The 57,671-nt window shown below is 65.4% G+C and carries 47 protein-coding genes, 1 tRNA gene, 1 pseudogene and 1 riboswitch (1 of these 50 running past the window's edge); of the genes and pseudogenes, 28 read left to right on the top strand and 21 right to left on the bottom strand.

Annotated elements, in window-relative coordinates:
* From AB4Y72_RS14590 to AB4Y72_RS14575, 4 genes are all read left to right on the top strand, one after another.
* Positions 1–397, top strand: the 3' portion of a protein-coding gene (locus AB4Y72_RS14590) for a GAF and ANTAR domain-containing protein (RefSeq protein WP_441426874.1). The gene continues 347 nt to the left of window position 1, outside the view; 397 of the gene's 744 nt are visible here — the last part of the coding sequence; its start codon lies off the left edge, out of view; its stop codon occupies positions 395–397.
* Between the two features lie 283 nt (positions 398–680).
* The gene (locus AB4Y72_RS14585; RefSeq protein ID WP_441426873.1) at positions 681–935 is read left to right on the top strand and encodes a hypothetical protein; all 255 of its coding nucleotides are present in this window, start codon (positions 681–683) and stop codon (positions 933–935) included.
* A gap of 381 nt (positions 936–1,316) precedes the next feature.
* Positions 1,317–2,228, top strand: coding sequence for an SRPBCC family protein (locus tag AB4Y72_RS14580; protein WP_441426872.1), 912 nt, complete (start codon positions 1,317–1,319; stop codon positions 2,226–2,228).
* 243 nt (positions 2,229–2,471) lie between these two features.
* Entirely contained in the window at positions 2,472–3,869 is a 1,398-nt protein-coding gene (locus tag AB4Y72_RS14575) for a M20/M25/M40 family metallo-hydrolase (protein ID WP_441426871.1), read from the top strand.
* A gap of 226 nt (positions 3,870–4,095) precedes the next feature.
* Here AB4Y72_RS14575 and AB4Y72_RS14570 read toward each other — a convergent pair whose 3' ends face one another.
* The 3 genes from AB4Y72_RS14570 to rfaE2 all read right to left on the bottom strand — a co-directional run bounded on the left by AB4Y72_RS14570 (position 4,096) and on the right by rfaE2 (position 7,485).
* Positions 4,096–5,175, bottom strand: coding sequence for a DUF2795 domain-containing protein (locus AB4Y72_RS14570; RefSeq protein ID WP_441426870.1), 1,080 nt, complete (start codon positions 5,173–5,175; stop codon positions 4,096–4,098).
* A 175-nt stretch (positions 5,176–5,350) separates the two neighbouring features.
* Positions 5,351–5,875, bottom strand: coding sequence for a hypothetical protein (locus tag AB4Y72_RS14565; protein ID WP_441426869.1), 525 nt, complete (start codon positions 5,873–5,875; stop codon positions 5,351–5,353).
* Between the two features lie 17 nt (positions 5,876–5,892).
* Complete coding sequence (gene rfaE2, locus AB4Y72_RS14560) at positions 5,893–7,485, bottom strand: D-glycero-beta-D-manno-heptose 1-phosphate adenylyltransferase (protein WP_441426868.1); 1,593 nt, start codon at positions 7,483–7,485, stop codon at positions 5,893–5,895.
* A 300-nt stretch (positions 7,486–7,785) separates the two neighbouring features.
* Here rfaE2 and AB4Y72_RS14555 point away from each other — a divergent pair, with 300 nt between their 5' ends.
* Positions 7,786–8,943: a glycosyltransferase family 9 protein gene (locus tag AB4Y72_RS14555; RefSeq protein WP_441426867.1), complete on the top strand. Its 1,158-nt coding sequence runs from the start codon at positions 7,786–7,788 to the stop codon at positions 8,941–8,943.
* Here the strand turns inward: AB4Y72_RS14555 and AB4Y72_RS14550 are convergent.
* The 7 genes from AB4Y72_RS14550 to AB4Y72_RS14520 form a co-directional block, all read right to left on the bottom strand.
* Positions 8,909–9,622 (bottom strand): SDR family oxidoreductase, encoded by a 714-nt coding sequence (locus AB4Y72_RS14550; protein ID WP_441426866.1) that lies wholly within the window; start codon positions 9,620–9,622, stop codon positions 8,909–8,911. The two genes, AB4Y72_RS14555 and AB4Y72_RS14550, sit on opposite strands and share 35 nt — an antisense overlap.
* An 80-nt stretch (positions 9,623–9,702) precedes the next feature.
* Entirely contained in the window at positions 9,703–11,085 is a 1,383-nt protein-coding gene (locus AB4Y72_RS14545; protein ID WP_441426865.1) for a PfkB family carbohydrate kinase, read from the bottom strand.
* A complete protein-coding gene (locus tag AB4Y72_RS14540) occupies positions 11,082–11,789 on the bottom strand; it encodes a D-sedoheptulose-7-phosphate isomerase (protein WP_441426864.1) in 708 nt (235 codons plus the stop codon). Before AB4Y72_RS14540 ends, AB4Y72_RS14545 begins: the two co-directional genes overlap by 4 nt.
* Positions 11,786–13,060 carry a glycosyltransferase gene (locus tag AB4Y72_RS14535; protein ID WP_441426863.1) on the bottom strand — a complete coding sequence of 425 codons (1,275 nt, stop codon included), beginning with the start codon at positions 13,058–13,060 and terminating at the stop codon, positions 11,786–11,788. The genes AB4Y72_RS14540 and AB4Y72_RS14535 overlap by 4 nt, the downstream gene beginning before the upstream one ends.
* Complete coding sequence (locus tag AB4Y72_RS14530) at positions 13,057–14,073, bottom strand: glycosyltransferase (protein WP_441426862.1); 1,017 nt, start codon at positions 14,071–14,073, stop codon at positions 13,057–13,059. Before AB4Y72_RS14530 ends, AB4Y72_RS14535 begins: the two co-directional genes overlap by 4 nt.
* On the bottom strand, positions 14,070–15,146 hold the full coding sequence (locus tag AB4Y72_RS14525) for a glycosyltransferase family 9 protein (RefSeq protein WP_441426861.1): 1,077 nt from the start codon (positions 15,144–15,146) through the stop codon (positions 14,070–14,072). Before AB4Y72_RS14525 ends, AB4Y72_RS14530 begins: the two co-directional genes overlap by 4 nt.
* A complete protein-coding gene (locus AB4Y72_RS14520; protein WP_441426860.1) occupies positions 15,143–15,697 on the bottom strand; it encodes a D-glycero-alpha-D-manno-heptose-1,7-bisphosphate 7-phosphatase in 555 nt (184 codons plus the stop codon). The genes AB4Y72_RS14525 and AB4Y72_RS14520 overlap by 4 nt, the downstream gene beginning before the upstream one ends.
* A 97-nt stretch (positions 15,698–15,794) precedes the next feature.
* Here AB4Y72_RS14520 and AB4Y72_RS14515 point away from each other — a divergent pair, with 97 nt between their 5' ends.
* Positions 15,795–16,766 carry a glycosyltransferase family 9 protein gene (locus tag AB4Y72_RS14515; RefSeq protein ID WP_441426859.1) on the top strand — a complete coding sequence of 324 codons (972 nt, stop codon included), beginning with the start codon at positions 15,795–15,797 and terminating at the stop codon, positions 16,764–16,766.
* Here AB4Y72_RS14515 and AB4Y72_RS14510 read toward each other — a convergent pair.
* Entirely contained in the window at positions 16,724–17,494 is a 771-nt protein-coding gene (locus tag AB4Y72_RS14510; protein ID WP_441426858.1) for a sigma-70 family RNA polymerase sigma factor, read from the bottom strand. The genes AB4Y72_RS14515 and AB4Y72_RS14510 overlap by 43 nt on opposite strands.
* Positions 17,495–17,823: 329 nt before the next feature.
* Here AB4Y72_RS14510 and AB4Y72_RS14505 point away from each other — a divergent pair, with 329 nt between their 5' ends.
* Genes AB4Y72_RS14505 through AB4Y72_RS14495 form a run of 3 tightly spaced genes read left to right on the top strand, consistent with a single transcriptional unit; the run spans position 17,824 to position 21,366 of the window.
* Positions 17,824–20,334: a molybdopterin oxidoreductase family protein gene (locus AB4Y72_RS14505; protein WP_441426857.1), complete on the top strand. Its 2,511-nt coding sequence runs from the start codon at positions 17,824–17,826 to the stop codon at positions 20,332–20,334.
* Entirely contained in the window at positions 20,331–20,792 is a 462-nt protein-coding gene (locus AB4Y72_RS14500; RefSeq protein ID WP_441426856.1) for a hypothetical protein, read from the top strand. Before AB4Y72_RS14505 ends, AB4Y72_RS14500 begins: the two co-directional genes overlap by 4 nt.
* A 34-nt stretch (positions 20,793–20,826) precedes the next feature.
* The gene (locus AB4Y72_RS14495) at positions 20,827–21,366 is read left to right on the top strand and encodes an HPP family protein (protein WP_441426855.1); all 540 of its coding nucleotides are present in this window, start codon (positions 20,827–20,829) and stop codon (positions 21,364–21,366) included.
* Positions 21,367–21,488: 122 nt separating this feature from the next.
* Here AB4Y72_RS14495 and AB4Y72_RS14490 read toward each other — a convergent pair whose 3' ends face one another.
* The 7 genes from AB4Y72_RS14490 to AB4Y72_RS14460 form a co-directional block, all read right to left on the bottom strand.
* Entirely contained in the window at positions 21,489–22,373 is an 885-nt protein-coding gene (locus tag AB4Y72_RS14490) for a PaaX family transcriptional regulator (RefSeq protein ID WP_441426854.1), read from the bottom strand.
* Between the two features lie 147 nt (positions 22,374–22,520).
* On the bottom strand, positions 22,521–23,012 hold the full coding sequence (locus AB4Y72_RS14485; RefSeq protein ID WP_441426853.1) for an acyl-CoA thioesterase: 492 nt from the start codon (positions 23,010–23,012) through the stop codon (positions 22,521–22,523).
* 18 nt (positions 23,013–23,030) lie between these two features.
* Positions 23,031–25,421: a bifunctional salicylyl-CoA 5-hydroxylase/oxidoreductase gene (locus AB4Y72_RS14480; protein ID WP_441426852.1), complete on the bottom strand. Its 2,391-nt coding sequence runs from the start codon at positions 25,419–25,421 to the stop codon at positions 23,031–23,033.
* A 14-nt stretch (positions 25,422–25,435) separates the two neighbouring features.
* Positions 25,436–27,121 (bottom strand): AMP-binding protein, encoded by a 1,686-nt coding sequence (locus tag AB4Y72_RS14475; protein WP_441426851.1) that lies wholly within the window; start codon positions 27,119–27,121, stop codon positions 25,436–25,438.
* A gap of 49 nt (positions 27,122–27,170) precedes the next feature.
* Complete coding sequence (locus tag AB4Y72_RS14470; protein ID WP_441426850.1) at positions 27,171–28,037, bottom strand: acyl-CoA thioesterase; 867 nt, start codon at positions 28,035–28,037, stop codon at positions 27,171–27,173.
* Between the two features lie 5 nt (positions 28,038–28,042).
* Positions 28,043–28,525, bottom strand: a complete 483-nt coding sequence (locus AB4Y72_RS14465) for a cupin domain-containing protein (protein WP_441426849.1) — start codon at positions 28,523–28,525, stop codon at positions 28,043–28,045.
* 33 nt (positions 28,526–28,558) lie between these two features.
* Entirely contained in the window at positions 28,559–29,413 is an 855-nt protein-coding gene (locus AB4Y72_RS14460; protein ID WP_441426907.1) for a fumarylacetoacetate hydrolase family protein, read from the bottom strand.
* Between the two features lie 148 nt (positions 29,414–29,561).
* On the opposite strand from AB4Y72_RS14460, the gene AB4Y72_RS14455 reads away from it, so the two are divergent.
* Positions 29,562–29,960 carry a RidA family protein gene (locus AB4Y72_RS14455; protein WP_441426848.1) on the top strand — a complete coding sequence of 133 codons (399 nt, stop codon included), beginning with the start codon at positions 29,562–29,564 and terminating at the stop codon, positions 29,958–29,960.
* A gap of 28 nt (positions 29,961–29,988) precedes the next feature.
* On the opposite strand, the gene AB4Y72_RS14450 is transcribed toward AB4Y72_RS14455, so the two are convergent.
* Positions 29,989–30,765: a nucleoside/nucleotide kinase family protein gene (locus AB4Y72_RS14450; protein ID WP_441426847.1), complete on the bottom strand. Its 777-nt coding sequence runs from the start codon at positions 30,763–30,765 to the stop codon at positions 29,989–29,991.
* A 286-nt stretch (positions 30,766–31,051) separates the two neighbouring features.
* Here AB4Y72_RS14450 and fdh point away from each other — a divergent pair, with 286 nt between their 5' ends.
* Genes fdh through nrfD form a run of 3 tightly spaced genes read left to right on the top strand, consistent with a single transcriptional unit; the run spans position 31,052 to position 36,438 of the window.
* Positions 31,052–34,339, top strand: coding sequence for a formate dehydrogenase (fdh, locus tag AB4Y72_RS14445; RefSeq protein ID WP_441426846.1), 3,288 nt, complete (start codon positions 31,052–31,054; stop codon positions 34,337–34,339).
* The gene (locus AB4Y72_RS14440) at positions 34,340–35,350 is read left to right on the top strand and encodes a 4Fe-4S dicluster domain-containing protein (RefSeq protein ID WP_441426845.1); all 1,011 of its coding nucleotides are present in this window, start codon (positions 34,340–34,342) and stop codon (positions 35,348–35,350) included.
* Entirely contained in the window at positions 35,347–36,438 is a 1,092-nt protein-coding gene (gene nrfD / locus AB4Y72_RS14435; protein ID WP_441426844.1) for an NrfD/PsrC family molybdoenzyme membrane anchor subunit, read from the top strand. Before AB4Y72_RS14440 ends, nrfD begins: the two co-directional genes overlap by 4 nt.
* Before the next feature lie 17 nt (positions 36,439–36,455).
* On the opposite strand, the gene selD is transcribed toward nrfD, so the two are convergent.
* Positions 36,456–37,481, bottom strand: coding sequence for a selenide, water dikinase SelD (gene selD, locus AB4Y72_RS14430; RefSeq protein ID WP_441426843.1), 1,026 nt, complete (start codon positions 37,479–37,481; stop codon positions 36,456–36,458).
* A gap of 42 nt (positions 37,482–37,523) precedes the next feature.
* Here selD and AB4Y72_RS14425 point away from each other — a divergent pair.
* From AB4Y72_RS14425 to AB4Y72_RS14410, 4 genes are all read left to right on the top strand, one after another.
* A tRNA-Sec gene (locus AB4Y72_RS14425) sits at positions 37,524–37,618 on the top strand.
* A gap of 37 nt (positions 37,619–37,655) precedes the next feature.
* Positions 37,656–38,987: an L-seryl-tRNA(Sec) selenium transferase gene (selA, locus tag AB4Y72_RS14420; protein ID WP_441426842.1), complete on the top strand. Its 1,332-nt coding sequence runs from the start codon at positions 37,656–37,658 to the stop codon at positions 38,985–38,987.
* 3 nt (positions 38,988–38,990) lie between these two features.
* Positions 38,991–40,790: a selenocysteine-specific translation elongation factor gene (selB, locus tag AB4Y72_RS14415; RefSeq protein WP_441426841.1), complete on the top strand. Its 1,800-nt coding sequence runs from the start codon at positions 38,991–38,993 to the stop codon at positions 40,788–40,790.
* Positions 40,791–41,059: 269 nt separating this feature from the next.
* Entirely contained in the window at positions 41,060–42,400 is a 1,341-nt protein-coding gene (locus AB4Y72_RS14410) for an alpha-amylase family glycosyl hydrolase (protein ID WP_441426840.1), read from the top strand.
* A gap of 48 nt (positions 42,401–42,448) precedes the next feature.
* Here the strand turns inward: AB4Y72_RS14410 and AB4Y72_RS14405 are convergent, their stop codons facing one another.
* Positions 42,449–43,426, bottom strand: coding sequence for an MIP/aquaporin family protein (locus AB4Y72_RS14405; RefSeq protein WP_441426839.1), 978 nt, complete (start codon positions 43,424–43,426; stop codon positions 42,449–42,451).
* A 319-nt stretch (positions 43,427–43,745) separates the two neighbouring features.
* A riboswitch (cyclic di-GMP riboswitch) is annotated at positions 43,746–43,820 on the top strand.
* Between the two features lie 100 nt (positions 43,821–43,920).
* On the opposite strand from AB4Y72_RS14405, the pseudogene AB4Y72_RS14400 reads away from it, so the two are divergent.
* The 11 genes and pseudogenes from AB4Y72_RS14400 to AB4Y72_RS14350 all read left to right on the top strand — a co-directional run.
* Positions 43,921–44,376, top strand: a pseudogene (locus tag AB4Y72_RS14400) (AraC family transcriptional regulator ligand-binding domain-containing protein); the annotation flags it as partial.
* A 54-nt stretch (positions 44,377–44,430) separates the two neighbouring features.
* On the top strand, positions 44,431–47,553 hold the full coding sequence (locus AB4Y72_RS14395) for a putative bifunctional diguanylate cyclase/phosphodiesterase (protein ID WP_441426906.1): 3,123 nt from the start codon (positions 44,431–44,433) through the stop codon (positions 47,551–47,553).
* 18 nt (positions 47,554–47,571) lie between these two features.
* Positions 47,572–47,796 carry an isocitrate lyase/phosphoenolpyruvate mutase family protein gene (locus tag AB4Y72_RS14390; protein WP_441426905.1) on the top strand — a complete coding sequence of 75 codons (225 nt, stop codon included), beginning with the start codon at positions 47,572–47,574 and terminating at the stop codon, positions 47,794–47,796.
* A gap of 330 nt (positions 47,797–48,126) precedes the next feature.
* Positions 48,127–49,167, top strand: coding sequence for a LacI family DNA-binding transcriptional regulator (locus tag AB4Y72_RS14385; RefSeq protein WP_441426838.1), 1,041 nt, complete (start codon positions 48,127–48,129; stop codon positions 49,165–49,167).
* 53 nt (positions 49,168–49,220) lie between these two features.
* On the top strand, positions 49,221–50,897 hold the full coding sequence (locus AB4Y72_RS14380; RefSeq protein ID WP_441426837.1) for an ABC transporter substrate-binding protein: 1,677 nt from the start codon (positions 49,221–49,223) through the stop codon (positions 50,895–50,897).
* 131 nt (positions 50,898–51,028) lie between these two features.
* Positions 51,029–52,006 carry an ABC transporter permease gene (locus AB4Y72_RS14375; RefSeq protein WP_441426836.1) on the top strand — a complete coding sequence of 326 codons (978 nt, stop codon included), beginning with the start codon at positions 51,029–51,031 and terminating at the stop codon, positions 52,004–52,006.
* A 13-nt stretch (positions 52,007–52,019) separates the two neighbouring features.
* Positions 52,020–52,958, top strand: a complete 939-nt coding sequence (locus tag AB4Y72_RS14370) for an ABC transporter permease (RefSeq protein ID WP_441426835.1) — start codon at positions 52,020–52,022, stop codon at positions 52,956–52,958.
* 3 nt (positions 52,959–52,961) lie between these two features.
* Positions 52,962–53,999, top strand: a complete 1,038-nt coding sequence (locus AB4Y72_RS14365; RefSeq protein ID WP_441426834.1) for an ABC transporter ATP-binding protein — start codon at positions 52,962–52,964, stop codon at positions 53,997–53,999.
* Positions 53,996–54,946 carry an ATP-binding cassette domain-containing protein gene (locus tag AB4Y72_RS14360; protein WP_441426833.1) on the top strand — a complete coding sequence of 317 codons (951 nt, stop codon included), beginning with the start codon at positions 53,996–53,998 and terminating at the stop codon, positions 54,944–54,946. Before AB4Y72_RS14365 ends, AB4Y72_RS14360 begins: the two co-directional genes overlap by 4 nt.
* Positions 54,947–55,040: 94 nt before the next feature.
* A complete protein-coding gene (locus AB4Y72_RS14355) occupies positions 55,041–55,964 on the top strand; it encodes a carbohydrate kinase family protein (protein WP_441426832.1) in 924 nt (307 codons plus the stop codon).
* A gap of 101 nt (positions 55,965–56,065) precedes the next feature.
* Positions 56,066–57,571: a glycoside hydrolase family 32 protein gene (locus AB4Y72_RS14350; protein ID WP_441426831.1), complete on the top strand. Its 1,506-nt coding sequence runs from the start codon at positions 56,066–56,068 to the stop codon at positions 57,569–57,571.
* Positions 57,572–57,671 lie beyond the last annotated feature (100 nt).

The raw sequence follows: 57,671 nt of genomic DNA, 5'->3' as shown, positions 1-57,671 counted from the left end.
GGGAGTAGGATCCAGCCTGTCCGTACCGCTGGTCCTTGAGGGCGAAGCGGAAGCGGGCCTGAACCTGTACTCCACCCGGTCCCATGGCTTCACCAGTGAGGACATCAGCATGGTTGAAACCTATTCATACCATGCGTCCAAGGCACTTCGACTGGCGGTGCGGATCAGCCAGTTGGTCGAGACGAAAGCCCACCTCATTGCTGCTATGGAATCCCGGACCACGATCGATCTGGCGACCGGGGCCATTATGGCGCAGAACCGCTGCGGCCAGGACACGGCCATCAAGATCCTGAAAATTGCTTCCAGCACACGGAACGTCAAACTCCGGGACATCGCCGCCTCCGTCGTCGGCTCGATATCACACGACCCGAGAGTCCGGACGCACTTCGACGCGTAAAGACGTTCTTCAAAATCGCTGGAAGAACATCGGTGCAGATGGCGCAGGCCGAACGGGGACGACGGCGTGCGCCCGGCGAATCAGCGCAGGGTGTTCCCGCTGCCGTTCGCCCAGAGCCGCTTCGAGACTACCGACATCTGGACAGACTAGCGCCGGCGTCGTAAATTCGGAGCATCCAGGAACCCGTCAGGGACGGATCCTGCCCGCCGGGTGCACGGCGGGGCAGAGCGCCACTGTTGCAGTGCGGTGGCACATGGTTGCACCTGCGGATCAGGAGACCGCAATGACCATCTCGCACATCCATCAATTCCTTCGAGAAGCTACCGTGCCCGATGAGACAGAAAGCCCCCTGGGCCCGGACTGCCTCTATGGGCTATACACGAGCTGGTGCCTGTTGCACAGCATCAAACCATTGAAAGATCTGGACTTCCGCGCCGCCATCGGGCGCCAGGGAATAGCCCCGGGGAACAGCCGACGACGCATGGCCGGACGTGCCGCGACCGACTACATCCTGGCCAGCTACCCGGTCACCGGCTGACGAACGAACCCTCGCACCGGACAGCACCGCTTGAACCAACCAGTGCCGAATGGACGGCGACGCTGCACGACTGAGCGTCCCCGCGCGAAGGTCTTTCGAACGGGCCCGACGTCCAACGAATGCGCATCGGGCCGGGCCGCACGCCATCCGGCAGTCGCGCTCTGAAGCAGACGGCCGCGTCACGCCCGTTGCGGCCCGGCGCCGGCACATGAGCAGGGCGCCGCGAAGCCATGCCCGGTCGGAGTGTCCGGCCCGTTGCCTGGGACTCCGGTGGTGGAAGTTCCCGGCTCCTCTGGCCGAAGCGCATGCCTGCGATTATAGTAAGCCTACTGATGATTAATTCCGCTCTGATCAGTTGCGGACCGAGTCGAAGGAGACAGCATGAGCACCCGAGTTGAAAAGCGTGTCCTGGTCAACGTTCCCGTGAGCGTGGCGTACAACCAGTGGACCCAGTTCGAGGACTTTCCGCACTTCATGGACGGGGTGAAGAGCGTCAAGCAGCTGAGCGATGACCGTCTGGAGTGGGTTGCGGAAATCGCCGGGGTGCACAGGCAGTGGCAGGCCACAATCCTGGAGCAGGTACCAGACCGCAAAGTCGCATGGGCCGCCACCGAGGGCGCAACCAATGCGGGCGCGGTGACATTTGAGGACCTTGGCGGCGGGCAGACGTCCGTGAAGTTGTTCCTCGATTATGAGCCCGAAGGCATCGTGGAGAAGGTCGCGGACAGGCTGAGCATCGTGGCGAAACAGGCCGAGGATGATCTTGAGCGGTTCAAGGCCTTCATCGAGGACGAGGGCTACGCGACCGGGGCCTGGCGGGGAACCGTCAGCGAAGGCGTCCCGGCCGGCACGCCGGACATAGACGCTGCCGCGGGGTCACGGGGAGACAGCGGAAAGGCCGGCGTCTCGGGCAAAATGGTTGCCGGAGTCGGACTGGCCGCCGCGGCTGCCGCAGGTGTTGCGGCAGTGGCCGGGCACAAAGAACCCGCCGGAGACCCGGCCCCCGGGCCTGGAAAAGACGTCCCGCCCATGACCGTGCCGCCTACAGGGACTGCGGGCAGCGTCTTCCCGGGTGAGGGAACCGTGCAGGGCGGGAGCCGGTCCAGGGATGACACAGCCAGTGAGCGCGCCGCCGGGAAGCCTTTTGATCAGACCAACGGCCTCGTAGATACCGAAGGCGAGGCGGACGGGACCGCCGCGAGTGACACCCTGAGTGAGGCCGAGCGGGAGGGAGGAGTAGGAGGCGGACAGGGCACTATCCCGCCGGCAGCCGGAAGCCTCGGGCAGCACTGACGACCCCCGCGGGGCGGGGCGGCTTCTGCCCGCCCCGCTCATTCCGGGACGCATCATTCCGGGACGCCCGGGTGAAGGGCCGGCTGTAGCTGCAGGGCCTGATGCTGGACGGGCGGCGGAAGTCGAGGCAATGGCCGGGCGCCTGGACGTGAAGCGCCAGCAGTTTTGGGCGGCTCGGGCTGTGGGCGCGGACGCTGGCGGCGGTTCCTCCCACGTGCGGGTTCGGGGGTCTAGGGTGTGGGCATGACGATCGGAGGCGCCGTTCCCGTTGGTGCGCTGCGGAACCGGGTGGATGCCGGCTTCGCAGCGGCGGTGGCTGACCTTGTGGACCTTGTAGGGATTCCCGGGATTGCCTGGCCGGCATTTGATTCACGGCAGTTGGATCGTAGCGCCGAAACCGTCGCGGGGCTGCTTCGGGCCGCGGGCATCGGTGATGTCCGGATTGTGCGGGGCGCGGGGCAAAACGGAAAACCGGGTGGGCCGGCTGTTCTGGCAAGGAAACCTGCAGCCGAGGGGTGTCCGACGGTTCTCTTGTACGCCCACCATGATGTCCAGCCGCCCGGCGAGCCTGAGCTGTGGAGCGCTCCGGCGTTCACCGCCGTCGAACGCGAGGGACGGTTGTGGGGGCGGGGCGTGGCCGATGACAAGGCGGGGATCATCATGCATCTAGCCGCCTACCGTGCTCTCACTGAGGTGCTGGGGACCGGGTTCGGTCTCGGCGTCACGTTTTTCATTGAGGGCGAGGAGGAATCCGGCTCTCCCACCCTTGATGACCTGCTGCAGACACATATGGAGCTGCTTCGGGCTGACGTCATCATTATTGCGGACTCGGGAAACCGGCAAGTCGGGGTTCCCGCCCTCACCACCAGCCTCCGCGGGCTGGTCGACGGGTTCATCGAGGTCGAAGCCTTCGGCCACGGTCTGCATTCGGGCACGTTTAGCGGTCCCGTCCTTGATGCGGTGACGCTTCTGGCCCGGCTGATCGCGACATTCCACGACGGCGACGGCACCGTGGCCATTCGCGGGCTTCCGGTCGCAGACGAACCTGTGGATCCGGCGGCGGGCATCGGTGAAGCGGAGTTCCGCGCTCAGGCGTCGCTGCCCAGTGCCCTCCGTCTGGCGGGCACCGGAAGCATTGCGTCGAGGTTGTGGAACGGGCCGGCGTTGTCAATTATCGGTCTGGACGCTCCGGGCACGGCGGTGGCGTCAAACACCTTGTTGCCCTCGGCCCGGGCCAAATTCAGCCTTCGACTGGCACCGGGCACGGATCCGGCCAGGGCGATGGAAGCGGTACGCCGTCACGTCATGGCCAATGTGCCTTTTGGTGCGGAAGTTCGGTTCTTCCCGGGGAGCATGAGTGCCCCGTTCTCCGCCGCTAGCGACGGCGAGGCATCCCGGATCGCGCTGTGGGCAATGGGGCAGGCTTGGGGCGTCGCCCCGGTCAGGATGGGCGTCGGCGGATCGATCCCGGTCGTCGAGCACCTGGCCGGTAGGTTTCCTGACTCGCAGATACTCATTACCGGGGCCGAAGATCCGGACTCGCGCGCTCACGGGCCGGATGAGTCGGTCCACCTCGGAGACCTCCGGAACGCGATCCTGGCCGAAGCCCTGATGCTCGCAGCCCTTGACCGGCGCACATGACTCATCCGGGCAGAATCGAGGGCGGCCAAGTTCCTGCGCCCGTGCCGGGTTCGCCGCAGCTTCAGGGTTGTTCCTGGACGACCCTGATGGTCTTGGACGAGGGGTCGGCGGGGTCGGGCAGGACCGGGTGGCCCGGAGGATGACGGTGTCCCCGCGGTCCGGTTTCATCCGGTGACGGTCGCCAAGGCGCCGAAAGGATCAAAACACTGAGACGTCTCGGCCGCCTTCACGACCCGGCATCCGCAATCGCCGAGCTCACGGCAGTGGGACTGTCGTATTGGCGCTCCGGCAGGCTTTCCAGGGCCTTGAGTACGGTAGCGTCGGCGCCGGAAGCCTTGGCCCGCGACAGCAACGCCTCACGGTCCGCCGGATAATCGACGCCTCCGAGGAACGTCTGAATCTGAATCGGGTTTGGGGTCTCAGTCATTTTCACTTCTTCCTTTCCTGTTGTTTCGTTCTCGCTTCTGTTCTTTAGAGTCCGCTCTTTGCGGTTTGCGGCCAGGGGGTTTGCGGCCAGTATCCGCTCGTGCGCTTCGACGCGCCGGTCAGGGAGTGTGGTGGGCGATTCCAGATGCACCGCACCTGCGGGCAGGATCCCCGCCGCGCCAAATTTCTCCATCACGAACCATTGGGCGAGGACGTCCTCGCCGGAGTGCTCCGGTGGAAGCCGTTCCCAAAAGGTAAATCCTCCTGCGGCTTGCAGCGCCTCCCGCCGGTACATGACGCATCCGCCCAGCCACGCCACCCGGTAGGGAAGCCATTCATCGGGCAGTAGACCAAGCTCGGCGCTGACGTGGCTGAGGTTGGCCGCACTGTGAAGGGCCCAGCGGCCGAAGCCCGGACTCTTAGGTCTGACGCGCTCGGGCCTGACCGGTCCGTTCCATGCTTCAAAGTGCCGGGTCTGTTCAGGTCTCTTCTCATCCAGGTAGGACAGCCCCTGCGGTGCCATGCCGACGAATCCGCACCGCAGCTGGTCCAAGGCCGCGCTCATGCACTCCAGGGCTCCCGGTTCCAGCCACACGTCATCATCGAGGAACAGGGCCTTGTCGGCGTGCGATTGCTCCAGCAGGAACTGCCTGTGCTCGGCCATCCCCCGCCTCGGGAGATGCCGCAGCGAGATGACCTCCCTGCCTTGGGCCCGGAGCACGCGGATCATCGCGGCGGCGGCCGGATGTTGCCAAGCCGGCACATTCTGTGACTGATCGCTGATCACCACGCGAAAGACGGGATTTCCCTGGGCCGCGAGTCCTGCCAGGGTCACCGCAAGTTCTGCCGGCCGGTCACAGGTGGGAATCAGCACGTCCACCGAGACCGGTTCTGCAGCTGTCTCACCGTCCCGTGCCCACTGCGCCGAAGAACGGCGGCTCGTCGCGCGTCCCGCCGCCGGCTGCCGTGGCCTCGGGAGGATGTTTGCGGGACGTTCATTGCCGTCCCCGCCGGTTCCGGATGTGGGTACCATTAGCGCTGTCCGGCCTCCTCGGTCACGGCTTCGGGGAAGGCGCGAGTCTGGCTGGGCAGGTGTCCAGCAGCAACGCCTCCAAGCTCTGGATCTGGGCCGCCGCGCGGTTACCCAGCTGTTCCATGCGGACCTGATCGATGCGGTTATCATCGCGTGACAGCACGTGGAGCGTCTTCCAGAGCAGTAGTTTTCCGGTCACGGCTGAGATCAGCGACTCAAGCTCAAGTTGGCCCTTGGCCCCGTCGATTGAGTGACCAGGGTTGATCGGACCCAGGGTGGCACCCTGCGCCGCGGCCCACGCGAGGGGCTTTTTGTAGCCAGGCATGCTGGCATGAAGCTGCTCGCAGACTTCCTCCAGTGTCCGTTTGTCTTCACTGACCTCGGCCGCCAGCCTGGCGACCTCGGCGCTCTGGGGCGTGTCCCGCCAGGACTTGACGGCCTGCTCGAAGAGCCGCTCCCCTGCGTTGGCGGCCGTCAGATGGCTGTGTAAGTATGCGGTCAACGAATGCTCGGCAGGCAGTTCCTTGGTCTTCGCGCCTTTATTCATGGAGATTTCTCCTTTGGTTATTGGACCGTCGGTCGGGTGCGGGCAGGGTGTGTACCGGATGTGGCCGCGTCGGATTTGCCGTGGGAGGGAGTATGGCTGTTGCGGATCCGGTCCACTACTGCCGTGGTGGACTGTTCTGGCACGTAGTCCAGGATCGCCACCCGGCCGCCATAGCGTTCCACGACGGCGGTTTCTGCCAGCATTTCGGGGCTGTAGTCGCCGCCTTTTGCGTAGATCTCCGGACGGATCCTCTGCAGCAGGGGAATGGGTGTGGGAGTGTCGAAAACTGTGACATAATCCACGCAACTGAGTGCTGCGATGACGGCGGCTCGGTCCGTGATGGTGTTAATCGGACGTTCCGGGCCTTTGAGCCTCCTGACGGAATCGTCGCTGTTCAGAGCGACGACCAGGATATCGCCCAGCTGCTTGGCCTGGTTGAGATAGCGGGTGTGGCCTCGGTGCAGGACATCGAAGCACCCATTGGTCAGAACGACCCGGCGTCCCTCCTCGCGGTGCCGGCTAAGCTGCCGGGCGAGCTCATCGGCGTCGAGGGCTGCACCGGTGAAGCCCTCAAGGTGACGGCTGAGGTCCGCTGTGCTGCACACGGAAGTTCCGGAACGGTGTACGGCCACATCGGCTGCGGCCTGGGCGAAATCCACGCTGGTGGTCAGGGGCAGCGACGCCGCCCGTGCCAGTGTCAGCGCCGCAACGAAAGTGTCTCCGGCGCCGGAAGCCTGGGCCTCCTTGACAGGACGTGCCCAGGTCCGGTGGATTCCCCCGGATTTGGGCAGCAAGACCGTCCCCTCCCGGTCCAGCGTGACAACCACGGCCTCCGCGCCGGCTGCTTCGAGCAGCTCCTTATGGTGATCGACGACGACGGCCGCGCGGGCGGACCCGGCCGGCAACTTCACGCCGAGCATACCGGCCGCCTCCTCGGCGTTCGGGGTAGCGAGATCCGGCTTCAGTCCGGCCCACGCGTGAGGCTGGTGCGCGTCCACGACCAGCAGCAGTTCCGAGCGTGCCGGCAGCAGGTCCAGCAGCGTGCTCCGTACGGCGCCACTAAGCGCTCCGGCTCCGTAGTCGCACACCACCACCGCCTCCTGGTCCTCCAGCAATTGCGGGATCGACTCTGCCAGTATTTCCTGAGCCTCTGCCGGGATCTCACCCTGCACATCGTCGACCCGGAGCAGCACTTGGCCGCCGCTGCTGATGCGGGTCTTGGTGGTGGTGGTCAGGCCGACGTCTTGGTGGACGCGGGTAACGTCTACTCCTGCGTTCCGTAACTGGCGAAACAGCTCGGCTGAGGCATCATCGTGCCCCGAAAGCCCGGCCAGCTGGACTTTAGCCCCGAGGGCGGCGAGGTTAATGGCCGTGTTGGCCGCTCCGCCCGGGGAGAATTTCCGGTCGCCGATTTCCACGACCGGGGCCGGCGCTTCGCGGCAGAGCCGCTCGATTGTTCCTGACCACCAGCCGTCGAGCATGACATCGCCGATGACGGTTATGCGAGGCTCGGCCGCTGCCAGCCGTCGGGGCAGCCAGCCGGTCAGGCCGCGCTGGTCCGCAAGGCCGCCCCGGTGCGCGTCGCCAACCTGCGGGTACGGGCGGGTCACGGCTTCACCCCACGGCGGCTGATCTGCACGATCGCTGGCATGATGTTCCTTTCGGCGGCCTGTGGTTTGTTCGCAAACTGCCCCGTCAAGGACCGGGCGGGAGATCTCTCCTACGTAGACCCATACCCTCGCGCCGAGGCATCTACACCTTGCAGCCCCTGACAGTTTCACGCTCCCGAACGTCAAGTGCCGGTCCTTGGAAATCGGATACGTTACTTGCGCGCGGAAGTAGCTAATGGTTGCGGCCGGGATTATGGTGGCTCCACACATAAGCACCGGAGGGACAGGACGGGACAGGTGGTGGCGGACCTCAGAGCGGAATTCGGCGGAGCGGACATAGCGGGCTGGGGCGTCGGGCCGGTGCTGGACAAATTCCGGAAAGTCTCGCGGATCGCGGTCCTGCGGGGCGGCGGACTGGGTGATCTGCTGTTTGCCCTGCCGGCGGTGTCGGCACTCGTCGCTGCCTACCCCGGGGCCACTGTCACGCTGCTGGGAACTCCTGTCCACGCTGAACTGCTCGGCAGCACCGTTGGACCCGTGAGCGATGTCCGGGTGCTGCCCATCGCCGAGGGATTGCGGCCGGGCCGGGAAGAGCCTGCAGCTGTCGAGGCCTTCCTGGTCTCGATGCGTCGGGAGGAATTCGATCTGGCAGTTCAACTTCATGGCGGGGGTCGCTACTCCAATCCGTTCTTGCGGCTCTTGGGTGCCCGCCACACCGTGGGGTCGCGGACAGCAGATGCTGTTCCCTTGGAGCGCAACCTCCCCTACGTCTATTACCAGCACGAGCCGCTTCGGGGACTGGAAGTAGCCGGGCTGGCCGGCGCTCCACCCGTCGGCCTGGAAGCCAAGCTGCGGCCACGGGAGCGGGACCTGTCCAAGGTCAAGGAATTCCTTGATCGCCTCCGCGACCGCCCGGCAACCCCTGTGGTGGCCATCCATCCGGGCGCGATGGACCCCCGACGGCGCTGGCCGGCGGAGAATTTTGGCAAGGTGGCGGCAACCTGCGCCGCCGAGGGCTGCCGAGTGGTGGTACTGGGCACCGCGGACGAACGAAAACTCGCTGACGAGGTCGTGACGGCGGCCGGCTCAGACCGGGTCATCTCGCTGGCCGGCACACTCAGCATGGGCGCCTTGGCAGCCCTGTTGGACAGCTGCGCTGTGTTGCTGGGCAATGACAGCGGCCCCCGTCACTTGGCCCAAGCCCTGGGGACTCCGACGGTGGGCTTGTACTGGGTTGGCAACCTGATCAATGCGGGCCCGTTGGGCCGAAGCCTGCACCGCATCCATCTGTCATGGGTGACACGGTGCCCGGACTGCGGCGCCGACGTCACGCAGGTAGGGTGGACGGCGCCCCGCTGCGAACACGATACGTCCCTGCTGGCAGGGATAAGCCCAACGGATGTCTACTCGGATGTGCGTTCGTTTACGGCCATGACCCCTCTTGCGCATGGCAGATAAGGAGCTCGCGGACTTCACAGCCCGGAGGCTGGGAGAGTGCGAACATCACGGCCTGCGCCACCCTGGCCGGATCGTTAAGGCGCGAGTCGTCCTGGGGTTTGTACTGCTCGGCGCGGTCGTCGAAGAACGCTGTCTTCATCCCGCCCGGGATCAGCGTGGTTACGCCGATCTCAGCACCCGTCTCTGCGGCTAGCGCCTGGCTGAACCCGATCACACCGAACTTGGACGCGCAGTATGCCGACGCCTCGGGCAACGCCCGCTTACCCAACGTGGAGGCAACCGTGACGACGCGGCCGCGGGAGGACTTCAGGTACGGCAGGGCCGCCCGCACTATGGAGACCGTTCCGAGCAGGTTGACGAAGATGACCTGTTCCCAGTCATCCGCGGGGACGTCTTCGAGCTTGCCGCACCGGTCGATTCCTGCCGCCGTCACCACCGCGTCCAACCCGCCCAGAGCCTCCGCCGCCTGCCCGACGGCAGCCGTTACAGCTCCCCGGTCGGCGACGTCGACTTCGATGGCTTTCGCCCCGGACACGTTCCGGACGTCGCGGTCGAGGACGAACGGCGTGCCTCCGGCGTCGAGCACGGCGTCGACGACGGCGGCGCCGAGCCCTGATCCTCCGCCGCTCACCAGTACCCGGCCGACGCCGGAGCGGAAAGGTGACGTGAACTTTTTCATTTTGTTCCTTTCATAGGCCGGCCGCCGGCCGGGATGGATTCGCGGGATCAGATCCTGTGGTTTGTTGCCCGAGTTCGGGCTTAGCCCACGCGTTCCAGCGCAGCAGCGAGCCGGGTCGTGGAGCGGGCCGGGTGGTAAGGAACGCTCACGCAGCGGCCTCCCCAGCTCTCCACCAGCGGGGTTTCGGGCAGCTGCGTCGCGTCGTGGTCCCCGCCCTTTACCCAGATATCCGGGCGCAGTCGTTCAAGGCACCGCTCCGGGGTGTCCTCGTCGAACACGATGACGGCGTCAACGCTTTCGAGCGAAAGCAGCAGCTCGGACCTGTCCTGTTGGCCCATGATGGGTCGGGTTGCCCCCTTGATGCGGCGGGCCGAGGCATCGGAGTTCAGACAGACAATGAGGCAGTCGCCCAGGCGCCTGGCGGCGGCCAGCGTACGGGCGTGCCCGGCGTGCAGGAGATCGAAGCATCCACCTGTCGCAACCACTGTTCCGCCGTTTTCCCGCACCCGGCGGACGCAGGCCAGCGCCTCGGTCCCTTCCACCGGGAGGGGCAGCGGCGGTGGCGCCGACGCCAGTGCTGCGACGCCGCCTGCGGCCAGGAACGACGCGGCTTCCCGGACCGCTTGGCGGCAGGACAATTCGACGTCTTCTCCGGCCAGGAGGTGGACTGCCAGGCTGGACGCGAGCTTGTCGCCAGCACCACAGGCATCAGCTACCGCGGTCATCGGCGCCGGGAGATGAACAGGCGCCGGTGATGACTCGCGCACGAGCATCGCTCCCTGCTCGCCCTGCGTGATCAGGACCGCCCTGCTCCGCCAATGCCGCAGTAGCGTACCGGCAATCTCGCCTGTCCCTGTTCTCGCAGTCGGGGCCGGCTTTCCAGAGCTCACAGCTGCGGCGAAGCTGCAGGCCTCTGACTGGTTCGGCGTGACGACGGAGACGCCGGGCACGGGATCGGTTCCGGCCGGGTGGGGGTCCCAGATGACAGGGATGTTCGGGGCGAGGCGTCCGATCAATGCGCGCAGGGAAGGGTTCGAGGTCAGACCGCGGCCGTAATCTGCCACAACCAGGGCTTCCGCTCCCTTCAACGCGTGCAGCATTTCGGGCGTCATTTCGGGTACGGACCGCTCTTGGCAGCCCTCATCAAACCGGGCCACCGGGTGGCCTCCGGCCCGAAGCCGGGTCTTGACCGGGGTCGGCGCCCCTGAGGGTCCTGCGACGACGGTAATGCCGGACAGCTCGTGCAAGAGCCGGCGGCCGGGGTCGTCCTGGCCCAGTGCGGTCACGAGGCTCACGTGGTGTCCGTCGTTGGCGAGCATCCGGGCCACGAGTGCGGCGCCACCGGCTCTCGCTTTGACGGTCAAGACGTCGATGACGGGCACGGGGGCGTCCGGGCTGAGCCTGGTGGCCACGCCGTCAAGATCAACGTCGAGCAAAGCATCACCAACTACGACGATCTTCATGCCCGCACTCCTGCGCGGCCCAGTCGACGGATTTCGCTGTCGAATGCCCGGCACATGGCGTGCAGCGCAATCAGGTGACATTCCTGAACGTGGGGGGCGGGACCGTCAATGGCAATCGTTTCGTCGCAATTGAGTGAGAGCGGATTTGGTGACCGTCCGGTCAGGGCCCAGGTGGTGATTCCGGTCCGGGAGGCGACCTCTGCGGCCCGCAACAAATTGGGGCTCTTTCCGCTTGTGGACAGCAGCATCAAGACATCGCCGGGGCGGCCGTGCGCCCGGACCTGCCGCGCGTAGAGCTCCTCGAAACCGTAGTCGTTGGCGATGGCTGTCACAGCTGAGGTGTCGGCGTGCAGGGAGATGGCGGAGAAAGGGGCCCTTTCGTCTTGGAAACGCCCCAGGAGCTCGGCCGTGAGATGTTGGGCCTCCGCGGCGGAGCCGCCGTTTCCGGCGGCGAGCAGGCGGTGTCCGGCCTGTAATCTCTGGGCGAGATCCTCGCCCCAGGCAGCCACCCGCAGGGACTGCCCGCCCAACGATTCGAGTGCTGTCTGCACACTGCGCAGGTGGGCCCGGACTGCTGCGACCGGATCCTGAACGGTGCCAGTGTCTGCGCGTTCATCGCCGTCCGGGGCCTCTTGCGCCGTTCCTGTGCGGGGAACAAACGGGCCCCGGGGGTGCTCCCGGGTCAGGGGCCATTCGGCGGTCACGGCGCGGCTCCTTCCGCGGGTTCCAGCAGACCGCGGGCGCCGGCCAGCCGGGCTGCGGCTTTCGCGGTGAGGGTCTGCAGATAGGCCTTTTCGGTTTCGGCCGCTACTCGGTCCCAGCTGTAACGCGCCCGCGCGCGCTGCTGGCCGGCACGTCCAAGTTCCCGGCGCAGTCCGGGGTCGGCCAACAGTCGGGCGAGGGCTTCGGCGGTGGCCTGTGGATCCTGGGGCGGGACGAGCAGACCGGTTTCGTGATCCACCACCGTGTCCCTGAGGCCGCCCACAGCCGCAGCGACCACGGGGACGCCGCAGGCCATGGCTTCGAGCGGGACGATGCCGAACGGTTCATACCATGGGGTACAGACGACGGCATCAGCGCTGCGGAAGATTCCCGGCATGGCCTCGCGGCGCACTTGTCCGCGGATGGTGACATGCTGCCTGACGCCCAGTGCTGCAGCGATGGACAGCAGGCGGCGGGCCTCTGCATCGGACTCCACGGCGGTGGCATCACCGCCAACGATCAGGAGTTCGACGTCGTGGAATCCGGCGTCCCGGAGCAACGCCAACGACCGGATGGCCACGTCGACGCCTTTTCGTGGCACGAGGCGTCCGACGGACAGTATCCGGTATGTCCTCTCGTGCTCCTCGGCTGGCCCGGTAGCCTGGAAGAGGTCCAAGTCCACCCCGCACGGCGTGATCGAAATCCTCTCCTGCGGAACCCCCATCGCTTTCAACTCGAACGCTTCATCGGAGCAGGTCGCGATGATTCGGTCTGCCGCTTGCCCGACCGAAGGCTCCAACCACTGCCTCTCGACCGGGCTGGTGTCCGCGATGCCTTGGTGGCGGCGTTTTACGGTGCCCAGCGCGTGGAAAGTCTGGACAACCGGGATCTGGGACCTTCCTTGGGCCACTCGCCGGACCGCTTCGAGGGCCGCCAGACCCGACATCCAGAAGTGCCCATGCACCACGTCCGGAGGCCGCTTCTCCCAGTCGCGTGAAATTCCCTTCGCCAGCTTCCCCATAAACGGAAGGAGTTCGTCCTTGGGTATAAGGCGGGCCGGGCCGGCCGGGATGTGGACCACTTCCAGGCGCGGGAAGATCTGCACTCTGGCCGGGAGATCCTCCGAGTCCCGCCTGGTGTAGACGGTGACGTGGTGGCCGCGCCTGGCCAGCGCAGCGGAAAGGGCAGCCACGTGGACGTTCTGGCCGCCCGCGTCGACTCCGCCGAGGGCCGCCAGCGGGCTGGCATGTTCTGAAACCATCGAAACCTTCACTGGCTTTTCCTTTCTTGGGCTGGGATGAGTACCCGCCCGCTCCGGAACCTACGGTCGGTCAGGTCCTCGAGCAGGGCATCCCAGGCGCCGAGGAAAGCCGGGAGGCCATAGCGGTCCAACGCAAACTGACGGGCAAGGTCGCCGCGCCGCCGGGCTTCCTCCGGGTCATCAATGAGCAATCGGGCGGCTCGCGCGAGGTCGTCCACGCTGCTGGATATCGCGCCCGCCTCCGGTGGCACGGCGCGCGCCGCCTCAGTGGCCGCCAGCACCACGACGGGCATCCCGAGGTGCATGGCTTCGAGGAGGGAAAGCCCCAGCGAGGTCCAGCGCATGAGGTGGAGGTAGACCCGGCAACGGGACATTTCGCGGTGCAGGTCGCCGAGGGACAGATCGCCACGCACCACGATGCGCCGGGCCGGCAGGCCCAGCGCCGCGGGCAAACCGTCGCCGCCCAGGCCAAAGACCTGCACCGGGGCGGCTTCCGCGAAGCGGTCCAGGAGATCGGTGCCGGTGAACCGCCAGCGCCGTACCGGTTCGTTGATGACAGCGGCGAACTCCGGCAGCTCCCCGATATAGGCATGTCCGGGGTCAGGGATGCCATGTTCAATTACGACTGTCGGTGCGGAGCCGTTGTCCCAGAACAGTTGATTGAAATGTGTCACGTGGACCACCGGTATGGACTCCTGGTCGGCCAGCGGATGGACCGCGTTCGGCACATTGCCTTTGGGGGTGTTGTGTTCCACATAGGCCGCCGGAAGGTCCTTGCCCGGGCGTCGGCCCAGACACCGCGTCACCTCCGCTATCTCCTCCGGCCGTTGCAGCAGCACGGCATCCACGCTGTCCGCATTCAGCGTATCCAGCCGTACTTCACGCACGGAGGCCGGCCAGGGACGCCCGCCCCGGCCCAGGCCCCAAGGCCCATGGCCCGGCAGCACCGGCAGGAGGTACTCATGGGGGCCGCGAACGAATGCGTCGGTCCATGATCCATGTACGTGCCAAAGCAGGATTCTCACGGGTGACGTACCTTTCGTCGGGTGGACAGCGAGGACACCCCGCCAATCAGCCGTTCCACCGCATCCACGACTTGTTCCGGAGCCACCGTGGACAGGCAGGGATGGCCCGGGATGGGGCACTGCGTGGCCCGACTGAGTTTGCAGGGCGCGTTCTGATCCCCCAGGATTTCCAGGGGCACGCCATAGGGGGCCCACCGGATCGCGGGAACCACCGGGGAAAAAAGGCACGCCACCGGCGTGCCGAGTGCGGCGGCCAAGTGCGCCGGGCCCGTGTTTCCTGTGACCAGAACTTCGGCCGCGGCCACTACCCCGGCAAGGGTCTTCAGATCTGTCCGGCCGCCCAGGTCCAGTGCTGACGGGCCGGCGACCGTAGCCGTCAGCCCGGTTTCTCCCGGTCCTCCGGTCACCACCACGCGGTGACCTGCTCCTTCGAGCAGTTCCACTGCCGCTGCGTGGTGCAGCGGCGGCCAGGCCCGGGAGGGGGCGGAGGCTCCGGGGTGGACCACGACGTACGGTTCCTCTCCGACCAGGTGGCGGACATCGGGATAGTCCTGCACCCGGAGCTTGCCGGTATCCCCGGGGGGCAGGCTGAAGCCGGCGGCCTGGGCGATGCCGAGAGCGCGTTCGGCTTCGGGTTGGTCCTCGGGAAAATCCTCGCCGGGCCGCAGCCGGACGTCCAGCAGGCTGCCGGCATAGTCCACTGAGGCTCCGGTGATCCGTCCTACCCCGGCGAGCCGGAGCAACAAGGCCAGCGGCAAGGGCGACTGATGGAACGAGGTCAATATGACGGCCTCGGCGATCCTCGAGTTCCTGACGAACGACGTCAGGGTCTCGAGGTGGCGCTTTTCTACCCGGGGCGCAGGCTTCACGATCCACGGGCAGCTCCAGCTGAAGACTTCCGACAGGCCAGGCAGGAGGGAGGCGGCTTGTTCTCCGTCGGGGCCGCACAACATGACGACGTCGTTCGGGGCACCGCCATCCGGCCGCCGCCCGTGGGCGACAGCCCGGACCGCCGGACCGGCCAAGAGGACATCGCCGGCGCCATCCAGCCGGACCACCATGACGCGGCTCATGAGGCCGTCCGTCCGGAGGACGCGCGTGCCAAAAGGCTCACCGCGGAACGAAGATCCGCAGCAACCTCCGGTGCCGCGTCAACTTCCCCCGGCAGGGTCAGTGACGTGGGTACCATGACACCGCGGGCTCCCGCCGCGAGGGCAGCCTCAACGTCGGCCCCGATGTCGCCGATATAGGCCGCCTCGGCAGTCGCGATGCCCAGCCGGCGGCATGCACTGAGGATCATGCCGGGCGCCGGTTTCCGGCAGGCGCAACCGTCCCCGGGCCCGTGCGGGCATATCTCCCAGACGTCGAAGGGACCCAGGAGTTGCTCGATCCGAAGATTGACCGCAGCCACCTGGTCAGTGGTCAGGATCCCGCGGCCGATCCCTGACTGATTGCTCAGTACGCCGGTCGCGATGCCGATGGACCGGAGGGAGTGCAGCACCTCCCTGGCCTGCGGCATCGGATCCACCCGGGCGGGGTCGCCGTTGTACGGCACGTCACGGACAAGGGTGCCGTCCCGGTCGAACAGGACGGCCCTCAGCCGCGCTCCAGCGAAAGGTCCCATAATTGCCTTGTTCCCCGATGGCCCCTCGGCTAAACGCCCCGCAGGTCCGTCGCGGGACTAAACTCCGAAATCAGACAAACCGGGAAGGGCGGGCGCGATGGGCGGATCCGGGGACGATGGCAGGCCTGTGCTGGTGGCCCTGCGGGCGCTCAAGCTCGGCGATCTCCTGGTGGCGGTCCCGGCCCTGCACGCCCTGCGTCGCGCATACCCGCACCACCGCCTGCTGTATGCGGCACCAGGCTGGCTAGAGGACGCTGTCGCGCTGGTCGGCGGTTTCGAGTTGCTGCCGACCCAGGGGCTGGATGAGCCACTGGCCCTGACGCCCGGCGTCGTGGACGTCGCCGTGAACCTCCACGGTCGCGGACCCCAGAGCCAGCGCCGCATTGCGGCACTGCGGGCAAAGCACGTCATCAGCCACGCGCCTGACCTCGGCTCCGGTCCCATTGACGCTGCATCCTTCGATGCCGGGCCGGCGTGGGTGGAGGGCATTCACGAACGGGAGCGCTGGACGCGGCTGTTGCAATGGCACGGGATCGACGCCGATCCGCAGGATCTGCACCTGTCAGCCCCGGTCGTCCCCACCACGCAGCCGGGAGCCACGATCGTCCATGTGGGCGCCGCCTACGGCAGCCGTCTATGGCCGGCCGAGCGATTCGCCGAGGTCTCCGGACGGCTGCGGCAAGCCGGGCACACCGTGGTCTTCACCGGCAGCGAGACGGAGCGGGGCCGGGCCTTGGAAGTTGCCGCCGCGGCCGGGATCCAGGCCGATGCCGTCCTTGCCGGCCGCCAGCTCCTCCGGGAATTCGCGGCACTGATCGCCGACGCACGCCTGGTCATCTCGGCCGACACAGGCGCGGCCCACCTCGCATCAGCCTACGGACGGCCCTCCGTTGTACTCTTCGGTCCCGTAACGCCCGCGGAATGGGGTCCCCCGCCCGGCCCGCACATCGTGTTGACCAAGGCCGAACTGCGCCGCGGCGATGCCTTCGCCCGGGATCCGGATCCTGCGCTCTTGGGCGTCGCCGTTCATGATGTACTCGACGCTGTCCGTGACCTTGGGCGGCTCTGAGGCTCCCCTGCCGAGAGCCGCTGCTGCAGTTGCACGAGCACCCGTGACAGCCGGCGTGAGATTTGCATTTGCGACACGCCAAATCTCCTGCCCAACTCCGTCTGGGTCTCCCCGCAAAAATACCGCCGATATAAAAGCGTCCTCTCTTGGGCTGAGAGCTCCCCGATGGCCCGGCTCAGGCACATCAGCTCGTCGAGCCGCTCAAATCCCGGGTCCGCCGCCGCCGGTTCCGACGGGGGCGGCGCACCGCCGTCCCGGCTGTCGACAGCATCGAGCGAATCGGGGCGCATGCTGGACACGGCCGCCGCTGCCTCCACGACAGAGGAGATTGATACACCTAACTCCCCGGCCAGCTCCGCCGCGGTGGGACTTCTACCGAGGGTCTGTGCCAGGGCAGGCTCTGTGCGCAGCAGTTCAGCCCGGAGGGTCTGTATGCTCCGAGGAGGCCGGACCACCCAGCAACGGTCACGCAGATAGCGTTTCAGCTCCCCGGTAATGGTAGGGGCCGCAAAGCCCGGGAAGTTCGTGCCTCTGTGTTCATCGAATGCCCGGGCTGCCTTAACCAGCCCCAGATAGGCCACTTGGATCAGGTCTTCCCGCTCGTGGCCCCGGCCGGCAAATCGGGCCGCCAGAGACTCCGCAAGATCCAAGTAGTCAAGGACGAGCTGGCTCTCAAAAGCCTGCCGGATTTGCCCCCGAGGGGCCGAAATTTGCCTGGAATCAGCCATGTCAGTGTTCCTTTGAGCATGGGTTCTGGTCAAGCCCGTGACAGGACTTAGAAGCAGGAAACCATAAGCCTGCTTATAATTCAATGCCCCTTCGTTCTCGAAGCTTCCGAAGCACCCAAATCCGGGGCGGATTCCTTGACGGGAGCCTTCGGAAATCACTGGACTATTGCTAAGCATGCTGATAGGTGTGGTGCACGGGCGCTGTCCGAAAGACAGGCCTTCGTCCCAACCGGCCACAAGAGTCGCGCGCCGAACGCGGCGGCCGCATTGCACCGGTCCGGGGACTCCGGGAAGCCGGGAACAAAAGTTGAGGGCAGCTTCACAGGAGGATGACCGTGGTTGACCGGATCGCAGAGATTTGGGGTACGCGAACCGCCTACTCGAAAGACGGGCTATGGCCGGTGCGAGTGGACCAGGCGCTCGCTGAGGGCGTCGCCGAGGACGATATCGAGCAGTGGGTTCAGTCCGCCTGCGTCCTATGCAGCAACGGCTGCGCGTGTGACATTGCCGTGAAAGACGGCGCCATGGTGGGGATCCGCGGCCGTGCAAGTGATCTGGTCAATCATGGCCGCCTTGGGCCCAAGGGCCTGTTTGCCAGCTGGCAGGGGATGTCCCACAAAGACCGTCTCACCCGGCCTTTGATCCGCGAGAACGGCAAACTGGTCGAGTGCGACTGGGACACTGCGATGAACCGGATCACTGAACGCAGCCGGCAGCTCCTACGGGACAGGGGGCCCCTCAGCCACGGCTTCTATACCAGCGGGCAGCTGTTCCTGGAGGAGTACTACGCCCTGGCCGTCCTCGGAAAAGCCGGCATCGGCACACCCCACATGGACGGGAATACGCGTCTTTGCACGGCCACGGCGGCCGCGGCCTTGAAGGAGTCCTTCGGAGCCGACGGCCAGCCAGGGACGTATGCCGACATCGACAGTTGCGACGCGATTTTCCTCTATGGACACAACATGGCCGAAACCCAGACGGTGCTGTGGTCCCGGATGCTGGACCGCATCGCCGGTCCGGACCGGCCCAAGCTCGTCTGCGTCGACCCTCGCGAGACCGAGGTCGCCCGCTACGCCGACGTTCATCTCGCCGTCCGGCCAGGGACCAATCTCGCCCTGATGAACGCGCTTGTCCACGAGATCCTGGCGAACGGCTGGCTCGATGAGGAGTACGTGCATGCGCATACGCTCGGCCTGGAAGAACTGAGCGCCACGGTCGGGCCGTGGACGGCGGAAGCGGCCGCGGCGGTCTGCGACGTGAGCGCCGCCGACATCCGGGAAGCGGCCCGGATCTTCGGAACCTCGCCGCGGGTGCTCTCCACAGTCCTCCAAGGCTTCTACCAGTCGACGCAGGCAACTGCCGCCTCCTGCCAGGTCAACAACCTGCACCTGCTGCGCGGGCTGCTGGGCCGGCCCGGCTGCGGAATCCTGCAGATGAACGGCCAGCCCACGGCCCAGAATAACCGGGAATGCGGGGCCGACGGCGACCTCCCGGGCTTCCGGAACTGGGAAAACCCGGCCCACATCGCGGAACTCGCGGCGCTGTGGGATGTGGACCCGTTGACCATCCCGCACTGGGCGCCGCCGACCCACGCGATGCAGATCTTCCGGTACGCCGAGCAGGGATCGATCGAATTCATCTGGATCTCGGCCACTAACCCGGCGGTGTCCATGCCCGAACTCCCCCGGATCCGGGACATCCTCGCCAAACCCGACCTCTTTCTGGTGGTTCAGGACCTCTACCTGACCGAGACGGCGCAGGCTGCCGACGTCGTGCTCCCCGCGGCGGGGTGGGGTGAAAAGACTGGGACCTTCACGAACGCCGACCGGACTGTCCACCTTTCGGACAAAGCTGTCGAGCCGCCCGGGGAGGCCCGCAGCGATCTGGCCATCTTCCTCGATTACGCCCGCCGAATGGGCTTCACCACGCTCGGTGGCGAAGCACTTTTGCCTTGGACCGGCCCAGAGGACGCCTTCGAAGCGTGGAAAGAGTGTTCCCGGGGCCGTCCCTGCGACTACACCGGGATCACCTATGACAGGCTCCGCGGCAGCAGCGGCATCCAGTGGCCCTGCAACGACGAGAACCCGGTCGGGAGGGAACGGCTCTACGGGGACGGGCTCTTCCCGACGGATCCGGAGTATTGCGAAAGCTACGGCCACGACCTGTTGACCGGCGCCACGGTCGGGGCGGAGCCATTCCGGGCCCGCGCTCCGGGCGGCCGCGCCATCCTGAAGGCCGCTGACTATCACCCTCCGCACGAGGAGCCCGACGGACAGTACCCGTTCCGGTACACGACCGGCCGGACCGCCTACCACTTCCACACCCGGACCAAGACCGGAAGATCCCGGCCCCTGACCCGCGCCGCACCGAGCGCCTGGGTGGAGCTGGGGCCGGACGACGCCGAACGGCTCGGAATTCGGGAGGGAGACCTGGTCCGGGTGACGTCGCGGCGGGGCCGGATCGAGGTCCCGGCCCGCATCAGCGACATCCGAAGCGGAACAGTCTTCGCACCGTTCCACTATGGCTACTGGGACCGCAGCGGGGTGCCCGGGGAACACCCGACGGCCGCCAACGAACTCACCATCACCGAATGGGATCCGGTGTCAAAACAGCCCGTCTTCAAGAATGCCGCGGTACAGGTGGAGAAGATCGGTGATGCCGCCGGGCCCGCCCCGGCGCCCACGACAACAGCTTCGCGCCCCGCCGCGGCGGGGGAACTCACGCCGGCGCGGCCGACCGTCGGAGGCACGGACGCCGCAGCCACCGAACACATCAGCGCCGCCCCGCCGCCCCGCTTCCCGGAGGCAATCCGGCACGGCGGACAGGACGGCACGCCATGAACCTGAACATCTATCTGGGCATGCTCCACAAGGCCGAACAGACACTCTCAGAATCCTTCCGCCAGGTGGCGGAAGGACACGGCGCCGAGCCCGACGTGCATTTCCTCTGCCAGACACTGGCAACCCAGTGCGACGAGCACAGCCGCCTGCTGCTCCCCGTCGTCCAGCGTTACGGCGAAGTTCGCTCGGACAGCGAACCCGAACGGCTTCACGCCGAGGGGCTGTCAACGACGCGGCAGGGCCCGGTGGGGCTACTCCGCGACCTGCAGGACCTTTACCTGCTGGCGAGCCTCGTGGACGTGACCTGGGCCATGGTTAAACAGGCCGGCTCGGCCCTCCGCGACCGTGAACTGCTCGACGTCGTCTCCCGCTGTGACGGCGAGACCGCCGTTCAGCTGCGCTGGCTGGAAACCCGGATGAAACAGGCAGCCCCGCAGGCCCTCATCGTGGCAAACTGAACGTCTACCCAGCTCATCATGGAAGGCAGCCCCCATGCCCATGACGCCGTCCCTGCTGAAGAGGCTCACATCCCGTCGCAGTGCACTGGGGCCCGCTGTTTACGCTGCACTGCTTTCGCTCGTTGTCCTCGCTCTGGCCGGCGCGGCCGGGTTGGCACTGCACCTCCCTTGGCTTTTTCCCAGCCTGGGTCCGACGGTGATGCTGTTCTTCGAGTCCCCGGAACAGCCCTCCTCCCGGCCGGTCAACACGCTGGTCGGACACCTCACGGGCTTGGTGACGGGCATCCTCTGCCTGTACGCCTTCGGACTCCAGGGCAGCCCGCCGGCCCCGGTCGGCGGGCTCACCGTACCCTATGTGGCCGCCGGGGCCCTTTCCGTAGCGCTCACCACGTTGGTGCTGACCTGGCTTCGAACACCGCACCCTCCTGCCGGCGCGACAACGCTCATCGTCAGCCTGGGCATCCTGACGAGTCCTCCGCAGCTGCTGTCCATGGCAGGGGCCGTCCTCCTCGTCACCGCCGCGGGATGGGGCCTGAATGTGCTCCTAGGTACTAAGCCGGCAACTACGGACTGACCTCCGCACGGCCAGCACCCGCATAACCGCCCCGGGCACGTTCCGCATCATGTCCGGTGGTAGGGCGGCCCGGGTCGGGTCAGCGGGTACGTCCAAATCTTCAGGGGCTCGGCGCCGGTCGTCTAGGCCGCAGCTGGGTCTAGGGCACCGCTAATGAGTTCGTGGGCGTGTGCCTCGGCCAAAGGCGCGGCCAGACGGTGCACGAACTGAAACGTCCTGCGGACTGCAGGGCCGTGCCACTCCGGGGGCAGATAGTCGGCGGGCAAGTTCGGGTCGCGGTACGGGAAGCGCCGCCACATGGTCAGCATGGGAATGTAGTAGCGGAAGGCATCGCGCCGCAGTTCTTCCGTGGATCCCGCGAGCGCGGCCTCGGGGTCATCTCCCACAAGTTCAGACCATTGCTGCTCCGCGCCTTGATAGACCTGAAGGAACTCGATGAATTGCTCGTCGAGTTCCTTCAGGTCCCACCATTCAGAGATCTTGGGCCGCATGGGGCCGTCAAAAATGTAGTCGCTGCGAAACAGATCCACGAACTGGATGAGTCCGCTTGCGGTAAGGCGTTCCTTGGCTTGTTCCAACTTCCTCGCGGGAGCGATCCAGACGCCCGAGGACACCGAGCCGAACCCCAGCCCGGACAGCTCCGAGCGCAGCTGGTGCCGGCGGTTACGCATGGCCTCAGGTACTGAGAAGACCGCCAGGACCCACGTGTCCACGGGAGCCGGCTGCTCCGGCGCGAAGATTCTCCGGTCTCCTTCCCGGAAGACGTCGCTTATCGATTCCGAGATCTTGTACTTCGCAACGCCGCCCTCACGAACGCTCTTGAGGACACCCTTGGCTTTGAGCCTCGACACCGATGACCTGACACCTGGCGCGTCGTAGCCGAGCGTCCCCAGCATGGAAATCAGCGCGGAGACCGGCAGCGCGTCCCCAACGTCCCGACCATACAGACCGAAAATGGTGACGATGAGTTGCTGGTGGCGAACCGGGGGTGCCGGGACGGCTAGCATTGACGGATCCTCATTTCCGCGCCACAAGTCACGGCGCCATTTTTGTTCATCATAGGGCTGGGACCCGTCCCATCCGTTGATGATCAGGTCCGGGGCGGAGCTCACTTGAGGCCGCCTGGTCCCGAAATGAATACCAAGGCCGGTCCGTCATGCCGCGCTAGGGCCCCGCAAAACTTGGACAAAATGCTCTGGCCAGGGCTGCGCAGCAGTGGCGCCAGCGGGAACGTGCGCAGTGGTGACCGTACCAAAAGCCGCCACAGCTCCGCTGTCCGAGGAACCGTCGTCGAGAGTATGGCGATCGGTGCCGTCCCGGCCGGGTGTGCCGCCTGCCTCGCCCCGAACCTCGAACGCCATGGTCAGCGAGGTTCGGCCGAGCGCGTGGATTCTCACCGTTGCGGTGACGCGCTGGCCGAACCACAGCTTGGCCTTGTAATTGACCACTTGCTGGACGCGGGGTGCAACCGGGAAGTAGTCCGTCAAGTGCAGGTTCCGGAACAGCTCTGCCTCGGCAGCCTCAACCCAGCGCAGGACGGCCGAATTGTGCTGATGGCCGGAGGCGTCGGTGTCCACCCATTCCACCGTGCGGTAGATGGTTGCCTGCGGATATCCCCGAGAGTCGCGCGTCTCACTGTGATCCATGATTCTCCTAGCGGACGGCTACTTGACCAGCACCGACGCCGCGGCGGGCGCGGGCGTCCAGCGCAAGTGGGTCTTGGCTTCTTCAGCCTCCGGTTCCCGCAGCAGGGACAGGCGCGGACGTACGGCGTCGGTGCGAGAGCTCGGAGGCTTGCGGCGTCCGGCGCGGAACTGCGGAATCCACTGCGCGCCGGGGCCCTGGTATTCCTGTTCAGCGGCGGCGTGCAGGGTCCACTGGGGGTCGTACAGGTGAGTGCGGCCCAGTGCGATGAGGTCTGCCCGGCCGGCGAGGAGAATGGAGTTCACGTCGTCGTAGCTGGAGATGGCGCCCACGGCAATCACCGCCACGCCTGCGGGTGCGGCGACTTCCTGCCGGATCCGGTCAGCGAACGGCGTCTGGTAGCTGCGTCCGTAGGCGGGCTTCTCTTCCTTTGCCACCTGGCCCGTAGAGATATCCAGACCGGCAGCGCCGTGGGTGACGAAGGCGCGGGCGATCTCCACCGAATCGTCGGAGGTATTACCGCCCTCGATCCAGTCAGTCGCCGAGATGCGCACTGTCACAGGCTTGGCTGCGGGCCAGGCCGCGCGAACGGCGTCGAACACTTCAAGCGGGAACCGCAGGCGGTTCTCCAGGCTGCCGCCGTATTCGTCTGTCCGGCGGTTGGAAACCGGCGAAAGGAAAGAAGAGAGCAGGTAGCCGTGGGCGGCGTGGATCTCGAGGAGGTCGAAACCTGCCTGCTCAGCCCGGAGCGTCGCGGCGACGAACTCTTCCTTGATGGCTTGCATGCCGGCACGATCGAGTTCCACGGGGGTCTGGCTGCCTGGACCGTAGGGCAGCGCCGAGGGGCCCACTGCCTGCCAGTTGCCGGACTCCAGGGGCTCGTCGATGCCCTCCCACATGAGCTTGGTGGACGCCTTGCGGCCGGAATGGCCAAGCTGGGCGCAGATCTTCGCGGTGGAGCGGGTGTGGACGAAGTCCACGATTTCCTTCCAGCTGTCGCGCTGGCTGTCCGTGTAGAGGCCGCTGCAGCCGGGGGTGATGCGGCCCGCCTCAGACACGCAGACCATCTCGGTCATGACCAGGCCGGCTCCGCCAAGCGCCTTGGAACCGAGGTGGACCTTGTGGAAGTCGCCCGGGATGCCGTCGACGGCGGCGTACATGTCCATGGGCGAGACCACGATCCGGTTCTTCACTTCCAGCTCACCGACGCGGAACGGCTGGAACATGGCCGGGGCGGTGTGTGCAAGGCCGTGGGCATCTGCGAAGTTGCGGTCCACGGCCTCTGCGAACTCCGGGTCGCGGAGGCGCAGGTTTTCCTGGGTGATGCGCCGGCTGCGGGTCAGCAGGTTGAAGGCGAACTGCGTGGGGTCCTGGTCCTTGTACTGGCCGATGCGCTCGAACCACTCCAAGGAGGCCTGGGCGGCGCGCTGGGTGGACGCCACCACGGGCCGGCGCTCGGCCTCATAGGCGGACAGCGCGGATTCGACGTCCGGGTGTTCGTGGAGGCAAGCCGCCAGGGCGAGGGAATCTTCCATGGCCAGCTTGGTGCCGGAACCGATGGAGAAGTGCGCGGTGTGGGCGGCATCGCCCACGAGCACCACGTTGTTATGGCGCCAGCTCTGGTTGCGCACGGTGTTGAAGTTGAGCCATTTGGAGTTGTTGGACAGGACTTCGTGGCCGTCCAATTCCTGGGCAAAGATCGAACGGATTTTGGCGATGGCCTTTTCGTCGGATACGCCGGGAGGGAAGACTTCGTTGGCGGTCTCGTCGAAGCCAGCCGCGCGCCACACGTCCTCGTGCATTTCGACGATGAACGTGGAGCCCTCATCCGAGTACGGGTAGCCGTGGACCTGCATGACGCCCCACTCGGTTTCCTTCACGAAGAACTTGAAGGCTTCGAACACCTGATCCGTACCGAGCCACATGTATTTGTTGGTGCGCGGGTCCAGGTCGGGTCCGAAGGAGTCGGCGTACTTGGCACGGATCTGCGAGTTTACGCCGTCTGCGGCGAGCACGAGATCGTAGTTGGCTTCGAGTTCCTCGATGGCCGGTGCGATCGTCTGGAAGCGCAGGTCCACGTTGAGCTCGGCGCAGCGGCGCTGGAGCAGCTCGAGCAGTTCCTTGCGGCTCATGGCCGCGAAGCCCTGGCCACCCACGGTGATCATTTCTCCGCCGAAGTGGATGTCGATATCGGACCAGCGGGCGAACCGGCGGCTCATGTAGTCCGCCACCACGGCGTCGGCGTTCCCGATGCCGCCAAGCGTCTCATCGGAAAATACGACGCCGAAACCAAAGGTGTCGCTTGCGGCGTTCCGCTCCCAAAGGGTGATGTCGTGCGACGGGTCCAGCTGCTTCATCAGTGCCGCGAAGTAAAGGCCACCGGGGCCACCTCCAACGATTGCGATCTTCATGGTTGTGCTCCTTCTCAGGCCTGGCTCTGGCCGGCCGGCGTAAGTTCCTGGGTTTCGCTCGCGGTACCGCCGCCGGAGAGGCTGTCCCGGAGCTTGAAGTGCTGCAGCTTGCCGCTGGGATTGCGTGGCAATTCAGTCACGAACCGGATGTCCCGCGGGTATTTGTACGGGGCGATGGTCTTCTTGACGAAGTCCTGGATGTCCTTGCGCTTTCGGGCGTCGCCTGCGACGCCTTCGCGCAGCACGATGAACGCGCAGACGATGCTGCCGCGCTCCGGGTCCGGGACGCCGATGACCGCGTTCTCCATCACGTCCGGGTGCTGGTCAATGGCGGACTCAACCTCGGGCGCACCGATGTTGTATCCGGAGGAGACAATCATGTTGTCCGAGCGGGCCTGGTATGTGAAGTAGCCGTCCTCGTCCCTGATGAACGTATCCCCAGTGACGTTCCAGCCGTTGACAACGTAGTTCGCCTGGCGGGCGTCATCGAGGTAGCGGCAGCCGGTAGGGCCGATGACCGCCAACCGTCCGACCTGCCCGGGACCGAGTTCGTTGCCCTCGTCGTCGAGGATCGTCGCCCGGTAACCGGGAACAGCCCTGCCCGTAGTGCCGGGCCGGATGTCCTCGCCCGCCGCAGAAATGAAGACGTGCAGCATTTCAGTGGCGCCGATGCCGTTGACCAGACGCAAGCCTGTGGCCTCGTGCACGGCGTGCCACGTTTCCTTGGACAGGTGCTCGCCGGCGGAAACGGCCATGCGCAGGCTGCTGAGCAGATCGCCCCGGTCCTCCTTCAGGATTGCCCGGTAAGCGGTGGGCGCCGTGAACAGGATGGTCGCACCGGCGGCGGCCGCATTCTCGGCCAACTCCACCGGCGCAGCGCGTTCGGTCAGCAGTGAAGACGCCCCGAACCGCAACGGGAACACCACCAAACCGCCTAGCCCGAACGTGAACGCGAGCGGCGGCGAACCGGCGAAGACATCGTCCGGAGTGGGCTGCAGGATGTAGCGGGCGAACGTGTCGGCATTGGCCAGGATGTCCCGGTGGAAGTGCATGGTCACCTTCGGCACACCGGTGGTGCCAGACGTCGGACCCAGGAGGGCGACGTCGTCCGCGGACGTGTCCACTGCCGTGAACTTCCCGCTCTTGGACTCACAGCGCGCCGTGAGATCGCCGTCGTCGCCGAATGCGTTTTCCTCTCCGTACGTGAGGACCGTGATGTCCTCCCCTGCCGCCGCGGCGAGCTCGTCCACAAAGCGGTAATCGGAGATCGCCACCACCGGCTTGGTGAGCTGGATCAGCGTAGCTATCTCGCCGGACCGCAGCATGGGCATGGTGGTGACCACCACTGCGCCCGCTTTCAGGACGCCAAGCCAGGCGGCCACGATCCACGGGGTGTTCGGGCCTCGCAGCAACACGCGGTTGCCCGGGACCACGCCGAGGTCCTCCGTAAGGACCTGGGCTACTTGGTTGGCGCGTTGCTGCAACGCTCCGTAAGTCCAGACTGTGCCATCAGGCGTCCGGAGTGCAGGGCGCTCCGGACCGTGTTCAGCGACGGCGTTGTCGATGAGCACGGCCGCTGCGTTGAGCCGCTCGGGGTACTGGAGTTCGGGCAGGACGAATTCTAGCGCCGGCCAGGTATTGGCAGGCGGCAGATGGTCGCGCGTGAACGTGTCCACGTGGGCCGATGCCGTGAAGGTCATGGCCGTTCCTTTCAGTGGTGCGTCAGGGGGGTCGGGATGGTCAGGCGCTTCAGGCGCGGATCATGCCTTCTTGGGCGACGGTGGCAAGAAGTCTCCCGTGCCTGTCGAAAAACCGGCCCATTGCCAGTCCGCGGTTGCTCTGCCCAGAGACCGCCTCCTGGGCGTAGAGGACCCAGTCGTCGGCGCGGCCATCGCGGTGGAACCACATCGAGTGATCCAGGCTCGCGGTGGCGAGGCCCGGGCTGGACCAGTTGAGTCCGTTCACGCGGAGGAGCGGCTCCAGGATCGTGTAGTCGCACACGTACGCCAGCGCGGCGCGGTGGAGATCGGCGTCGTCGGGCAGACTGTCAAAGGCCTTGACCCAAATGGCCTGCTGCGGAAGAGAGCCGCCCTCAACCTCAACATAGACCGGCCCGGGAACATGCCGCATGTCGAAACTGCGGCCCGTGGACCAGTAGTCCGCGGCCGGACCGGCGATGCCGTCCAGAACGTCCGCTGCGCTGCGCAGCGATTCAGGCTCAACGGCGGCCGGGGCCTCAGGCTGGAAGTCCGGCCCGTCCTCGGGAACCTGGAAGGAGCCCATCGCCGCGTACACGGGCTTGCCGTTTTGGAAGCCGCGGACGGTGCGGGTGGAGTACCCGCGGCCGTCGCGCAAACGCTCCACTTCGTAGCGAACGCTGGAACCGACATCGGCAGGCCGCATGAAGTAACTGTGCATTGAGTGCAGTTGCCGGTCAGCGTCCACCGAGCGCATCATGGCCGCGGCCGCCTGAGCCACCATGTCTCCGCCGTAAGCCTTAGGCCACGGCACATACTGCGTGTTTGCCGCATACGCTTCATCGTGGACCTCCGCGGTCACCGGCGTAAGATCCACCGCCCGGAGGAAGGTCTCGGACGTCAGGGTTCCAGTGATCATGGCGGCTATGCCCTGCGGTAGTCGGCGAGGGTTTCGTCCGCAACGTCCTCGAGGTTGACCACGAGGTTCTCGGGAGTGCGGGCGGTGAGCCACACGAGGTCCTCGGTGACGGACATGTTGGCCTCAACGTGCGGCATGAACGGCGGCACGAACACCCAGTCCCCGGCCTTCATGTCGATGAATTCCTGGTAGTCCTCGCCGAAATAGATTCGTCCGTGGCCGCGCAGCACGTAGCCGCCAGTCTCGGCTTCGCCGTGGTGGTGCGGCAGCGAGCGGTAGCCCGGAGTGTTGGAGACCTGGCCGAACCAGATTTTGGTGGCCGGCGTGTGCTGGATGCTGACGCCGGAGACGCGGATGCAATCGCCGGACTGGGCGGTGTTGGTGTCTTCAGCCCCGGCGCGGGTGACGACCGGAACTACCTTGCCGTCAGACTGGGCGTAGATGGAGTTGTCGCCTTCAAGGCGGTATTCGGTGGCTGTTTGGCTCATGGGGGCTCTCCTTTGACGTGGTTGATGCTGTTGCTAGGCGTTTGCGATAACGGGTGCGTGGATCCGGAACCGGTTTTCGAGCCTGCCGATCCCGTCAATTTCGGTGATCAGCACATCGCCGTCACTCAGGAAGCGCGGCGGCCTCATGCCCATGCCGACGCCCCCCGGCGTTCCCGTGAGGACAAGGTCGCCGGGACGCAGCATGGTGAACTGCGAAATGTAGGAAAGAAGTTGCGCCGGGCCGAACACCAAGGTGCTGGTATTGCCTTGCTGCATAAGCTCTCCGTTGACGTAGCCACGAACTTCGAAGTCGTCGCGTGCCTCGTCCGCGGTCAGCAGGACCGGGCCCACCGGTGTGGTTCGGTCGAAGGCCTTGCCTTGGAACCACTGCAGTGTCCGGCTTTGCCAATCGCGCATGGAGACATCGTTGGCAACCGTGTACCCGGCAATTGCCGCGCGGGCCTGATCGTCGTCGGCGCGGAACAACTCAGAACCAACAACGACGGCGAGCTCGGCTTCCCAGTCGACGCGGACGCTGCCTTGGACTTCCACAGCATCGGAGGCGCCGACAAGGGTGTCCGCATACTTCGCAAAAAGTGTGGGGTATTCGGGAAGCTCGCGTCCCAGTTCCTGGATATGGTCGCCATAGTTCAGGCCGCAGCAGATCACTTTGCCCGCCCGCGGAAGGAGCGGCCCGAAGTCTGCGTCGGCTCCGGAAATGACGTCCTGATGGGTCGCAGCTGCAGCCTTTTCCACGATGGTCCGCCACTCCGGCTGGGCGAGAAGCGCCCCCACGTCGATGGCCGGCAGCGCGAGGTAGGAGTCGGCGGCCATGGCGAGCGCCGCCGTCGTACCGCCACCGACTGTCCGCAAGGTGGCAAGTTTCATGCGATCTGTCCCTTCGAGCGTCGCGTTCTTCACATGCATGTATCGATTTTTTTACGATCGTCACATATGCTCAACGTAGCACGGGCAGAATGATCTGCACAGAGACATTTCAAAGATTTTGCGGATACCACAACCCAGGAGGATCAGCATGAGCCACAAGACGGTCAACCCCGAATCGCTCCCCAAGCCCTCCGGTTTTGCGCACGGCATGCTCGCCGGCAACACGGTCTTTTTGGGCGGACAGACCGCGCTCGACAAGGACATGAACATCGTGGCCGGCGGCATCGTGGAGCAGTTCGCCCAGGCGTTCTCAAACGTGCTGACCACGTTGCGGGAAGCCGGCGGACAGCCCGAGGACCTTGTCAACGTGACCATCTACCTCACGGACGTTGACGACTACATGGCGAATGGGCGCGAGATCGGACGGATCTGGCGGGAAATGGCCGGCTCGCAGTACCCGGCGATGGCGGGCATCGGCGTGACGCGGCTGTGGCAGAAAGAGGCCATGATCGAGATCCAGGGCATCGCGGTCATCCCCGAGCGGTAGCGGTAGCGGCAGGGCCGTGACGTGAGCACTATCGATGAGCTTCGGGGGCACTTTGGGCCCCAGGCAGTGAGTAATGCTGCCGCCCCGATGAAAGCGGCGGCCCCGTTCCGGCCGCACACTCGCGGCCCGGCGCCGAGACGGTCGCCGGTGTGTGTTCGATGACGAGTGCGCTCCGGAGGCTTCCTGCTGCCACCAGGCGGGCATTGCGTTCGTCATTGCCGGTTGCACGCCATTCGGCGATGGCGGCGTCCTGATTGAACTTCACGTGCCGGGCGGTGAGCCGTCGCACCCGTTCGTCCTGTTCGAGCTCCACGAACCAGGTTTCATCCAGGAGGGATGCGACCTCGTTCCATGGGGCCTCTTCTAAAAGAAGATAGTTACCCTCGGTGATGACCAGGCTTGTTTCCGGCGGGACGGCGATAGCCCCGGCGATCGCGTCGTTGACTTCGCGGCGGAACACCGGTGCGAAGATCTCCCGCGAGGTCTCTGAGCGCAACCGGCGGAGCAACGCGACGTACCCGGCGCCGTCGAAGGTGTCAGGGGCGCCCTTGCGCTGCTCCAGCCCGCGGGACACGAGCAGCGACTGCGCCAGGTGATATCCGTCCATAGGGACCAGGGCGACCTGCCGGGGATGGTCGGTGAGCAGGCGCTCCAGCAGCCATTCGGAGATGGTGGATTTTCCGGCACCGGGCGCCCCCGCGATTCCGAGCAGGCGCCGTCCGCGCCGCCGGAGCAGCGCTTCAGCCCGGGCGAGGAGCTGCTGCTGGCCTGATTCGTCCCAGCGCAGGTATAGAGGGGTGTTCATCGCCTCTCCTTTCCGACTCTCGCCGGGACCAGGGCAGGAGGGTCACGGGTCTTCTACGGCATCACGTTACATCGGCGTGGACAATGCCCACACAACCTTTTCCGGACCATCGCCCGTCCACCCCTCCCCGGCCAAGAAAAGGAGCGAATCGAGGATCAGAAAATCCCCCGGACACATGCCCGAGGGATGACTCCAACCGGGTTCCAGCCCCTGAAAATCCGCCGCTCCCCCGAAAACCTCCACGGCTTCCCTGTCGCTGCGGCCTCGGATTGGGTAAGCTCCTGCCATGGCACGGCGCAGTTTTCTTCAATGGCCGGTCGTCCGGCAGCTGAGTACGGGCGATCTGCTGGGCCGCGGGCCGGCAGTAACCTCCCCGCAGACGAGGGCTATCACGCCGCGGACGGTCACCGCTGACCGAGTGGTGCAGAGCGTGTGCCCGTATTGCGCCGTGGGCTGCGGACAGCGGGTTTACGTCAAGGACGAAAAGGTCGTTCAAATCGAGGGCGATCCGGATTCGCCAATATCCCGCGGTCGTTTGTGTCCCAAGGGCTCTGCCAGCGAACAACTGGTCAACTCGCCGGGCCGTCAAACCGGAGTGCTTTACCGTGCGCCGCGCTCCACCCAGTGGCAGCACCTGGACCTGGCCACCGCCGTCGACATGGTGGCGGACCGCTTCATCGAGACCCGCCGCAGGACGTGGCAGCAGGAAGACGAGGAAGGCAGGCTGCTTCGCCGCACGATGGGGATTGCTTCGCTGGGCGGGGCAACACTCGATAACGAAGAGAACTACCTGATCAAGAAACTCTTCACGGCTGCCGGTGCGGTACAGATCGAGAACCAAGCCCGCATTTGACACTCCTCCACGGTTCCCAGTTTGGGAGCCTCGTTTGGACGCGGTGGTGCGACGCAATCACTGCAAGACATGGCCAATGCCGACTGCATCGTCATTCAGGGTTCCAACATGGCCGAATGCCACCCGGTGGGATACCAGTGGGTTGCGGAGGCTAAGGCACGCGGAGCAAAGGTCATCCACGTCGATCCCCGCTTCACGCGAACCTCCGCCGTCGCGGACAAGCACATTCCGATCCGGGCCGGCTCTGACGTCGTCCTTCTGGGCGCCCTGATTAACTACGTCATCACCAATGACCTCTGGTTCAAGGAGTACGTCGGCGCGTACACCAATGCGGCGACGCTGGTGCATGCGGACTACCGCGATGCCGAGGACCTGGGCGGCCTGTTCTCCGGTTTCGATCCGGAAAAAAGGGCGTACGACACGTCGTCCTGGGCGTACGCGGAACAAGGTGAGGGCGCGATTGATGAGCCGGGGCCCAGCCGGGAACACGGCGCCGAAGCGTCCGCCCGTGCTGCCGCCGACACCTTCGGCAGTGGCGGGCCGCCGCTGGAGCATGCCGAAGTGCAGCGGGATGACACCCTGCAGGACCCCCGGACGGTCTTCCAGATCGTCAAGCGGCATTATGCCCGGTACACCCCGGAGATGGTCCGGGACATGTGCGGCATCAACGTGGCGGATTTCGAGTATCTTGCCCGCAGCATCACGGAAAACTCGGGACGCGACCGGACTACCTGCTTCGCCTACGCGGTGGGCTGGACTCAGCACTCCCTGGGAGCGCAGTTCATCCGGGCCGCGGCGATCCTTCAGCTATTGCTGGGAAACGTGGGGCGCCCCGGCGGCGGGATCATGGCCCTTCGCGGCCATGCCAGCATCCAGGGGTCCACCGACATCCCGACATTGTTCAACCTGCTCCCCGGCTACCTGCCGATGCCCAGCGCCGGCCGCCATGACAGCCTCAGTGAATATCTGGCAGCAGTTGGGTCAAAACAGCAAAAGGGCTTTTGGGCCGACGCCGACGCCTACACCGTCAGCCTGTTGAAGGCCTGGTGGGGTGAAGCCGCGACCGCGGACAACGACTGGGCCTATGATTACCTTCCGCGGCTGACGGGGGCGCACGGCACCTATGAGACCACTATGAGCATGCTCAAGGACGAGGTGGAGGGCTACTTCATCCTTGGGCAGAACCCCGCAGTGGGCTCGGCCAACGGCCGGCTGCAACGGCTTGGCATGTCCCATCTGAAGTGGCTGGTGGTGCGTGACCTGAACATGATCGAGTCGGCCACCTGGTGGAAGGACGGCCCGGAGATCGAATCCGGCGAACTGCGCACCGAGGACATCGAGACCGAAGTCTTCTTCCTGCCCGCGGCCAGCCATGTGGAGAAAGCCGGCTCGTTCACGCAGACCCAGCGTCTGCTGCAGTGGCGCCACCAGGCGGTGGCACCGCCCGGGGAGTGCCAGAGCGAACTGCAGTTCTTCTTCGAGCTCGGCCAACGGATCCGGGCGAAGCTGGCCGGCTCTGAGGACGAACGGGACCGTCCGCTGCTCGACCTGACCTGGGACTACCCCACGGATGAGCACGGCGAGCCGGACGGCGAGGCCGTGCTTGCCGAGATCAACGGCCGTCAGCTCAGCGGCCCGGACGCGGGCAAACCGCTCTCCGCGTATACCGAGCTGCGCGCAGACGGTTCCACGGCGGCGGGCTGCTGGATCTACACCGGCGTGTACGCCGACGGCGTCAACCATGCCGCCAACCGTAAGCCTGGTCAGGAACAAGGGCCCGCGGCTTCGGAATGGGGCTGGGCCTGGCCGGCCAACCGCCGGGTCCTCTACAACCGGGCGTCCGCGGATCCCGCCGGTAAGCCGTGGAGCGAGCGGAAGAAATACATCTGGTGGGACCAGGAGCAAGGAAAGTGGGTCGGTGACGACGTTCCCGATTTCCCGGTGGACCGGGCTCCGGGAAGCCGGCCCGACCCTGCCCTCGGCGGCCCTGCCGCCCTTAGCGGGGATGACCCCTTCATCATGCAGGCCGACGGCAAGGGCTGGCTGTTCGCGCCGAAGGGCCTCATGGATGGGCCCCTTCCCACCCACTACGAGGCTCAGGAATCCCCCGTGGCCAACGCGCTCTACCTGCAGCAGCAGAGTCCGGCGCGGCTGGTGTTTCCGCGGGAAGGCAACTTCAGTGCGCCAAGTGCCGGTAGCCCGGGCGCGGACGTGTACCCGTACGTCTTCACCACGTACCGGCTTACTGAGCATCACACCGCCGGCGGGATGAGCCGCTGGCTTCCTTACTTGTCCGAATTGCAGCCGGAGATGTTCTGTGAGGTTTCGCCCGAGCTGGCTGCCGAGCGGGGGCTTGAGCCCTACGGGTGGGCCACCATTATTTCGCCCCGCTCGGCCATCGAGGCGAGGGTGCTCATCACTGACCGGTTGAAACCCCTGGCCGTGGGCGGCCATACCGTGCACCAGATCGGGCTGCCCTATCACTGGGGCGTGGGCAGCGACGCCGTCGTCAGTGGCGATGCCGCCAATGACCTGCTTGGCGTGACGCTGGATCCCAACGTCCAGATCCAGGAGTCCAAGGTCGCCTCCTGCGATATCCGCCCGGGCCGCCGGCCTCGCGGGCAGGAACTGCTTGCCTTGGTCACCGCCTATCAGGCGCGGGCGGGCCTGACCGCAGAGACCGGCAACCGCGCCGTTACCGATCCGATGTTGGAGGACTAGATGGGCCAGTTGTCCGGACCGACCGATCCCACCGCCGATGCGCACTGGGAGCACAGCCATCCGCGGAAGGGATTTTTCACCGACACCTCGATCTGCATCGGGTGCAAGGCCTGCGAGGTTGCCTGCAAGGAGTGGAACCATAACCCGCAGGACGGCAACCTGGAGCTGCTCGGGTCCTCCTACGACAACACCGGAGCCCTGGGCGCCAGCACTTGGCGTCATGTCGCGTTCATCGAGCAAGGTCAGGATCGCATTGTGGAGGCCAGGGAATCAGGCCGCGCCCTGGTCAATCTCGGCATGCCGCGCATCGGTCCGCCGGCCACGGCATCGCCAGCTGCGACGGACCTGGCCGAGGCCGACACCAGGCCCCCGGACACGGCAGACTTCAGGTGGTTGATGTCCTCCGACGTTTGCAAGCACTGCACGCACGCCGGGTGCCTCGATGTGTGCCCCACCGGAGCGCTTTTCCGCACCGAATTCGGCACCGTGGTGGTACAGGACGACGTCTGCAACGGCTGTGGAACCTGCGTCGCCGGGTGTCCTTTCGGCGTCATCGAGCGCCGCGCCGACGGCTCGGTCAAGGTGGCCACCAGCAGGAACGACCAGCACGCCAAGCACCCCGCCGTCCCCAATGCGGGCATCGCCCAGAAGTGCACGCTGTGCTACGACCGGCTCGTCGCTGACGAGACGCCGGCGTGCGCCAAAGCGTGCCCTACGACGTCTATCAAGTTCGGCGACCATGACGACATGGTGGAGACGGCCAGGGAACGGGTTTCCAGCCTGCACGCGCAAGGCCTGACGGAGGCAAGGCTCTACGGTGCGAACGAAAACGACGGCGTCGGCGGAACCGGATCAGTCTTCCTGCTCCTCGACGAACCCGAGGTCTACGGACTTCCGCCGGACCCGCGGGTACCCACGGCTGACCTGCCAAAGATGTACCGAAGGGCCGGCATGGCAGTAGCGGGCATGGCCGCGGCAGTTGCAATGGCATTCCTGGGAGGGCGTGCATGACCCTCTCAGAGTTCGACAGCTTCCGGCCATCGGAACCGGCCCGCCGTCGCCGGCGGGAGGGCAAACGAGGACCGGGCCGGCGCCCGGCCAATGGCGACGGCTCCCGGGAAATGCCCATGGTTCCCGAGCCCGAATTCACCTCCTACTACGGCCGACCGGTTGTAAAGCCGGCACCCTGGGGTGATGACGTTGCCGCCTACCTGTTCCTGGGCGGCGTTGCCGCCGGTTCCGCGCTGCTCGGACTCGGCGGCCAGCTGACCGGACGGCCGGCCCTGCGCCGGAATGCCCGGCTGGGTGCCTTGGCGGCGGTGAGTGCCGGGGCTGTCGCGCTGGTGAAGGACTTGGGCCGCCCGGAACGTTTCCTGCATATGCTGCGGACTTTCAAGGTCACCTCGCCGATGAGTGTGGGCTCGTGGATCCTCAGCGCCTTCAGCGCTGGCGCGGGGGTCGCGGCGGTGGCGGAGATCGACCGGATCAGCGGATCCCGGCTTCCGCTGGGGCCGTTGCGGAGCGTACTGCGGGCTGTGGAGGGACCGGCCGGCTTCGAGGCCGCCGTTTTTGCCGGACCGCTGGCGGCGTACACGGCAGTGCTGCTCGGAGACACCGCCACACCGACGTGGAACGCGGCCCACGAGGAACTGCCGTTCGTCTTCGTAAGTTCGGCAGCCCTCGCTTCTGCCGGGCTCGCCATGGTCACCACGCCGGTGCGCGAAACGGGGCCGGCCCGGAATCTCGCCGTACTCGGCGTCCTGGGCGAGGTGGTGGCCATGAAAGTGATGGAACGCCGGATGGATCCAGTGGCGGCAGAGCCCCTGCACCAGGGCAAAGCAGGCACCATGCTGAAATGGAGCGAGCGCTTGGCGGTCGCCGGCGGGCTGGGAACGCTGCTGGGCGGCCGGCACCGCCTAGCGGCGGCCGCCTCCGGACTCGCGTTGCTGGCCGCGTCGGCCCTGACGCGTTTCGGTGTATTTGAGGCGGGCCTCGCTTCTGCCAGAGATCCGCGGTACACCATCGAACCGCAAAAGAAGCGGCTCGCGGACCGCCGTGCAGCCGGAATCACCGACGACGCGATCACCACCGCGAGCTGAAAACGAACGGCCGGGTTTCAGCGGATCTCGAGGCCCTGGCCGACGGCGGTATGCCCGATCACGGGATAGCCGGGCACCTCGCCGACGACGAGCAGGCCGCCGGAGGTCTGCGCGTCGGCAAGCAGGAGCAGATCGTCTTCGGTTACACCCCCGCCGGCCCGTACGTGCGGTCGCACCCAATCGAGGTTGCGCCGCGTCCCCCCGGAGACAAAGCCATCCCGCAGCGCCTGCCGGGCGCCGTCGACGAGTGGTACCGCTTTCAGGTCGATCACTGCCCCCACCCCGGAGGCGCGGCACATCTTGTACAGATGTCCAAGCAGCCCGAAGCCCGTCACATCGGTGGCCGCACTCACGCCTGCCGCCGCCGCACCCTCGGCGGCGTCGCGGTTGAGGCGGGTCATTGTCGCTATCGCTTCGGGGAACACTTCACCAGTCTGCTTGTGCCGGTTATTGAGCAGTCCGACGCCGATCGGCTTGGTGAGCGTGAGCGGCAGCCCGGGCTGGGCGGCGTCGTTGCGCAGCAACCGGTCCGGGTGGGCGACGCCGGTCACCGCCATGCCGTACTTCGGCTCCGGATCGTCAATCGAGTGGCCGCCGAGCACCGGGCACTCCGCCTCGGAGGCGACGCTCAGGCCGCCGCGGAGCACCTCAGTCATCAACTCCAGCGGCAGCACGCCGCGGGGCCAGCCGACGAGGTTGATCGCCATGATCGGGCGCCCGCCCATCGCGTAAATGTCCGAGAGCGCGTTGGCGGCCGCGATCCTGCCCCAGTCAAAGGCATCGTCCACCACGGGAGTGAAGAAGTCCGCGGTGGAAAGTACCGCCAGGTCGCCGCGCACCAAGACGGCTGCTGCGTCGTCGCCGCTGTCAAGGCCGACCAGCACGTCCGCACCGGGCTGGCCGGTGAGGCCGCGTACCGCTTCCTCGAGTTCGCCGGGCGGAATCTTGCACGCGCAGCCGCCACCGTGGGCGTAGCCAGTGAGCCGGACCGCGCCGACGGCGTCGTCGGGCAATTGCGGAATAGACGTCTGAGTGTCTTTCACTCCCCTAGGGTACCCCTGCGGTCAATCTGCTAGATTGAACCCGGTGGCGTCCGGGTCCTGGTGGGCCCCCCGGTCTTCAAAACCGGTGAGGCTGAGTATCTCGGCCTGGCGGGTTCGATTCCCGTCCGCCTCCGCCAACCACCGGCACCCAAGGCCGCGGAAGGAGGAGCGACAATGGAGCACGTGGATCCCCGCCGCCGGATTCCGCGCACCGACGATCTGCTGGCACTGCCGGCCGTCGGGGCGGCCCGGAAACGCCTGAGCGAAGGCGTCATCCGCGATCTCGTCCGGCAAGCCCAGGGGCAGGCGCGGCGCGGTGAGCTCGCTCCGGACCAAGTAGAACCGGTCCTGCTGGCCGCCGTCGCTGCACGCACGGCGACAACTTTGCGACCGGTGCTCAATGCAACAGGTGTAGTCATCCATACCAACCTCGGCCGCGCCCCGCTTTCTGCCTGCGCGGTCGAAGCACTCATCGCAGCCAGCGGCTACGTCGACGTGGAGCTCGACCTGGCAACCGGCAGCCGCTCCCGCCGCGGCGCCGGTGCCCGGGCTGCACTGCTCGCAGCCTGTCCCGCTGCCGAGGACGCGCTGGTGGTCAACAACGGGGCTGCCGCGCTGGTGCTGGCCACCACGGCCCTCGCCGCCGGCCGGGAGGTGGTCGTGAGCCGCGGTGAACTGGTCGAGATCGGTGCCGGCTTCCGGCTGCCGGACCTGATCGAATCGACCGGCGCGAGGCTGCACGAGGTGGGCACCACCAACCGGACGCACCTGCGGGACTACGCCAACGCCCTCGGACCGGACACCGGCTGCGTACTCAAGGTCCACCCGAGCAACTTCCGCGTGGATGGATTCACCTCCGCTGTCCCATTGGGCGAACTGAGCCCGCTGACGGCGGCGCACGGGGTTGCACTCGTGGCCGACTTGGGCAGTGGGCTGCTGGCGCCCGATCCGCACCTGCCCGAAGAACCGGACGCTGCCACCGCGCTGGCCAACGGGGCCGACGTCGTCATCGCCAGCGGCGACAAACTGTTGGGCGGACCCCAGGCCGGTTTGCTGCTCGGCCGCGCGGAAATCATCACCCGGCTGTCCCGCCACCCGCTTGCCCGTGCCCTCCGGGCCGACAAACTTGCCCTCGCGGCGCTGGAGGCGACGGTTGCGGGCGGACCATCGCCGGTTGTCCGGGCGCTGCACGCGGACGCCGGGCAATTGCGGCGCCGCACCGACAAGCTCGCCCAAGCCCTCGGTGTCCCTGTCGTGTCCCATGACGGCCGAGTGGGCGGCGGCGGGGCCCCCGGCGTTCCTTTGCCGGGCTGGGCGCTACGGCTCCCGGAGGGACTTGCAGGGCATTTGCGCACCGGTGATCCTGCCGTGCTGCCGCGCGTCCACGACGGCTCCTGCCTGATCGATCTGCGCTGCGTTCCCCCCTTGGATGACGAGAGAATTCTCGACGCGGTACGGCAGGCCCTGGCAACCCTTGGCGTCGCGGATGCAGGCAAGGCGGGCTGAGCAGTGCATGTCGTTGCGACTGCCGGCCACGTCGATTCCGGTAAAAGCACCCTCGTTCGCGCCCTCACCGGCATGGAGCCGGACCGTTGGGAGGAGGAACGGCGCCGCGGGCTGACCATTGACCTGGGCTATGCCTGGACCACCCTGCCGTCCGGACAGGATGTAGCGTTCGTTGACGTACCGGGCCACGAACGCTTCCTCGGAAACATGCTTGCTGGAATCGGACCAGCGCCGGTCGTCTGCTTCGTCGTAGCCGCGGACGAGGGTTGGCAGGCACAGTCAAGTGATCACCGGGACGCCGTCGCTGCGCTTGGAATTGAATGCGGCGTGGTGGTGCTAAGCCGCGCGGACCGCGCATCCGGGCAGCAGGTCGCAGACGTGCTCTCGCGAACACGCCTGGAGCTGGCCGGGACGGGTCTGCAGGACGCGCCCGCAGTAGCTGTGTCGGCCACCGAGGGTACCGGCCTCGCCGAGTTGCGTGCCACGCTCGACGACGTACTGGCCCGAGTCCCTTCCCCCACCACGACGGGGCGGCTCCGATTGTGGGTGGACCGTTCCTTTACCATCACCGGTTCCGGAACCGTGGTGACCGGAACACTGGCAGCAGGAACGCTCGTTCAGGGTGACCGGCTGCAGCTGCTCGGCCACGACGGTTCGCGGCCCGTCGTCGTCCGCGGCCTGCAGAGCCGCGACACGTCGTACTCGTCGCTGGGGCCCGTCAACCGGGTGGCACTGAACCTCCGTGACGTTTCCGCCGCCGACATCCGCCGTGGAGACGCGCTGCTTACCCCCGAGGCGTGGCCCATCACGGGCGTGCTGGGCATCCACCGCATCACCGGCGTGGCCTACACGGATGTGCCGGAGCAGCTCATGGTGCATGCCGGCACTGCGGCCGTGCCGGCCCGGCTGCGACCCTTTGGTGCAGACCACGCACGGCTCGTCCTCGACAGGCGGCTGCCGCTCGTTCTCGGGGACCGTCTGGTGTTGCGGGACCCTGGGAGCCGCTCGGTGCTGGGCGGCGCACAGGTGCTCGACGCCGAGCCCCCTGCCTTGCGGCGGCGCGGCGACGGCGCCCACTGGGCGAAGCGGCTCGCAGGCCTGGATGCCTCCGGGGACGTGCTGGGCGAAGTGGCAGGCCGCGGAGCGGTACAGGAACAACACCTGCGCCGGCTCGGGCTGCTGACGACTACGCATGACGCGGAAGCGCCCTCCGGTGTCCTGGTCTTCGGCGAGTGGTGGGTGCATGCACCCGTCTTCGAGGCATGGCAGCATCGGCTGCGCACGGCGCTCGAGGCGCTGCATGAGCGCGATCCTTTGGCACCGGGCCTTTCCCAGGGTGCGGCCCGGGATCTCCTCAAGCTGCCCGATGAGAAGCTTCTTGCCCCCGTCGTGCGCGATGCAGGGCTGGAACAGGAAGGCGGCCACGTCCGGCTGCCCGGCAGCCATGCCAACCTCGGCGCCGTCGGGTCCGCTGTCGCGGAGTTGGAGCGCCGGCTTGCCGCAGACGCATTCCATGCCGCGGGAGCCGATGAGTTGGCTGCGCTGGGCCTAGGCGTCCGCGAGTTGGCTGCGGCCGAGCGCGCCGGGCGCGTGCTGCGGTTGCGCGACGGGGTGGTGCTGCTGCCTACGGCGCCGGCCCTCGCCATGCGCGAGCTGGCCCGCCTGGAGCAGCCCTTCACCACCAGCCAGGCACGCCAGGCACTCGGGACAACACGACGGGTCGCGGTTCCCCTGCTGGAATATCTCGACTCGCGCGGCTGGACGCGGCGCCTCGATGCCGGTCACCGCACGGTGGTGCGTTGACCGGGCCGGGGGCCATTCGCTATTGCGCTGGTTAAGGCGCATGCTGATCGGGAGGGCAGCCGTGACATTGAGGCTTGTGGCGTTTCCATGAGTCGCTGTTCTCGCAGTACCCAGGCCCCCTAATCACCGGTCCGGGCTCCGTGGGAGCCGTCAAGCAGCCGGCGGTTTCCATGGCGGTAGGTACGTGGCTTTCAGCGGGCCGGGCAGTTGATCCGGCCGCGCGGCATCGTTGTGGGTATGCTGGGTCGCTGACGGAAAGGCGGATCCCCATGAAGGAGCCCTCATGGGTTCAGCACGCTATCTGGTGGCAGGTGTACCCTCTTGGCTTCCTCGGGGCGGAGCCCGGATCTGAGGCGCTGAAGCAGCCAGTGGAGCATCGATTAACCCGGCTGATCCCCTGGCTTGATTACGTCGTGGAACTTGGGGCCTCGGGCCTTGCCCTGGGTCCCGTTTTCTCCTCAGAGACGCACGGCTACGACACCACCGACTACTACCGCATCGACCCCCGTCTGGGCGATGACGCGGACTTCGACGAGCTCATCACGCAAGCCCACGCCCGTGGGCTGAACGTCTTGCTCGACGGTGTCTTCAATCACGTAGGGCGCAGCTTCGAAGCGTTCCAACACGTCCTCGCCGAAGGGCCTCAGTCCCCGGCCGCATCGTGGTTCCGCCTGGCATGGCCGGAATCCGGGTGGGCACCGGGGATCGAGCCCGGATACGACGATTTCGAAGGCCACCGTCACCTCGTGGCCCTGAACCATGCCTCGCCTGAGGTTGGTGTTTACGTAACCGATGTGATGAAGCACTGGCTGGGCCGCGGGGCGGACGGATGGCGGCTGGACGCGGCGTACGCGGTCCCGGCGTCGTTCTGGAAGCCTGTCCTGGCCGAGGTGCGGCGCACGTATCCGGAGGCTTACTTCGTCGGCGAGTACATTCACGGCGACTACCCCGAAGAGGTGCTCCAGAGCGCGCTGGATTCCGTCACGCAGTACGAGCTGTGGAAGGCCCTTTGGAGTTCGCTCAACGACTCCAACTTCTACGAGCTCAGCTCCGCGCTCGAACGGCACAACGGATTCCTCAACACCTTCGTGCCGCTAACCTTCGTCGGCAACCACGACGTCACCCGCCTCGCAAGCCGGCTCAATAATCCAGACCACCTGCCGCTCGCCCTCACCGTCCTCCTCACCATTGGTGGAACGCCATCCCTCTACTACGGCGACGAACAGGCCTTCCGCGGCATCAAGGAAGACCGCGCCGGCGGAGACGACTCGATCCGGCCCGCCTTCCCCTCGACTCCCTCCAAATTGTCACAGGCCGGGTGGCCCGTCTACCACTTGCACCAGGAGCTGATCAGCCTCCGCCGCCGCCACCCCTGGCTGCACCGCGCCCGCACCACGGTCCGGACGCTCAGCAACGAACACATTGTCTACGAAGCCAGCGGAAGCGGCGGCACGCTCACGGTCGCGCTAAACCTCTCGGCCGCACGTGCAGAGCTCCCCGTGGGCTCGTCGGCGGCCGCGGTACTGGCCGGGCGCGGCAACAAGCACCCCGAGCGGAACACCTTAACTCTCTCCGGCCACGGTTGGGCAGTCCTCGGAAGCCCCCGCTAACGCAAAGACACCGGGGCAGTGTCGCCCGTCTCTGGGGTTCTTGGTCGCCTATGTTTCGGCCGTCCTTTTCGTTTCGGTCGCCGGAGGCGTCTCTCCGCCTGCCCGGCCCGGGAGCGTGGGTTCCTGAAGCCTGATGCGCGCATGCAGGACGTCGCCGATAAACCAGTCGTAGATCAACACCCCGATCACTCCGCCGATGAAGGGCCCCACGATCGGCACCCAGAAGTACCAGCTGAAGGCCCCGTCCACCGTACCCGGCAGCGCCGTCTGCCCCCATCCGGCCAGCCATGCAAACAGCCGTGGCCCGAAGTCACGGGCCGGGTTGATGGCGTAGCCGGCGTTCGCGCCGATCGACATGCCGATGGCTGCAACGGCCAGCCCGATCATGAACGGACCCAGGTTCGCCTGGACCGCGGTGTTGCGCATGTCGATAATGGCCACCACGAACATGAGGAGGAAAGCCGTTCCGACAATCTGGTCGACCAGCGGTCCCACGGGGCTGCCGTTGAAGTAGGGTGCCGGGAACGTGGCGAAAATGGAGTAGCTGGCAAGACCCTTCGGATCCGCACGCCCGGTCCCGACGGCCTTGTTATAGGCATCGATCGCGTCGTGATAGAGCAGGTACACCATCGCGGCCCCGGCGAAGGCGCCCAGAACCTGCGCGACGATATACGGTCCCACTTTGCCCCAGGGAAATTTACGCCGGACCGCGAATGCCAGGGTCACTGCCGGATTGATGTGTGCTCCGCTGACGCCACCGGCAACGTAGATAGCCATCGTCACCGCCAGGGCCCATCCCCAGGTAATCAACAGCCAGTCTCCGGCGGCCACGAAGATCGTCGTGGAGGTCGCGGCCCGGCCGGATCCCGGCAAAGCGGCCACTGCCATGGCCACAACCCCATCGCCGAAAGAGATCAACACAAATGTGCCAAGAAATTCTGCAAGAAGTTCACCCCAAGTGCCGCCCAACTGCTTAAGGCCACTGCCGTTCCGGACCGCATTCCTAAGTGGACTGATATCGCTCATCGCGAGTGCCTCCTCGAGCCATCTGATCTACCAACGAAATTGACAACCCCAGTACATTTATGCTACGCCGATAGTGTCCGCAGGCAACGGTCCAAGATCTATCCGCCGTGGGCACGGTCGGGCACCTGCACCCTTATCCTCCATATATGTCAAGGCTCCACAGGTCCCAGCTGAGGCCCAGCCCCAGGTAGGGCCCTTCCTCCACGGCCCTTAGCGCGCCGCGCTTCGTTCTCTGTTACAGCGGTTTCGCGCCAACCTCCAACTGTCGTCGGTGTTCGTAAATCGATTTGTTAGGATGTCGCTCAATTGAGCATCCGCTCCTCGATAAAGGCAAACCCGGTGCGAGCCGGGGACGCAAAGCCACGGGGCCCCCGAGGTCAGCCGGGCTACCGAACAGCAAAGGTCTCCGGTATGTTCCCGACTCCCGAGTTGCCATGTGGCCAGTCCTGCGTGGCGCAGCCACAGAAGCCCAGCCTTAGTGACCGGGGCATTTGATGGCCTGGACTGACAAAGCGGTGCCCGGCACGTCGACGGGGATCACCCGCGTTTTACTGCGGGTTGTGACGGACGACGCTGGCCCCGACGGCGTGGACCGGGTGCTGCTACGGGCAGGGCTGAGCGACCGGCGGGACCAGCTTCTGAGTGCGGATGGAAGGATTTCCTATCCGGACAAGCTGCGGCTTTTCGATGCTGCCGCTGATGAGCTCGCGGACCCAAGGATCGGGCTCCGCCTTGGTGCCATGTCGCTGCAAGACGACGCTTTGGAGCCGTGGCGCCGGCTGGGTCGGGAACAAGGCTCGCCTGCAGCCGCGTTCCGCGGCGTCTCTCCGTTCTCCACGCGCTTTGATTCCGCGACCCTGCTCGCGTGTCACCGGGCCGAAGATGGATCAGCCTCACTCAGCTGGAAAGTCCTGCCTCCCTACAAACCCAACAGGGTCGACTGCGACGCCCAAATGAGTTTCCTCGCCCAGGTCCCCGTCCTCTTCGGGCTTCCTCGCGCACATGTGGCCCACGGCGACGCATGCCAGGTCACGGGGGCCTCAGAGTGCCGCTACGAGGTAACGTGGACCGTACCGCCCCTTCAGCGTTTTTGCGGTCTGCTGCGCAAACCCGCACCGAATAAAAGGCTAAGCGACCCCCGCTCAGTGGCCGAGCACAGGCTGCGCACTTTGGAGGGCGCGGCGGCGGACCTAGCGAGCATGGACTCATTGGAAGAAATCCTAGACCGGATCCTGGACCGCACCGACAGCGCAGTACACGCCCCTGGCCACCTTCTGGCTGTGCGCACACCAGGCGGGGGCCGCCATGTTCGGACCCGCGGCCTTGGGGACGTACTAGCGGCGGGGCTGGACGAGAACGGAACTGCCCTTTCGCCGGGCTCATCCATTTTGGACGGACTGCCCGTGATCAGCGCTCCAGTGGAGTCCGCGAAACGTTTTTACGGCGTTCTGGCCGCCGTGGCGCATACCGGGCAGCAATTCTTCCCCTATGACGCCGAGGCCCTGGCATCCTATGCACAGCATGCCGCCGTCAGCCTCGATATTGCGGGCGTCGTCGCCGAAGCCCGGGAACACGGAGAGACGGCTCATCTGCTGCTCAACGTCTCCGGTTCGCTGGCCCAGCACTCCACGGTGCTCTCGCTGGCCAGCACGATTGCCGACGCTGTACCGACCCTCTCGGGCGCCGACCGGTCCGCGATCGCCCTTTGGGATCCCGAAGGGGAACGCCTCCGGATTGCAGGGATGAGCGGATGGCACGGTGAATCCGCAGAACGACTCGGTTCCTACATCGTCGCCGCCCAAGACAGCCCGGAGCTTACCCAACTGCTCGCCAGCCGCGCTCCGATGCTGGTGGACAGGGGCGGGTCGGACTGGGCCCGTGGCATGCTTGACGAGTTCGACATCTCAGCGCTGGCTGCTGTGCCGATTCTAACCGGGGGCCAGCTCGCCGGTATCGTACTGGCGCACTGGACATGGGCAGACCCGGCCACCCTGAACGGCGCCCTTACCGATCGTCTCAGCGGTCTGGCCGCCTTGGCTGCTGTGGCTCTGGAGAGAATCCGACTCCTTGAAGATGCCCGCCGGCAGGCTCTGCATGATCCGCTCACCGGCCTGCCCAACAGGGCGTTGCTGGAGGACCGCCTGGAAGCCTGCCTGGCTCGGGCCGCCCGGGATGGAAACCAGGTCGGCCTCCTCTTCTGCGACGTCAACCGGTTCAAAAGAATCAACGACGGTCTCGGCCACGGCGCTGGTGACAGCGTGCTCCGCCACATCGCCGCCCAGCTGCAAGGGGCTGTACGCGATGGGGATACTGTCGCCCGCTACAGCGGTGACGAGTTTGTCGTCCTTCTGCCCGATCTCGACGCCCCTTCTAGGGTCGACCATGTGGCTGCCATGATCCGTTCGAGCCTGGCCAAACCTGTCGAGATCGACGGCAGGAAGGTGTTCGTCGACATTGCGATTGGATCCACCGTCGGCGGGGTAAACCCCGGCGATAAGGCGAGCTCGCATGCAGAAGCGGGCCGACGTCTCGTAGCGAAAGCGGATTTCGAGATGTACCGGGCGAAAGCCCGGGCCCGGGGCCACACCCCGCCGCGAAACCAGCGCACGGACTACCTGCGGCTCGAGTCTGACCTGCGCGGAGCCGCCGCCCGCGGCGAACTGCGCGTCGAATTCCAACCCCAATTCGACATGGCAACGAAGTCCGTAGTCGGCGCCGAAGCACTTGTCCGTTGGGAACATCCCGAACTTGGCCCGCTGGCGCCCGGAGAGTTCATCCCCCTGGCGGAAGACAGCAACCTCATCGCAGAGGTCGGCGCCCATGTCCTCTCCGTGGCCTGCCTTGCCGGCGCTGGCTGGCGGGCGGCGGGGCACTCCACGGAGATTGCTGTCAACGTGTCGTCAGTCCAGCTCAGCGACGCGACCTTCCCGTCGCTGGTCCGGGAGATCTTGAGCCGATCGAAATTACCTGCCGCCGCTCTCACCTTGGAAGTCACCGAGTCCCAGGCCATGACCGACTCCCCCGTGAATGATCGCAACCTCCGCGAGCTTCGTGACCTTGGCGTCGGAATTTCCATTGACGATTTCGGTACGGGCTATTCCTCCCTCGCCCAGTTACACAGGCTGCCGGTCACAGAGGTCAAAATCGACCGGTCTTTCACCACGCGGCTCGGTGAAGACGGATCCGATGCATTTATCGCCGGGATCGTCGGGCTGGCCCACGGCCTCGGCCTGCTGGTGGTCGCAGAAGGAGTCGAAACATCAGACCAGCTATCCGCACTAACGAAGATTGGCTGCGACCGCGCTCAGGGGTTCCTTCTCGGCAAACCGATGGACGCACCAGACTTCGAAGTACAACTCGGAAGTTCGTGCCCAGCGCTGACCACTCAGCAACCCGCTGTCCCGGTTGCCGGAAGCGTTCTCTGGACCCTCATGTCAGACGCCAACGAAGCGCGCCAGCTAATTTACGGCGCCGCTGAGAAGGCAGGCTACCGAGTGGAGAGCTCGGAAAGAGCAGAGCTACGGATCCACGTGCCCCGCTCCATCCGCCGGCGGCGGCGGCCATCGCGGTTGACCGGCGCAATGTCAACCACCGGCGGGCGTACCGACGTCGTATGGACAATTGACGACGGCGGAACTGAGCTCAACGACCTGCTGCTCGAGGCCGAGGAAAATCTTCCGGAGGGCGTCATGTACTACCACGGCCTCACGGACGCGGCCGCGAGGGAAGGGCTCGCCTTCAGCGGCATGAAGGCAGTCCGGCGGATTGTTGACCTCTTGGGCCCAGACGATGTGGTCCGAGCGGTGGGGAAAGGACACCTCAAGGACGAGGCCGGTTTTGTCGTCCTCACGGGCACTCGGCTGATATTCGTGCCGGAAGGGAAGGACTCGTCAGCGGGGGTGACCGACGTAGTGCAGCACTCAATCGAATCAATCCAATTAGGCAAACGAAGTTCCGGCGAGACCCTAAGAATCACAATGGCCCGAAGAGTCCTGGACGTCACCCGGCTGGGACACGGGGAGGGACACGCCATTGTCAAAAGCTTTAGGGAACTCGCTGGCGAGCGGGAACGGACCGGCCCAAACGGCAGGGATGTGCGCGGCCTTCCCGGCCAAGGGGTCGAATAGGATCGGAGAGCTGGGGGAATCCGTTCGCACGTCTGGCCCACCACCGCCCTCTACGCCGACGCCGGGGCGGACGGGATCTTTGTCCCCGGACTTGTAGATCCGGAGGACATCCAGACCGTCACCGCCGGCATTGGGCTGCCGGTCAACGTACTGGCACAAACCACCCCGGTGGCCTCGGCCATCGCTCCACCCGCTAGGCACCGTAAAGGGCCCAGGGCCCAGCCCCGGATATCGTCCCGCTAGCCGGCCGCTGGTAGCCGATATTACGCGCGTGAAGGCGAGGACGGCGGCTGAAATTCGCGTTCAGCCCAATAAACCAGGAATGGCCGGACCCCAAGGGTTGCGGATACCGGCCCGCCCCTTCTCTCGCGGTCGACTATCTGGTGCGCTTTTCTCTCGTTCACCCGGAAGATCCGACGGGGCGCCGACAAGCCCTCCGCAGGGTGCTTGACACCCCAACCCAACACGGGATATGTTCTATCTCACATCTACTAACGCGCGTTAGTAACGCGCATCAGTAGATCCGGCTAGACTCTCATGCAATATTCATCCCCACATAACATCGGACGGTCAATGGAGACGAACCCTCGGCAGGCCAAAGTGACGATGCAGGATGTCGCGAACCATGTCGGAGTTTCTCGGACGACTGTTTCCTTTGTCCTGAATGGCGGAACGGGAAACGGAATTCCAGAAGAAACCCGTGACCGCGTCCACCAGGCTGTGACGGAACTGGGCTACCGCCCGAACGCGGGAGCCCGTGCATTGGCATCCAAGCACACCAAGCTCTACGGGCTGATCACGGAAATCGTGACCGCGCCTTATGCCGCCAACATTGTCCGCGGCGCCGAGGAACAGGCCGCGCAGCAGGGCAAGACGCTTCTTATCGCCAGCACCGACGGCAGCGGTGACGCCGACCGGCGGGCCATCGAGACGATGCTCGAGCACCGTGTCGAGGGTCTGATCTATGCAACAAGCTGGCATAGGGGTGTCCGGTTGCCTGCAGTTGCGGAGGAGGTGCCGACGGTCCTGGTGCACTGCTTTGACGAAGCAGCAAAACTGCATTCCGTCATTCCGGATGAGGCTCAGGGTGGCTATGTTGCCACGATGAGGCTCATCCGGGCCGGACACGACCGGATAGGGTTTATCAACCTTGATCCCGTCATTCCGGCCGCCATTGGCCGCCGGGCCGGTTACGTCCAAGCACTTGAACAGGCAGGTATCGGCCTGGATGAGAGCTTGGTCATCAACGAGGACGGCGAGGCAGACCAGGGCTACCGCGCAGCAGCTCTTCTCCTCGATGGCACCCGGCCCCCAACCGCGATCTTCTGCGCCACTGACCGCATGGCCATGGGCGCTTACGACGCCATCAAAGAACGAGGGCTACGTATTGGTGACGATATCTCCGTGGTTGGCTTCGACAACCAGGAAATCATCGCCAACTACCTGCGGCCAAGCCTGACGACCGTCGCACTGCCGTTCCAGCAAATGGGGGCAATCGGCGTCGCGATGCTGGCCAAACTGGCAGCAAACCGCGATCTGGCCCCGCTCCAACGCATTGTCGAATGCCCTCTGGTGGAGCGTACATCCGTTCGCCTGCCAGTCCCGGCATCCTGACGTTCACTCCCCGCTAACCCCATCACCCTTTCACTGACGAAACGAGCTTCATCATGCCCAAAATCAACCCCAAAAGGTCACTGACCGTTGTTGCGGCCACACTGGCGATCGGCGCCCTGGCTCTCACCGGCTGCGGCGCCGGAAACACGTCCGGAAGCACAGCAAACGGCGGGAGCGCCTCTAACGGGCTCCTGACAATCCCCCGGGAGGACACCGCAACGTTCACCAGCAACTTCAACCCGTTCTCCCCGAACGCGCTGCCCATGACGCAGCAGTCGGTCTTTGAACCCCTGCTGATCGTCAACCCTGTCAAGGGAGAACCGGTCCCTTGGCTCGGCGCGTCGTGGAAGGCAGACAAAGACGGCAAGGGCGTGACCTTCACGCTCCGTGACGGCGTTAAGTGGTCAGACGGACAGCCACTGACCGCCGACGACGTCGTGTACACCTTTGACCTCCAGAAAAAGATCCAGGGAGGATTCGCTTATCTGGCCAAAGTCTCCGCTGTAGATGCCCACACCGTGCGCTTCGACTTCAACAAGGCCTACTCTCCCGGACTTTACGAAGTCGGCCAGCAGGTCATCGCCCCTAAGCATGTCTGGTCCAAGATCGCAGACCCGGCAAAGGCCACCAACGACAACCCGGTAGGCACGGGCCCCTACACACAGGTCTCCCACTTCCAGACACAGTCATTCGAACTGGATAAGAACCCCAACTACTGGCAGCCGGAAAAGCAGCAGCTCACCGGCATCAGGATGCTGGCCTTCGCCGGCAACTCCGGGGCCAACCTCGCCCTGCAGAACGGTGACGTGGACTGGAGCGACCAGTTCATCCCCAACGTCCAGAAAACCTTCATCGACAAGGATCCGGCCCACCGCCACTTCTGGTACCCCACCACCGGTGGCACGATCAACTGGCAGCTGAACACCACCAAGGCGCCCTTTAACGATCCGGTCGTCCGCAAAGCACTCAGCATGGCCGTGGACCGCGACCAGGTCGACAGCCTGGGCATGTCAGGTTACACGCATCCGGCCGACTGCACCGGCCTCAGCGACACCTACACCAGCTGGCGCGACCAGAGCATCGTCGACAAATGCGACTGGACCAAGCTGAATGTCGATAAAGCCAACCAGATGCTCGATGACGCCGGCTACAAAAAGGGAACCGACGGCATCCGCACGCTCAAGGACGGCAAACCGTTCCAGTTCAAGTTCTCTGTCGGCTCCGCATCTTCGGACTGGCTCTCCGTCGGCCAGATCATCTCCAAGAACATGGAAAAACTCGGGGTAAAGGTCGAGGTTAGTTCCCCGGACTGGTCCCAGGTCGTCTCCGGCTACACTGACGGATCCTTCGACAGCGGCATCGTCTGGAGCAACGCCGGCGCGACGCCGTACGAGTTCTACCGCGGCGTAATGTCACAGAAGGTTGTTGTTCCGGTCGGCCAAAAGGCCAACGAAAACTACCACCGCTTTGGCGACCCGGAAGCGACCGCAACGCTCGACAAGCTGGCGGCAACGGCAGACCCGACGGCGCAGAAGACCCTAGTCAACTCCCTCGAGGCACGCTTCAATGACGTGGCCCCGGTGATCCCGCTGTTTTCCGGCCCGGCGTGGGGCGCCTACACCGACCAGCGATTCACGGGCTGGCCCAGCAACGATAACCCGTATGCAACTCTCTCGGCCCGCTCCGCCACCACAGTGCTGATTCTGACCTCACTCAAGCCGGCGCAGTAGCCATCTTGTGGCTGTTCGGGGCAATCCGCCCCGAACAGCCACGCAGCTGCACAGCACCCGCACCCTTACCACCTGCCGGACCCGGACCGATCCCCGGGCGTCGCAACAATCATCAAGAAAGAAGCGGAATCATGGTATTCCTCCTCCGCCGTCTAGGGTTCTACGTCATCGCCTTCTGGGCCTGCATCACCTTGAATTTCTTCCTCCCGAGGATGATGCCCGGGGACCCTGTCAGCCGAATGTTCTCCCAAGTACAGGCTCAGATGCGCCCGGACCAGGTGGATGCGCTCCGGCGGCTCTTCGGCCTGGACGACCGGCCCCTGTGGGAGCAGTACCTCGCCTACATCGGCAACATCTTCCGTGGTGACATGGGCATCTCGCTCTCCCGGTTCCCCACCCCCGTTTCGGAAGTGATCGCGTCACAGATCGGATGGACCCTCCTGCTCGGCGGTACCGCCCTGGTCATTGCCGTCATTCTGGGCAATTTCCTCGGCATTCTCGCAGCATGGCGGCGCGGAAAGTTCCTAGATTCCGTCTTTCCTCCGCTGCTGATTTTCGTCGGATCATTCCCCTACTTTTGGCTGGCCATGGCCGCTCTCTATCTGTTCGGGATAACCCTGGGCTGGCTGCCTCTGAGCCACGCCTTCTCCACAGGACTCAGCCCCTCGTTCTCCTTCGACTACATCGGCGACGTAGCCACTCACCTCGTCCTCCCGGCCCTGACCATCGTGCTGGTCTCCATCGGCGGCTGGATGCTGGGGATGCGCAACACGATGATCGCCACCACCGCTGAGGACTACATCACGATGGCACGGGCCAAGGGACTCCGTCCGGCACGGATCATGTTTCAGTACGCGGCCCGCAACGCCATGCTGCCCTCGGTGACGTCGTTCGGCATGTCCCTTGGATTCGTCGTCGGCGGCGCTCTCCTCACCGAAACCGTGTTCGCGTACCCGGGCATCGGCTACCAGCTCCTGACCTCCGTCCAGGCACTGGACTACCCGCTGACCCAAGGCATCTTCCTCACCATCACCGCAGCGGTGCTGGCAGCTAACTTCCTGGTCGACATCATTTACGTGCGCCTGGACCCCAGGGTCCGGGTCAGCTAGAAACAGGTCCCCCATGTCACTTACAGACTCAACACCCACCACGATCACCACGGCCGGCAACCCCACCGTTCAAATACCCGAGCCTCCGGCCCGCGGGCGCCTGGTTCATGGAGGGTTCGTCCACGGCGTCCTCACGAATAAGAAAGCCCTTTTCGGACTGGCCATCCTGGTGATATTTGCCCTCCTGGCACTGCTGGCGCCTCTCCTGGCACCGGGTAACCCCTCCGACTTCGGCTCCGAAGCATCCCTGGCACCATCCGGGGACCACCTGCTCGGAACCACCTCCAAAGGCCAGGACGTGCTCGCGCTCACCCTGTGGGGATCGCGAAGCTCACTGGCGGTCGGATTCACCGTAGGCCTGGCGGCGACCTTCATCGGCTGCCTCGTCGGCATAGCCTCCGCGTATTTCGGCAAAGCCATCGACGAACTACTCTCGCTGCTGACCAACGTGTTCCTGCTCATCCCCGGGCTTCCGCTGCTGGTGGTTCTCGCCGCATTCCTCCCGCCGGGCCCCGTCACCGTCGTCATCGTCCTGGTCATCACGGGCTGGGCAGGCAGCGCCCGGGTGCTCCGCTCCCAAGCTCTGTCCCTGCGCAGCAAGGACTTCGTCGCTTCGGCCGTCGTGACGGGCGAGAAAGCGTGGCGCATCATGTTCCGGGAGATCCTGCCCAACATGGCCTCCATCGTCATGAGCACCCTGCTCGGCTGCGTTATTTACGGCATCGGCGCCCAGGCCGGCCTGGAGTTCCTGGGGCTCGGCGATACCGGGTCCGTCAGCTGGGGAACCAACCTCTATTGGGCCAACAACGACGGCGCCCTCATGACCGGCGACTGGTGGGTGCTCCTGCCCTCCGGTGTCGCCATCGCCGTCGTCGCATTCGCCTTGGCCATGATCAACTACGCCGTTGATGAAATCACCAACCCTCGCCTGCGCGTGGAAAAGAAAGGCTGACAGATGGAAACCCTGACTGAACAGGACCGGGGAAACATCGGCCGTGCCGCCCTCGGCCCCGTACTGAGCGTGAAGAACCTTCAGGTTCAATACACGGCGGAAAGCGGAAACGTCACCGCCGTGGATGGTGTCAGCTTCGACATCGGCGCCGGAGAAGTGTTCGGCCTCGCCGGTGAATCAGGCTGCGGCAAGTCGACGATCGCAAACGCGATCATGCGTCTCCTGCAGAACCCGGCAAAAATCACGGGCGGTTCCATCGAGCTCGCTGGAAGGAATCTCCTGGACCTGGGCGAGGAAGAACTGCGACGTACCCGGTGGCGCGACGTCGCCATGGTCTTCCAAAGCGCGATGAACTCCCTGAACCCCGTCATGACCATCGGAGACCAGATCGTCGATGTTTTTACCACGCACGAAAAGATGTCCAAGCAGGCCGCCCGTGAACGCGCCGCGGAGCTTCTGAAACTTGTCGATATCAGCCCTGACCGCCTCAAGTCCTACCCCCACCAGCTCTCCGGCGGAATGCGCCAGCGGGCAGTGATCGCGATAGCACTGGCGCTCAAACCCTCTCTCCTCATCATGGATGAACCCACCACTGCCTTGGACGTGGTCGTTCAGCAGGAAATCATGCACCAGATCAAAGAACTCCAGCAGCAGTTGGGTTTTTCCATTCTGTTCATCACCCACGACATCTCGCTCATGGTCGAGCTCTCCCACCGCATGGCTGTGATGTATGCAGGAAAGTTGGTCGAGGTGGCTCCCTCCAAGAAAATGCTGGAAAACCCTCTCCACCCCTACACAAACGCCCTAATGGGAGCGTTCCCTCCGCTGACCGGCCCGAGAGCGGAGTTGATAGGCATCCCGGACGCACCACCAAACATGGCCCACCCACCCACCGGGTGCCGCTTCCACCCCCGGTGTCCGCTCGCAATCGACGCCTGCCGCACCATCGAGCCGCCGCTCCTTCCGGGAGCCGAAAACCACGCTGCAGCCTGCCTGCGCGTACCCGAATATGTCCTCCCCCGCGAAAGGTCACCCCGATGAGCCCCGCAAACAGCACCTCATCCCGCCCGGAAACGGCGACGGAGCCCCTGGTCCAGGTCCGCAACCTGAGCAAGGACTACCACCTGGGAAGCTTTCCGTTCCGTTCGACCGTGCGTGCCGTAAACGACGTCTCCTTCGACATCAACCGCGGCGAGATTGTGGCACTCGTCGGGGAATCCGGCAGCGGAAAGAGCACCATCGCCCGCATCCTCGCCCGCCTGGAACAGCCCACAGGCGGCCAGCTCATCCTCGACGGAGAAGACATCTTTGCCACCGAACGTCGCCGGGCGTCCATGAAATACCGAAGCAAGGTCCAAATGGTCTTCCAGGACCCCTTTGGATCCCTCAACCCGGCACACCGCATCGCGCACTTCCTGACGCGCCCCCTGCAGCTTCACGGAGAAAACGACAGCCCGCAGGCCCTCAGACTCAAACTGCGGGAACTGATGGCAACGGTCGGCCTGGGCGAACAGATGCTGGACCGATACCCCCATCAGCTGTCCGGCGGACAGCGGCAGCGCGTCGCCATCGCCCGAGCCCTGGCCGTCGAACCGGAAATCATACTGGCCGACGAACCCACCTCGATGCTCGACGTCTCGGTCCGTATCGGCATTCTCAACCTGATGCGCAAGCTTCGCGATGAACGGGGGGTGTCCATGCTCTACATCACCCACGACCTCGCATCCGCACGCTACATCGCGGACACAACCATGGTGATGTGCGCAGGGGATCTGGTCGAGGGTGGCGAGAGCATCGAGCTGATGGCCGCCCCCCATCACCCGTACACACAGTTGTTGCTCTCCGCCGTGCCCGACGCCCGGAGGACCCAGACCCTCCGCCCGCCAAAGAGGGACGCCACGGGACGGAACGCTCTCCGGGGAAGCGGCGAACGTGTCACCCTCAGCGCATCCCATTGGGCGCTGAAAGTACCGGAATCCGCCCACTGACGGCCCAATCCGCCGCCCGAGAGGCCGCTTTCCCCGCGAAATCAGTCCCGCACAGCTTTCATTTGCAGGCTGTCGAAAACCGAGAAAGAATCCCATGCCGAACCCCCTTGCCACACTGTCCGCCCAACCCGAGGTGGTCGTTGTCGGCGAAGCACTCATTGATGTGGTCCACACCGTGAACGGCGTCACCGAGCACCCTGGAGGCTCCCCCGCCAATGTGGCCTACGGACTTGCCCGTCTGGGTGTTTCGACAGGGTTCCTGACCTCAATCGGTATGGACGGCCGGGGGTTTGCCATCAGCAGGCACCTCAGCGGCGCAGGTGTTCATATACTCCCAGGCTCCCAGTCGGCCGTTGCCACATCGAGCGCCACCGCAACGCTGACCGAGGACGGGTCCGCAAGCTATTCATTCGACGTCGTGTGGGAGCTCCCACCGGCTGCCCCGACGCACCTGCCCAGGCTCCTGCACTCCGGGTCAATCGCCAGCTTCCTCGCACCGGGAGCTGCAAGTGTGAAGTCCCTCCTGCAGCACTGCGCAGGGACCAGTACTCTCACCTATGATCCGAACATCCGGCCCGAACTGCTCGGCAGCCATCACGAGGCCAGAACCATTTTCGAAGATCTCGTTCCCCTTACCGACGTCGTGAAACTCAGTAACGAGGACGCCTCATGGCTGTATCCGCGCAATTCGCCGGAGGAGGCTGCCCGTCGAATACTCAGGCTCGGGACGGATCTGGTCGTGGTCACCCACGGATCAGAGGGATCCTTCCTGCTCACCGCAGAGACGGAAATCAGCGTGCCATCCGTGGAAACAGCTGTCGCGGACACCATCGGTGCAGGAGATGCCTACATGGCGGCCCTCATCCAGGGCCTACTGACCAGAGGAGGGGAAGGTCTTGCTCCGCCCGTTCTAGAACAGATCGCCCGCATGGCATCCATGGCAGCCGCCATCACAGTGGGCCGGCCGGGAGCAGACCTGCCCTCCGCGGCCGAAGTGCAGGCAAGCCTGGTCAGCTGACCGCCGATTTCCCGCGCCATCACTTGAGCCACCCTGACGATCACCGCAAGAGCCAAACCGCTTCCTCGCCCCATCCCAAACCTGAAACGAGTACACCACCCATGACTGCCGTGACCACTACACACCCGGAAGCCTTTCGGCCCGCCCTGCACTACACGGCCCGGAACACCTGGCTCAATGACCCCAACGGGCTAATCCACCATCAGGGTCTTTACCACCTCTACTATCAAAACAACCCCCTCGGAAATACCTGGGGAAACATGTCCTGGGGCCACGCCACGTCGGAGGACCTCACTGACTGGACCGAACAACCTGTAGCGATCCCCTGCGACGAGCAAGAAGAAATCTTTTCCGGGAGCGTCGTATTCGACAGCCAAAACAGCAGTGGGCTCGGCACCGAAACGGCGCCCCCGCTGGTGGCCATTTACACCAGCGCCTACAAGGAAGCTTCCCCGCTTAACGGTCTCCAGGCACAGTCACTGGCCTACAGCCTGGACGGCGGTTTCACTTGGAAAAAATACGCTGGTAATCCCGTTCTCGACCGCAACTCGGCAAACTTCCGTGACCCAAAAGTTTTCCGCTACGACGGCGGGGCCGGCTCATACTGGGTGATGGCCGCCGTCGAAGCCGAAGAATACAAAGTAGTCCTGTACAAGTCCGAGGATCTGAAAACATGGGAATACCTCAGCTCTTTCGGCCCTGCCAACGCCACTGGAGGAATCTGGGAATGTCCTGACCTGTTTGCCCTGCCGGTGGATGGCAATCCACTGGAGCTGAAATGGGTTCTGACGGTGAACCTAAATCCCGGCGGCCCGAACGGCGGTTCAGCCGGGCAATACTTCACAGGAGACTTCGACGGGATCAAATTCACCTCCGACTCCACCGTCACCAGCGGGAAACAGGATCACGACCGCCTTCAGGAATATGACTGGCTGGACTGGGGGCGGGATTACTACGCGGCCGTTTCCTTCAGTGATGCCCCTGATGGCAGGCGGATCATGATCGGCTGGATGAACAACTGGGACTATGCCAACCAGATCCCGACTTCACCCTGGCGGAGCCCTATGGCTCTGCCCCGCGAACTCTCCCTAGCCACTATTGACGGCCGCACCAGATTACTTCAGAACGTCGTCGAGGAAGTCGGCAGCCGGCATGCGGCGCCGGCAGTTCGGAGCCAGCCGATCCATCTGACCGGGGAAACGCGCCGAATCCCAGCCAGCGTCGGCCCGGTCCAGCTTATCGAAGCGGACTTCACGCCGGGGACTGCCGAAGAATTCGGCCTCATCGTTCGCGGGAGCGGCTCGGAGGGAACCCGAATCGGCATCAACCCCGGCCAGGGGCGCCTCATCCTCGATCGGACCGCCTCGGGTGACACTGACTTTCATGATGGATTCGCTTCCGTCGACACCGCCCCCATTAAGGCCCGGGACGGCCGGTACAGGTTGAAGATCTACGTCGACCACTGCTCCGTTGAGGTCTTCGCCCAACACGGCCAGCTGGTACTCACAGACCTGATCTTCCCGAACGAGACAAGCACTGGAGTCTCCATCTACGCCGACGGTGGCTCCGCAACAGTCGAAAGCCTGACGATCACGCCGTTGGTATAGGCCCGGCGTCCCACAGATGGCGCCGCCCCAAACGGGCGCCCGTGAACGTAAACGGTCCCGTCTGGAGATGACAGTGTGACCGGTGTGCCCTGCCGGGATC

This window comes from Arthrobacter sp. YAF34 (genome assembly GCF_052113245.1).
Lineage (GTDB): Bacteria > Actinomycetota > Actinomycetes > Actinomycetales > Micrococcaceae > Arthrobacter.
Note: the sequence above shows the minus strand (reverse complement) of the source record. Positions and strands in the feature narration are given on the sequence as shown.

What these genes read in the sequence shown, in the direction of transcription:
- AB4Y72_RS14585 (WP_441426873.1), top strand. Translation starts at nt 681, where the DNA reads ATGACCATCTCGCACATCCATCAATTCCTTCGAGAAGCTACCGTGCCC.
- nrfD (WP_441426844.1), top strand. Translation starts at nt 35,347, where the DNA reads ATGACCCTCTCAGAGTTCGACAGCTTCCGGCCATCGGAACCGGCCCGC.
- AB4Y72_RS14405 (WP_441426839.1), bottom strand. Translation starts at nt 43,426, where the DNA reads ATGAGCGATATCAGTCCACTTAGGAATGCGGTCCGGAACGGCAGTGGC.
- AB4Y72_RS14545 (WP_441426865.1), bottom strand. Translation starts at nt 11,085, where the DNA reads ATGAAGATCGTCGTAGTTGGTGATGCTTTGCTCGACGTTGATCTTGAC.
- AB4Y72_RS14350 (WP_441426831.1), top strand. Translation starts at nt 56,066, where the DNA reads ATGACTGCCGTGACCACTACACACCCGGAAGCCTTTCGGCCCGCCCTG.
- AB4Y72_RS14355 (WP_441426832.1), top strand. Translation starts at nt 55,041, where the DNA reads ATGCCGAACCCCCTTGCCACACTGTCCGCCCAACCCGAGGTGGTCGTT.
- AB4Y72_RS14470 (WP_441426850.1), bottom strand. Translation starts at nt 28,037, where the DNA reads ATGATCACTGGAACCCTGACGTCCGAGACCTTCCTCCGGGCGGTGGAT.
- AB4Y72_RS14455 (WP_441426848.1), top strand. Translation starts at nt 29,562, where the DNA reads ATGAGCCACAAGACGGTCAACCCCGAATCGCTCCCCAAGCCCTCCGGT.
- AB4Y72_RS14490 (WP_441426854.1), bottom strand. Translation starts at nt 22,373, where the DNA reads ATGCTAGCCGTCCCGGCACCCCCGGTTCGCCACCAGCAACTCATCGTC.
- AB4Y72_RS14480 (WP_441426852.1), bottom strand. Translation starts at nt 25,421, where the DNA reads ATGAAGATCGCAATCGTTGGAGGTGGCCCCGGTGGCCTTTACTTCGCG.
- AB4Y72_RS14410 (WP_441426840.1), top strand. Translation starts at nt 41,060, where the DNA reads ATGAAGGAGCCCTCATGGGTTCAGCACGCTATCTGGTGGCAGGTGTAC.
- AB4Y72_RS14365 (WP_441426834.1), top strand. Translation starts at nt 52,962, where the DNA reads ATGGAAACCCTGACTGAACAGGACCGGGGAAACATCGGCCGTGCCGCC.
- AB4Y72_RS14440 (WP_441426845.1), top strand. Translation starts at nt 34,340, where the DNA reads ATGGGCCAGTTGTCCGGACCGACCGATCCCACCGCCGATGCGCACTGG.
- AB4Y72_RS14495 (WP_441426855.1), top strand. Translation starts at nt 20,827, where the DNA reads ATGCCCATGACGCCGTCCCTGCTGAAGAGGCTCACATCCCGTCGCAGT.
- AB4Y72_RS14580 (WP_441426872.1), top strand. Translation starts at nt 1,317, where the DNA reads ATGAGCACCCGAGTTGAAAAGCGTGTCCTGGTCAACGTTCCCGTGAGC.
- AB4Y72_RS14385 (WP_441426838.1), top strand. Translation starts at nt 48,127, where the DNA reads ATGGAGACGAACCCTCGGCAGGCCAAAGTGACGATGCAGGATGTCGCG.
- AB4Y72_RS14550 (WP_441426866.1), bottom strand. Translation starts at nt 9,622, where the DNA reads ATGAAAAAGTTCACGTCACCTTTCCGCTCCGGCGTCGGCCGGGTACTG.
- AB4Y72_RS14525 (WP_441426861.1), bottom strand. Translation starts at nt 15,146, where the DNA reads ATGAGCCGCGTCATGGTGGTCCGGCTGGATGGCGCCGGCGATGTCCTC.
- AB4Y72_RS14460 (WP_441426907.1), bottom strand. Translation starts at nt 29,413, where the DNA reads ATGAAACTTGCCACCTTGCGGACAGTCGGTGGCGGTACGACGGCGGCG.
- AB4Y72_RS14505 (WP_441426857.1), top strand. Translation starts at nt 17,824, where the DNA reads ATGACCGTGGTTGACCGGATCGCAGAGATTTGGGGTACGCGAACCGCC.
- AB4Y72_RS14450 (WP_441426847.1), bottom strand. Translation starts at nt 30,765, where the DNA reads ATGAACACCCCTCTATACCTGCGCTGGGACGAATCAGGCCAGCAGCAG.
- AB4Y72_RS14520 (WP_441426860.1), bottom strand. Translation starts at nt 15,697, where the DNA reads ATGGGACCTTTCGCTGGAGCGCGGCTGAGGGCCGTCCTGTTCGACCGG.
- AB4Y72_RS14360 (WP_441426833.1), top strand. Translation starts at nt 53,996, where the DNA reads ATGAGCCCCGCAAACAGCACCTCATCCCGCCCGGAAACGGCGACGGAG.
- AB4Y72_RS14565 (WP_441426869.1), bottom strand. Translation starts at nt 5,875, where the DNA reads ATGAATAAAGGCGCGAAGACCAAGGAACTGCCTGCCGAGCATTCGTTG.
- AB4Y72_RS14370 (WP_441426835.1), top strand. Translation starts at nt 52,020, where the DNA reads ATGTCACTTACAGACTCAACACCCACCACGATCACCACGGCCGGCAAC.
- AB4Y72_RS14375 (WP_441426836.1), top strand. Translation starts at nt 51,029, where the DNA reads ATGGTATTCCTCCTCCGCCGTCTAGGGTTCTACGTCATCGCCTTCTGG.
- AB4Y72_RS14380 (WP_441426837.1), top strand. Translation starts at nt 49,221, where the DNA reads ATGCCCAAAATCAACCCCAAAAGGTCACTGACCGTTGTTGCGGCCACA.
- AB4Y72_RS14475 (WP_441426851.1), bottom strand. Translation starts at nt 27,121, where the DNA reads ATGACCTTCACGGCATCGGCCCACGTGGACACGTTCACGCGCGACCAT.
- AB4Y72_RS14500 (WP_441426856.1), top strand. Translation starts at nt 20,331, where the DNA reads ATGAACCTGAACATCTATCTGGGCATGCTCCACAAGGCCGAACAGACA.
- selA (WP_441426842.1), top strand. Translation starts at nt 37,656, where the DNA reads ATGGAGCACGTGGATCCCCGCCGCCGGATTCCGCGCACCGACGATCTG.
- AB4Y72_RS14575 (WP_441426871.1), top strand. Translation starts at nt 2,472, where the DNA reads ATGACGATCGGAGGCGCCGTTCCCGTTGGTGCGCTGCGGAACCGGGTG.
- AB4Y72_RS14465 (WP_441426849.1), bottom strand. Translation starts at nt 28,525, where the DNA reads ATGAGCCAAACAGCCACCGAATACCGCCTTGAAGGCGACAACTCCATC.
- AB4Y72_RS14515 (WP_441426859.1), top strand. Translation starts at nt 15,795, where the DNA reads ATGGGCGGATCCGGGGACGATGGCAGGCCTGTGCTGGTGGCCCTGCGG.
- AB4Y72_RS14485 (WP_441426853.1), bottom strand. Translation starts at nt 23,012, where the DNA reads ATGGATCACAGTGAGACGCGCGACTCTCGGGGATATCCGCAGGCAACC.
- AB4Y72_RS14510 (WP_441426858.1), bottom strand. Translation starts at nt 17,494, where the DNA reads ATGGCTGATTCCAGGCAAATTTCGGCCCCTCGGGGGCAAATCCGGCAG.